Below are 47,115 nucleotides of genomic sequence, written 5' to 3'. Positions count from 1 at the left end.
CAAGCCCTCAAAGCGCTCGCCGGTCTCGGGCAGTTCTGCCGACACGCGTGGGCTACGGGTGTGGACTTCGACGCCGACATGATGAGCAACCAGGCGCACGATGCGCTCGCCATCGGCGGCGGATAGCGTCTCGCCGGTGTCGGCCAATCCTTCGGACAGCCGGTCCACCCAGATCCGGCCGTCGGGGTTCAGCATGACCTCGACGACGGACGGGTCTTGCAGCAGGGTTGAGATGGCAGGCCCGAGCGCCGTCCGGAGCATGCGCGCGCCGCGGTCCACCGTTGCCTGTTTGTGGTTGATGCCTGCCATCTCGTCCCCGTTCCACCGGGGAGGCGAGAGATGATCCCCGGATGGGGATAACTAAAGGAGACCCAAAGCGCGCCTTTTCAACAAGTTTCGACCATCGTAGTAGCGTGGCGTGCAAATACAGGAAAACGGCGGTGAGCCTCATCAGTCACTTGGTCAGCGGGCACTGGCAGACCTGCGGCTGATCGATCGGACTGAGAGATAGGACTGCTTTTTAGAATCTTTCGCACCCATGAATGTGGTCGCCTCGACGCCAGAAGCGGGATTTGTGCGCTGACTTGCGTCCAACTGAAGGCTTCAGCGTGGATGCCAAACATTTGACAGGGGGCATCCATTTTGGAGAGGGCCTCCTTTAGGAGGATCAAATCCACACTATCTCCGCGGCCGCACTGACAATAGCGCTGCCAAGTCATTGATTGACATCCATAATAAGTCAACAACGTTCTCTAGATTGGGTGCCGGAGCGCATGCGCTCCGGCACCTACCAACTATCGGCTTCCGCTACCGTAGACGATGCCATTCGGGCGATCGCCGACCGGCACTGTCTTGACTACTTCCTGTCTCCTCACGTCGATAATCGACACCGTATCGTCGGCAATGTTGGTCACGAACACCAACGCCCCATCGGCCGATGCCGACACGCCATGAGCGCCGCCGCCGGTGGTGAGGGTCTTCACCACCTGACCGGTCGCGGTGCCGATCACCGACACGGTATCGTTCGGCGCGGCCTCGGTGCCTTGGTCGGCGACATAGACATAGGCCCCATCCGGGGTCACGAACGTCTGAATCGGGTTCGGGCCGACGTGGATCCTGCGCGTGACCTCGCGGGATGCGGTGTCGATCACAGCGACGCGGTTCTCGTCGCGAAGCGAGACATAGACCCGATCGCCCGCAGGGGTGAACGCGACCTGCACGGGCGCGGACCCGACCGGAATGCGCGCAACCTCGGAAAGTGCCTGCGTGTCGATCACGGACACGGACCCGTCTTCGACATTGGCGACATAAAGCTGCGTCTCGTCCGGGCTTAGCCGCAGGCCGTGCGGATAATCGCCCGTCGGGATGCGCCCGATGACCTCAGCCCTTGCGAGGTCGACCACGGCGATCCCGTCGCCGCCAGCCAGCGAGACAAAAGCGCGGCCCAGCCGGTCGGCGACCACATGGGCCGGGTGCGAGCCCACTGCAACAGTCGCCTTGGGCGTCGACAAGTTCTGCGGATCGAGGATGACCAGCTGACCCTCGGCGGCGCCTTCCGCGCCGTGACCGTGTCCGCCGGACCCGTGATCCGCCTCGGCGGCGGGATCACCGACCGCCAGCAGCAGCTTGCCGTCGGGCGTCAGATCGACGTTGTGCGGTGCGACCGGGATGGAAACGGTCTGGACCGCTCCGGTGCCGAGATCGATGGCGCTGATGGAGTTGCCGCCTTCATTGGCGGACCAGACGGTCCCGCCGGTCCGGGCGAGGGCGGCCTGTGCATCGCCGGCGTTCGTCGCCAGCCACGCCTGCATTTCAGCGATCTCGCGTTCCTGCGCTTCGATGATCTGGGTAGCCCATTCTTTCGTTTGCGGATCGTCGCCGTATTGCTGGACGATCCTGGCCATGTCGATCGCGCCCTGATGATGCGGGATCATGCCGCGGACGAAGGCGACATCCGGATCGTCGGCCATGACGCCGTCCATCATCGGCACGTGCATCGCGTCCATCGCCTCGACATAGGCCCGCGTGAAGTCTGGACGGCTTTCGTTCGCCGGGGCGACCCCGGCGTTCGGCGCGCCTGTCACCCCCTGCATCATCCCGCCCTGCATCATCTGCTGCATCGCGCCCGCGCATTCAGGAGTCATGGCCTGCATCATGGCCCGGCACTGTTCGGGCATCATCCCTTGCATGGCGGGCATCTGGCCCGCAGGCGGCGTTGGCGCGGGCGCCTGCTCGGCCTGCGCAGGCGGCGTTACCGGGTGATGGGCGTCATGCCCGGCCTGGGCGAGGGCAGCCCCTGGCAAGCCTGCCAGCAGGCTGACAGCAAGGGCGATTGCGGTTCGGTTCATTGTATTCATCCTTTGGTTCTGGAGCGCCGGCCCGGGCTTACGGGCGCGCATCTCCATCTGTTCATGCGGTCTTTCGGACTGGCGCCGGATCGGCTGCAGACATCTCGCGGCGATCCCGGCGCATCACGCAGCGCCACGACGCGGCGGCCTCAGGATGCCTTCGGGTGATCGGTCGTGGGGATCAGGACGCACAACCGTGAAAACCTCGCCACTCACGGGCGGACCGAACTCCGGCGGCGCGACGAGAACCGCGGCAGTCAGACAGGTCTGGCAGCAACCCGCCAGATCTGGGCTACCGTCGGCTTTCACGCAGCCAGTAGCTGGATCCGCGCCAAGGTCGTCCGACAGGTGATGGCCGACGCAGTGGCTTGCCGTGCCGGCAGCCTGTTGCTGGTGGACGGCGTGACCGGCGGGGCTGGCATGTGCCGGAGCTTGCATGACCACGGCGCCGATGGCCAGCAGCAGGATGCCGACCGCAAACCGGCGCAAGCGTCCGTATCCTGCCCGGGAAACAGCTCGCGTCCGCCCGGTCATGCGCCACCTTCCCACTGGCGGAGGCAAGCCGCCTCGGCCGGGTGCTGTTTCGGGTCATTCGCAAGCCGGGCGGTCATGTCGGCAGCCCCGTGTCAGATTTCCCGCGGGCCGAGGAAGCGGCCAAAGCTCCGCGTGGTCGGGCCGAACAGGAACGCTTCATACGGCTCCGGCGCGACACCCAGGAAATCCATGCCGGGCGAGCCGGCGGGCATGCCGGGAACGGCCAGCCCCTTGGCCTCGGGCCGCTCGGCCAGAAGGCGGCGGATCGCGGCGGCGGGCACATGGCCCTCGATCACATAGCCGCCCACGTCGGCGGTGTGGCAGGACGCCAGGTCCTCCGGCACGCCGAGCCGCTGCTTGAGGCTGCCCATATCGGCGGATTCCACCACCCGCACCGGGAAGCCTGCGGCTTTGAGATGCGCGGCCCAGCCGTCGCAGCAGCCGCAGGACGGATCCTTGGTGACGTTCACCAGTGGCAGGGGCTCTGCCTGCCCCCAGCTTGCCGTCGCCATCAGCAGGGGAAGTGCGCCGGCAGCGGCAAGAATGGCGCGTCGGCTGATGCTGCGATTGTCTCTCATCGTCAAACCTCGTTGCATGGATTGGATTGTCTCGCCGTCAGGGTCCGGGCGCGACGCAGGAAAGGGGTGAGCCGGCGCCCGTGCGGGCCGGCTGATGGCTCCGCCAACATCACAGCTTCACCCTCCGCAGCCTTGCTGCATTGGCGATCACGCTGACCGAGGACAGCGCCATGGCCGCCGCAGCGATGATCGGCGACAGCAGGATGCCGAAGAACGGATACAGCACCCCGGCGGCGACCGGCACACCCAATGCGTTGTAGATGAAGGCGAAGAACAGGTTCTGGCGGATATTGCCCATGACCGCTTCCGAGAGCTTGCGCGCCCGGACGATGCCGGTCAAATCACCCTTCAGCAGGGTGACGCCGGCGCTTTCCATCGCCACATCGGTGCCGGTGCCCATGGCGATGCCGACATCGGCGGCAGCCAAAGCCGGCGCGTCGTTGACGCCATCGCCCGCCATCGCCACCACCTCGCCCGCCGCCTTGTGCCGCTGCACGACCGCGCTTTTCTGATCTGGCAGCACCTCGGCCTCGACCTCGTCAATGCCAAGCTGGCGGGCGACGGCCTTCGCGGTGGTCCAGTTGTCGCCGGTCAGCATCACCACGCGGATGCCCTGCGCCTTCAGCGCGGCCAGCGCCTCGGGCGTCGACGGCTTGACCGGATCGGCGATGGCGAAGATCGCGGCGACGCGGTCGTCCACGCCCATGAAGATCGCGGTCGCCCCATCCTCGCGCAGCCGGTCGGCCTTGTCGGCCAGCGGCGCGACATCGACGCCCTGTTCGGCAAGGAATTTGGCGTTGCCCAGGGGGATGCGCTTGCCCTCGACCGTGCCATAGGCGCCCTTGCCGGTGGGCGAGTCGAAATCCGCAACCGGTGCGGTCGCGATACCGCGTTCCTCTGCGGCGCGCACGATGGCCAGCGCCAGCGGATGCTCGCTGGCTCGCTCGACGCTGGCGGCAAGCCGCAGCGCCTCTTCCTCGGTGAACCCCGGCGCCGGCACGATGGCGGTGACGGCGGGGCGCCCTTCCGTCAGTGTCCCGGTCTTGTCGACGATGATGGTGTCGATCTTCTCCATATGCTCCAGCGCCTCGGCGTTCTTGATCAGCACGCCCGCCTGTGCGCCACGGCCGACGCCGACCATGATCGACATCGGCGTCGCCAGCCCCAGCGCGCAGGGACAGGCAATGATCAGGACCGACACGGCGGCGATCAGACCGAAGGAGAAGCGCGGCTCCGGTCCCCAGATCGACCAGGCGACGAAGGCGAGAACCGCGACCACGATCACCGCCGGCACGAACCAGCCCGAGACCTGATCCGCCAGGCGCTGGATCGGGGCACGGCTCCGCTGCGCCTCGGCAACAAGCTGGACGATCTGCGACAGCATGGTGTCGCGACCGACCTTCTTCGCCTCGATCACCAGCGCGCCGGACTGGTTCATGGTGCCGCCGATGGCGGTGGCGCCGACCTCCTTGGTGACCGGCATCGACTCACCTGTCACCATCGACTCGTCGACAGCGCTGCGTCCTTCCAGCACCTCGCCATCGACGGGCACCTTCTCGCCGGGCCGGACCCGCAACCGGTCGCCGACATGAACTGCATCGAGCTGCACCTCCTCCTCGGTGCCATCGTCACGAATGATCCGTGCCGTCTTGGGGGCAAGGTCCAAGAGCGCCCGGATCGCGCCGCTGGTGCTTTCGCGCGCACGCAATTCCAGCACCTGCCCGAGCAGGACAAGGACGGTGATGACCGCCGCCGCCTCGAAATAGACCGCGACCGAGCCGTCGGCTTGCCGGAACGCATCTGGGAAGATGCCGGGCGCAAGTGTCGCCACCATGCTGTAGACCCAGGCCGCCCCGGTGCCCATCGCGATCAGCGTGAACATGTTGAGGCTGCGGTTGACCAGCGACTGCCAGCCACGCTGGAAGAATGGCCAGCCCGCCCACAGCACCACTGGCGTCGCCAGCAACATCTGGATCCAGTTCGACGTCCGCTGGCTGATGAGGTGGTCCAGACTGAGAAGGTGGCCGCCCATCTCCAGCACGAACACCGGCAGCGTCAGCACCAGCCCGATCCAGAACCGGCGCGTCATGTCGATCAGTTCCTCGTTCGGCCCGGCATCGAGGCTGACCAGCACCGGCTCCAGCGCCATGCCGCAGATCGGGCATGACCCCGGGCCGACCTGCCGGACCTCGGGGTGCATCGGACAGGTGTAGATCGTGCCTTCCGGCACCGGCTCGGCCCTTTCCGTCGCGGCGGCGGGGTCGAGATAGCGTTCCGGATCGGCCAGGAATTTCTCGTGACAGCTTGCCGAGCAGAAGTAATAGGGTCGCCCCGCATGTTCGGCCTTGTGCGCGGTCGTATGCGGGTCGACCATCATGCCGCAGACCGGGTCCTTGACCTTGTGGGCACTGTCCGGTGCCGCAGCCGCGTGCCCCTGCGCATGGCCGTGGGCCGAATGATCGTGGTGCTGATGATCGTGTTCAGTCTTGCTGGTCATTTTTACGCCTCCTCGGCGTCTTGTCCTCGGTCATCGCCCGACTATGCGCTGGCTGCGGATTCGGTCATCTTGCCGGTTTCGAGATGCGGCATGTGGTGGCAATGCAGCATCCAGCGCGCCGCCTCGCTGGCGTGGAGCGCGACATCGACCATCGACATCGGTGGCACATAGACCGTGTCGCGCCTCGCGCCTGAGAGCGAGGCAGCACCCTGCGCTGTCGCGATGCGAGGGAGCTGCGCATAGCCCGACATGGCTTCGCCAGCGGTAAGAAAGCCGCGTCGTGAAAGAGTATTCATGGTCGTCTCCTCGGGACAGCTGGTCCCGTTCATCAACACCGACAGGACGCCGCGGGCCCGAGCCCGGACGCGCGATCAGAGGAGACGGAGCTTGGGAGGACGCTCGTTCAGTCCAGGTACCCGACTGGCGACATTTTCAGCAGCCGACAAGTCATGGCTCACATGCGCAAAATTGCTGCCAGACCCTTCGCTGAGCGAGGTCAGGAAGACCGATACACCGGCGCAAAGTATCTCACAGCTCGCGACGTCACCTGATCCGCAGTGCCGTCCACCGTCGCAGGATTCTGTATGACCGGCATCGACCTGCATCGTGTTGCTGACATGCATGGTGTGATCCGGATCCGCGCCCTGACGCGCCGCATGCCCAGCAGTCACCGTCGTCATGACGGCGATCGCGAGTACGGCAAGCATGGCGAGGAGGCGCGAGAACATTTAGGCAAGATAGGCACTGGTCACGGGAATGTCCATTGTTTGCGGCATCAAACCTATGGAGGAAGTTCATCTTCGACATGTGCCTGCGGCTGACTTCATGACTATATGCACCAAGTCAGCTATCCGATCCCGCTACGTCCTCCGAGATCTCCTGCCGCAGCTTCGGCCCCTGAGCGAGGCGCCGACCGAGTGCCGTGATGAATGCCTCATATCGCTCGGCAGATTTGGCCTTGGCCGCCTTCGCCGCCGGCTCGGGCAGGGCTGGCGTCGTCATCAGCCAGAAGCGGATGAACACCGCCAGGCTCTCGACGGCGATGCCGACATCACGTTCCACCCGCGTAATGCGACGGTCGATCTGGTCGAGACGCTTGGCGATGATCGCCTCACGTCGCTCGGCATCGTCCGGTGAAAGGAATGATGCAATGGCGGCTTCGGCGATCATGGACTGCGAGCGATCCCGGCGCGCGGCGAAGTCAGCCAGCGCCTCGGTGACGTCTGGGTCGAGATAGATCGTGACCTTCGCCTTCTTCTTGCGTTGCGTCATGGTCCTACAAATCCATGCCGTCGTTCGGGTCCATGGCGACCTGCCGGGCGATCCCCTGCACCTGCCGGGTCATCCGCCGGTTCTGGACAGCCTCCTCGTCGACATCATCGGGCGGGTCGAAGTCGAACTCGTTCTCGACCGGCTTTTTCTTCTCGACCGGCTTTACGCGGCTGAGTTCGGGCTGCAACCGGCGTTCGGATTCGGTCGGATCTTCATCATCCCCCATGCGGTCCTCATCATCCTCGGCAGGCCCAGGTCGCGCCGGGATCGGAAGCGTGGTCCAGTCGTCGGGGCGGGGTTCTCCGGGGCGCATCAAGTCAGGTGGAGACAGCACGCGCTCCCGAAACCGGGCATCCTCGTAATAGCGCGCTTTCGTCGCCCGGATCGGCGGGATGCCCGCCACCATGACGATCTCTTCGTGCGGCGGAAGCTGCATGATCTCGCCTGGCGTCAGCAATTGCCGCGCGGTTTCCGAACGCGACACCATGAGATGCCCGAGCCAGGGGGACAGCCGGTGCCCGGCATAGTTCTTCATCGCCTTCATCTCGGTGGCGGTGCCGAGGGCGTCGGATACGCGCTTGGCGGTGCGTTCGTCGTTCGTGGCGAAACTCACGCGGACATGGCAGTTGTCGAGGATCGAGTTGTTCGGCCCATAGGCCTTCTCGATCTGGTTCAGCGACTGCGCGATCAGGAAGCTCTTGAGGCCGTAGCCGGCCATGAACGCCAGCGCCGTCTCGAAGAAGTCCAGTCGCCCGAGCGCCGGAAACTCGTCGAGCATCAAGAGCAGCCGATGCCGCCCGGCATTCGCCTGCAGATCCTCGGTCAGGCGACGGCCGACCTGGTTCAGCAGCAAACGCATCAGGGGCTTGGTTCGGTTGATGTCGGATGGCGGCACCACGAGATAGAGCGTGGTTGGCTGATCACCGGCCACAATATCGCTGATCCGCCAGTCGGAGCGGCGCGTGACCTCGGCCACGACGGGATCGCGATAGAGGCCCAGAAACGACATCGCCGTCGACAACACGCCCGATCGCTCGTTCTCGGACTTGTTGCGCAGCTCGCGCGCCGCACTGGCCACGACCGGATGCGGACCCGCCTCACCCAGATGCGCGGTTGTCATCATGGCGCGCAGGGTGGAGTCCACCGGACGCTTGGGATCCGACAGGAACCTGGCCACGCCAGCCAGCGTCTTGTCGGGTTCGGCATAGAGAACATGCAGGATCGCGCCGACAAGGAGTGAATGGGAGGTCTTTTCCCAATGGTTGCGCTTGTCGAGGCTGCCTTCGGGATCGACGAGGATATCGGCGATGTTCTGCACGTCCCGCACTTCCCACTCTCCGCGACGCACCTCAAGCAGGGGATTATAGGCCGAGGATTTCGGGTTGGTCGGATCGAAGAGCAGCACCCGGCCGTGGTGTGAACGAAACCCCGCAGTAAGTTGCCAGTTCTCGCCCTTGATGTCGTGGACGATGGCGGACCCCGGCCAGGTCAACAGCGTCGGCACCACCAGGCCGACGCCCTTGCCCGAACGGGTCGGCGCGAAACACAGCACATGCTCGGGACCGTCGTGCCGCAGATACTCGCGGTCATATCGGCCGAGGACCACACCATCGGGATCGAGCAGGCCCGCAGCCTTCACCTCGGGCTTTGAGGCCCATCGCGCCGAGCCATAGGTGGCGACGCCCTTCGCCTCGCGCGCCCGCCAGACCGACATGCCTATGGCGACCGCGATGGCGATGAAGCCGCCCGAGGCCGCGATGATCCCGCCCTTGGCAAAGATCGGCGGCGCATAGGCTTCGTAGAAATACCACCACCAGAAGATCGCGGGCGGATAATAGACCGGCACGCCGAACAGCTCGAACCAGGGCGGCCCGAGTTGCGCCTGATAGCCGAGGCTCCAGGCAACATATTGCGTCGCGCCCCAGGTGGTGGCGAGGATGATCAGGAAGACGATGGATATCTGTCCCCAGAGGATTTTGGTGGCGGACATGGGCGGAGATCCTTTCCGGTTGAGGTCAGAGGCCGAGGCTGCGCTTTCGCCCGAAGTCCCAATCGACACCGCCATCGTCGCGGGCAACGCCGGAGACGTGACGGCCGATCTGCTTTTCCAAAGAGGGCGACCAGGGCACGAGCTGGAAGCCGAGGCCTCCGTCGGGTCCGGGACCCTCGATCATGGCAAAACGGCCGGAGGCGAGCGCGAAGCGCTGGCGATAAGAACCGGCGACATATTCGCCGCTGGCGGCACGCTCGAAGGACATGCCGGTCTCACCTGCGAGCTTCTCGGCAAGGCTGTCGAGTTCGCGCCTGCGCAGCGTGCTGAGCAGCCGGCGCGCAAAGACCACGCGTCCGCCCTGTCGTTCGGCATAGCCCTCGCCGATCAGATGTTCCGCGCGGTCATCCAGAGCCTGACGGACCTCGGCGCCGAAGCCGCTGTCGGAAAGCGCAATCGGATCTCGGGCGATGGCCTGCCGGTCGAGCCAGGTCGCACCCGACGCGCCGACCTGAGCGCCGAGATCGAGATCGGAGCGGACGGCAAGCGCGACACGGCGCGCACCTTGCGCATCCTCATAAGCGCGCAGCTCGACAATCGAGCCGGGTGGGCTGTCGCCGGCGGCATCCAGATGCGGCAGCTTGATATGATGGCTGCGGCCGTCAACACCATCGACCACGGCATAGGCGGTGCCCTTCAACTCGTCATCAAGGCCGCGCTCGACCAGACGGCCGATGACCGGAACGTCGAGGCTTTCACCGGCGAGGACATAGCTGGCCGAGCCGCGCTCGATGCCGCGTTCGGTCAGGGCGCGGTGCATACGCTTGATGATGTCGCCGCGCTCACCAATCTCGCGCAGGACTGTCTCGGCCTCGGGCCTGATCACCCATTGCGCCGGGCCGATCTGATCAGCGACCCCGAGGACTTCGAGGGTGCGGAGCCTGCCAACCTTCAACGTATGGAACTCGTCCTGCGGTCGGTCGGCATGGGGTGCGAGATCCACGACACCGGACTTGCCGGCATCACGGAAAAGCTGGCGGTCGATCTGTGTCCAGCGCTCGGCCTCGACCTGGGCCTCAAGGCTGCGGCGGATGTCGAGATCGGTGCGCGGCCCCAGCTCCAGGGTGATGAGATCGCGCGCCCGGTCCCGCATCCCCTCCTTGATGTAGGCGCGGGAAATCACGAGATCCTGCCCGTCGTCGCGGGTGCCGCGCACGATCAGATGGACATGCGGATGCGCCGTGTTCCAGTGAGCGACCGCCACCCAATCGAGGCGCGTGCCGAGATCCTTTTCCATCTGGCCGACAAGATCGTCGGTGAAGGATCGGAGGTCGGACATATCCAGCGCGTCGTCAGGCGAGACGATGAACCGGAAATGATGCCGGTCATCACCGCAGCGCTCCGCGAAAGCGCGACCATCGGCATCCTCCGTTCCCGGCCCGAACAGCCTTGCCTTCTCTCCGTCTCGGGTCACGCCGTCACGGCGCAGGTAATCAAGATGCGCCCCAAGCGGCGCCGACGACGCCATGTGGCGAACGACGCGTGCCTTGACGACGGCCCCGCGTGTACGGGAGGTGATGAGGCGGTTGGCCTGTACGCTGGCGCGCTGGCCGCGCCCGAAGCGGGAACGATTGCCGGATGTGACGCGGCCGGATCGCGAGACGCCACCTCCGGCCTTTTTCGCGGCGGCAAGCGCCTGTGCGATGAAAGGACGGGTTTGCTGCGCACGAGTTGATCGGATGCGCCCCGGACGGATGCGGAACTCGTGCTCATCGGACATGGCACATCCCCGCACGGTGCAAAACTGAGAAGAAAATCAGGAAGATGGACGCGAAGCACACGGTGCGCGATAACGCGGCACGGTGCGAAACGCGCCAGAAACATGAGCAAAAACAACCGCCCGCCTGAGCCGCACCGTGCGCGCTTTTATCCTGCCATCTTTCGGTCGTGGTGCCTGCCGCCACCCTCTGCGCCCTCCATGACACGCCAGCGCCCGATGGGATGCGAATTGCGGTGCCGCTGCTCATGGCCGGTCCCCACCGGCATCGCGGGCGACGAACAGCCCCTCCGACTGCAAGGCGGTGAGTGCGTCCGGTGCCGCCGGGACGAGCGAAGGGGCATCGTCCGGCGTGCGGTCGGGGGACGCGGGATCGGCAGCGGAAGCGCCGATTTCACGCGCGACGAAGAGCGCCGCCTCGCGCCAGTCGGGCGGCGGAGCGACCGTCGAGCCGCTGCCGGAAGGCCGCTCGCCGAGCAGGATCGGCGTCAAAGCAGCGACATAGGCGCGCGTCTCGGCAGGCAGCGGACGAGCCGTCGCGCGGTATTCATCGTAGCGACCGGGACCGGCATTGTAGGCCGCGAGCATCGCGGCGACATTGCCGTAGCGATCCCACATCTCGCGTAGGTAGGCGGTGCCCGCGAGGATGTTGTCGCGCGGCTCGAAGGGGTCGCGGCCGAGAGCATGGCGGATGCGCAGCTCCGCCCAAGTCGAGGGCATGACCTGCATCAGCCCCATCGCGCCGGCAGACGATATGGCGTGCATATTGCCCGCGCTTTCGACCTGCATCACGGCGATGATCCATGCCGCCGGGATGCCGAACCGCTGCGAAGCCTCTTCGATATGGGCGCCGTGCGGATGCACGGCGACGGCACGACCCATCACGGCGATCTGCGCCAGGCCGGGCAGCGGGGCAATGGCTGTGACGAACAGGCCGGAAAGAAGAAGGAGGAGGATGCGGCGGCGGGCGCCACATCTCCCCGAGGCGGGACGGATGCAGGACGTGACCATGATCACTCCTGCTCGTCGCGCTTCTTTTGGCGGGTCCAGTGCAAGCCCCAGTCGCGGCCGTCTTCGTCCGACTGGAACAGGCGGGCGCGGATCGGCTGCTGGAAAACTGGATCGTCGAGAAGCACGGAGACGAACGGTCCCGCGCGCTCGCCGGAATGTTTCCAGCCTGCGCCGACTTCCGGCCCATACTCATCGCCGAGATGGATGCGATAGGCAGGCGCCTTGTCGGCGTCCGCATTTTCCGACGGCGTGAAGGTCAGCTCGACGTCCAGCGAGAGCGTGCGGAGTCGCCCGGAATAGCCGGACGGGGTGCGGGTAAACTGGCCGATCTGTGCCATGGAAGGCTCCTTTCCTATGCGGTGGAGAAGACGCGGGACGGCTCAACGGCCCCGCTCTGGACGCGCTGTCACCGCATCGGCGCGCGCCAGACAAAGCGGCCCTCGCCGTCTTCGTCGGTGAAAAGCGGGATCGCGTGGCCGATCACCGCCGAGGCGGGGAACGGGCCGAAATAGCGGCCGTCGAGGCTGTCGCCGACGTCCGGGTTCATCAGGAACACTTCGCCCTCGGCGATGACGCGACAGCCCTGCCAGACCGGCAGGTCTCGGCCGAAGCTGTCGTGGTCGCGCGCCTCGCCGAGCGGAACGCCGTCGACGATAATGGCGCGGCCATCGCGGCACAGGCGCTGTCCGGGCAGGCCGAGAACGTGCTTCAGAAGCGGCACGTCGCGTGCGACGTAGCCGCGCTCGACCATAAACGAGGCGAAGGGTTCGGGTGGGATGACGGCGACCAGATCGGGCACCGCGATCCGGTCGTCGGGTGCGACAGTATAGAACCCGATCGGCACGCTGGCCGATGCGTTCCAGACCAGCCTTGGCGCAGTCGGAACGAATCCGGCAAAGGCGATCCCGAGCGTGGCAACCGTCGTCACCATGACATAGCGAAAGCGCGTCATGGGGCGATCTCCCGCCGCCAGAGCCATGCCTGATGACGCTCCGCGGTGTAGGGACGCGGCGCTTCGCCTGCGTTTATCCAGTGGGAGACGTGCCGCCAATGATCGGGATCGACTTGGGCCGGATCGACACCTATGGCCTCGATCCCGTCGACATGGCGAAGGACAGCCTCGACCTTCGGCCAGCCTTCGATCTTCAGCAGGACTTCGCCGCCTGGACGGACGAAGGGCAGCGTCTGATAGGACTGGCCCGGCGCAACCGCGCGCAGGATGTCGAGGCGCGAAATGATCGTGCCGTGGTCGTTCGCCGCCCAGCGGACGAACGCAAACACCGTGCCGGGATGGAAGAATACAACACGCCGGTTGCGATCGAGGATCTGCTCACCAGTCGCATGGCCGAATCTGATCCAGTATTCGGTCTTGCCTTCCACCCAGGTCAGTTCCGCGCGAGTCAGATCGCCGTCATGGGCGTCGATGCCGATCATGGGCGGTCTCCCCCTATGTCGGGAAACTCGCGCGCCAGCAGGTCGCGCAGCATGTCGGCGACGGTGATGCCGCGCTGGAAGGCCGCGATCTTGATGCGGCCGCGCAGCGCCGGCGTGATGTCCACGGTCAGCCGCGCCGAATAGGCGTCGGCGGTATCCGTGCGCGGCGGCGGCGCGTCGCCGGCCTTGATCCAGCTATCGGGATCGGCCGGGCGCGTAGCGAAGCTGCGCTTCTCGGTGCGCGCCGTCATGACGAAATTCCGTCATGGAATGGCAGCACGGTGGCGATGCGCGCCCGCGCGCACTCGGCCATGTCGGGGTCGATCTCGCAGCCGAGATAGCGCCGGCCGGAAAGCCGGCAGGCTTCCCCGGCCGCGCCGGAACCGGCGAACCAGTCGCCGACCAGGCCGCCTTCGGGGCAGCTCGTGCGGATCAGGATCTCCAGGAGCGCCGACGGCTTTTCGGTCGGATGGATGGCGCGGCCGTGGCAGTTGCGCAGGTAGATGACCGAGCGCATGAGGCGCGGCCCGCCGTCATGGCTGACATAATGGCCGGCGTCGATCTGGCCGGTATGGGGCGGGCGCTGCTTGCGCCGCACCGTGCGGGCCGTCGCGTCGGGCGTGGTCTGGACGTCGTTGTAGATGTCACGCCAAGCGGTCTCGGCGGGATAGAACTGGACGGCCAGTTCATGCACCCGCTTGAAGCGGTCGGCATGAAAGCCGGTGCCGTTCTGCTTTTCCCAGACGATCTCCTGCGCGATCCGCAAGCCGGCGTCAGTGAAGCGGTCGGCGGTCGCCATGAAGCTGCGCAGCGAGCCGAAGACCCAGAGCGAGCCGGTCGGCCTGAGGGCGGCGCGCGCCAGCACGACCCAGCCCTCGACGCGCCGATCCCAGGCGAGCGAGGTGTCGCCATAGGGCGGATCGGCGAGGATCATGTCGTAGGGTGCGTGCCAGGGCATCTGTTCGCGGCAGTCGCCGGTGAGGAGCGTCATGCCGATGCCCTCCCGATGCCCAGCCGTCCGACCTCGGCGGCCAGTGCGGCGATCTCGCGCGCCGCAGGTGATCGGGCGGCGATCTCGCTGGCGAGCCGCCCGGTTTGCGCGGCGTCAGCGAAGACGACGCGCTGGCCGATGACGCTGGCGAGCAGCGGCGGATCGTAGTCAGCCAGCGTCTCGGCCGTCTCGCGGGCGATGACGGTGCGCGCGCCGCAACGGTTGAGCACGAAGCGGGCGACGAGCTGGGGTCGGTAGATGCGCGCCTCCGCAAGGAGGGCGAGCATCTCGGCCGAGGCCCAGCCGTCGAACGGCGATGGCTGCACCGGGATCAGCACAAGATCGGCGGCGAGCAGCGCGGAGCGCATGAGACCGGCGACGCGCGGTGGCCCGTCGATGACGATATGATCGGCATCGCGGGCAAGCTCTGGTGCCTCACGATGCAGCGTGTCACGCGCCAGGCCGAGTGTGCCGAAGGCACGCGGCAGGCCCTCACGCGCGCGTTGCTGCGACCAGTCGAGGGCCGAGCCCTGCGGATCGGCGTCGATCAGGGTGACGCGCTTGCCACCCTGAGCCAGTTCACCGGCAAGATGCAGCGCCAGCGTCGTCTTGCCGACACCGCCCTTCTGGTTGAGGAGCGCGATGATCATCGGCCACCCCCCGGCAGATCGAGAGGCAGGCGCGGCGTGTCGGCAGATTCAGGAGCTTCGGTTGCGCTTCGATCAGATGCCGGTCGAGGCGATGTCGGGGCGCCGGATGCCCTCTTCTTCGCGGCTATGCTGAGGCTTCTGGCGGTGTCGCGGATGAGGTTTTCCACATCGCGCGCGCGCTCTTCAAAGTTAGACTCTTCGTTAGACTCTAAGTTAAGGGCGCGATTTCCTGAATGAGTTCCAAGCGTTAAGCCCGGTTTCGGTTCCTGATAGCACGAGCCTCCGGTTCCCGATAGCACGATAGTCCGGGTTCCTGATAGCACGAGGCCATCCACAGGTTTTCCACAGGGCGCGACTGGCTCGAAGGCCAGCAGCATCCGCCCGCCAACCTCGGCCTCAACGAAGAGCGAATAGCCGGGCAGCGGCTGACGCCGGATGATGTCGCGCAGCTCGAAAGCAAAGCGCTTGAACGGCGACAGGCTGCCGGATTTCTGATGGAGATGGCGGAAGTCGAACCGCCAACCATCACGCTGACGGCCGCCGTGCTTGCGCACCAGGCGATAGAGCCAGCGGTCAAGGCCGCCGGTCAGGTCGAAATAGGTCCGGTCGATGGTCAGCACGAGCGCATCATCGAGAACGGCCTGGTAGAACCAGTCCGGCACGATCATTTCGATACCATCGGGCCGACCGCTACGGTCGGTGCGCTCCTGCCACTCGTTGATCCACGAGAAGCGATGCCGACGGCCTTCGACCGGCTGGCGGATCGAGGTGGAAATCGTGGTCGATTGCAGCCGGTCGAGCGCCGCCTTCAGGCGCTGATAATCGCGCAAGCCGGTGCCGCGCCCGACATAGGTGAGGATCTCATAGGGCGTGGCGGCCATCAGCCGAGAGGTGCGAAGGCCACTGTCGCGGGCTTCGACGATCTGACTGGCCGCCCAGATCAGGATATCGGCGTCCCAGATCGTGGCCATGCCGTGATCGGGAACAGCCTCGACCCGGATGGAGACATTGCCGGCTGCGAAGTCGATCGGCGCGATGCGCTTCGACTTGGCGAGGGAGAAGAAGGGATAGGCCATGAGATCCTGTGCGTCTCGTGGCGCGAAATCGCCGGGGAGCGCCCTGAACAGATCCAGTTGCCCACGCTCGGAAAGGGATCGACGTCGCACCGTCATGAAGGAAACCGCGAGAGATCAGCGGGCGTAACGACCGGCCTGCGGGCCGGACGGAAACGCATGACGCTTGGCGGGCAGCACGGAGCCGCGCGGATCGGAGGTCGAGGTCACCGCGCCGCGTTCGGTCCAGGCTTCGAGATCGTCGATGGCATAGACGACGCGGCCGCCGAGCTTGCGATAGGCTGGCCCGGTTCCATAGGTGCGGTGTTTTTCGAGCGTCCGGGCCGAGAGGCTCAGAAAGGTCGCGGCCTCCTTGGTCCGTAGAAAACGCGGCGGCAGGACGACGGGTTCATGTGGCATGATCGGGCCTCCGTGGTGTTGCAAACGGCCACTGCGGATCAGCGGCGGGCAATGACCACGGTGGCGAAGGAAGACCGGCGAGGTGCAGGGCGAAGTTGGGGGGTATCGAAATCGCCCACCATCAGGGGCGAAAGATACCCCTTCCGTATCCGCGACGAGAGCAGCACGGAACTATTCTGAGGGCGATAGCTCGATTTATTCTCCCCCTCACGAACGCCACCGGCATCGAAGTATTCGGGCCGGCGATCCCGAAAAGCCGAAAAGCACACAATTTCAGCTTGCTGTAAGAAATTCACCAACCGGCACAGTCATCAGGTCAGGAGAATATCGGCCCCGAGAGACCGATTTCGGGCATCTTGGAACTGGGGGCAGTGCTCAGCCGCTCCCGCATAACCCTCGAAGACAACGGGAAGATCCCGCCGCAGCCGGATCGGGAGACACGTTTCGCGAAGGCAAGTGGCGGAGGGGATGGGTCTGCCGTCGAGCCTTCTCCAGTTTCAAGTTTTTGATTGTATTATATTTTTTGATGAAGCTGCCTCCTTCAGCTGATGCTTAGGCATCACGAGTTTGGCACATTCGATGCCGTTAGGGGAGATTGACATCCACCCGAGGAATGCGCGCGGCACTGCTGTTTATGAGGATGGGGCGAGTAGTCTGCCTTTCTTCACGGAGAAATTGATCTGCTGCAAGGTTGCGTGCGTAGAGCAAGTCAAAGGCTGATATGACAGAAGGCCTCCGCCTATCTGCGGCGGTTGGACGGAAACTGGGAAGAGGACTTCTCATGCTTCAAGCTACCTTCCTCTATGCTGCAACCGCCGGGGTGTTCCTCGCTCTGGATGTGCTGGGGATCCGGTTTCTGATCCGGCCGGTATTTGAGCGCAATGTCGGCCACCTTCTTGCCGAGCCGTTGCGGCTTGGTCCGGCTGCGCTGTTCTATCTGGGATATGTCGCCGGGCTTGTGTGGCTGGTTTCCTGGCCCGCGCTGAAAGCGAATGATCCCGTTCACGCGCTGATCGGAGGCCTGATCATTGGGCTGATGTGTTATGGCACCTATGAGATGACAAATTATGCCACGCTTGCCGACTGGTCGTGGGAGCAGGTCATTATCGACGGGTTGTGGGGCACGCTCCTGACCGGGTTTTCAGCCTGGGCCGGCGTGGTTCTGCTGTCGGGGCGATTCAACTGAACGATCAGCGCAAGCGCCGTATCAGTCGCAGCGACAGCGCATAAGGCAGGGCCCGTATCAGCTTCATCGCAAGGGTGAAGCGGCGTGGGAAATGGATCTCAAATCCCCGCCGTTGCATCCCGCGCAGCACGGACTCTGCCGCCTGTTCGGCGGTGATGATTGCAGGCATGGCGAAGGTGTTTCGGGCGGTCAGTCTGGTCTGGACGAAGCCTGGACAGACCAGCCGCACGTCCACACGCGGGGCCAGTTCGATCGCAAGCGTTTCGGCAAGGTTGTTGACCGCCGCCTTGGTTGCCGAATATGGCTGCCCCCCCGGCAGGCCGATGTAACCGGCAACCGAGCCGAACAGCACCAGCTGACCGCCATCGCGCAGCAGCGGCGGGCAAAGGCGGGCGACCTCAAGCATGCCCAGTATGTTCACGCGCACCATCGCCTCGGCCCGCATGGGATCGATATCCGCCACGCGACCGGGATCATAAAGCGCGGCGGTGCAGATGATCGCGTCCAGCGGTGCCTCAAGCGTAAGCTGTGCCACCACTGCCCCCAGCGTTTCAGGCTGGGCCAGATCCAGCGGCCTGGCCTGCGCGCCGCCGCACTCCGCCGCCAGCGCCTCCAGCGCGTCGCCATCGCGGGCGGACAAGATCAGTTGCGCCCCTTGCCCGGCCAACGCACGGGCAAGGGCTGCGCCAATCCCGGCGCTGGCGCCAATGATCCAGATGCGGCGGCTCGCATAGTTCATCTTCAGATCCGGAAGATCGGCTGCAACAGCCGCGGAATCAGCGCGTGAAAGCGCAAGGGCGCATCGGTGGCCGCCAGGCAGATGCATGGCTCGTCCCGGCCGGCAACGGGTTGGTGGTGGATGTCGGCATGCGCCACTTCGACGTCGCCGCGATGAAAGTTGCCTCCGCTGTCGGAAAAGCTGCCTTGAAGAACAAGTGTCAGTTCGTGCCCCCGATGCCCGTGTTCGGGGACTGCCTTTCCCGGCGGAATGTACAACAGGCGCAATGAGCCTTCGCGATCGGCGGTCAGGATCTGCTGGCGGATGCCGCCGCCCAGCATGCGCCAGCGCGGCGGCCTTCCGCCCAATTCGTGCATCACGGCAGACGGAAACGGCCCAGATGCGCGCAGAGGCGGCGGCGGGGGCGGTGCGTCTAGTGCAGTCATCATCCGGTCACGCGCGTCGGGTCGCAGGGTTGCGCCTTCTGCATGCTGCAAAAGCGCACCGCCGATCATGTCGCCCGCCTCCTGGCCGGCACGGCATTGATCGCAAAGCGACAGGTGCGCGGCCACGACCACACCAAAGGCATGTGGCAAGGTGCCTGCGCGATACGCGTCAAGCATGTCGTCGGGAATATGGTGGTGGATGCTGATCATGGTGCGATTGTCCTCAGCTCATGCCTGAGACGTTCAAGGCCAAGGCGGATGCGGGACTTGATGGTGCCAAGCGGCAAGCCCGTCATTTCGCTGATGCGGCTGTGTGGAATGTCGTCGAAATAGGCAGCGCGCAGCGCCTCGGCCTGTTCCGGTGCGAGGCGCGCAAGTGCGTCTGCCAAGTGGCGCGCTTCCTGCTGCAGCGCAATGATCTGGGCGGCGTCGGGTTCCAGGCTCTCGATCTCGGGCATCTCGTCGGGCTGGGCCAGCGGACGGCGGCGGGCCATGTCGATGCGCCGGTTCCGGGCAATGCCATAGATCCAGCCGGCTGCATCCGCGCGGTGGGGGTCGAACTGTCCGGCTTTGTGCCAGACCGCCAGCATCACATCCTGCACCACGTCCTCGGCAGTGCCGTCGCGCAACCCGCCGCGGAGCATCATCGCCTTAAGCCGTGGCGCGAAATGGTCAAAAAGCCTCCCGAACGCCGCGCGGTCGCGACTGTCGCGGACGGCGATCAGATCGCGACTCAACTCGGAAAGATCGTCCATCGGTTGCTGATCTTCCCCCCTGAAACCCAAAGCACCTTCATCGACCAACGGCAGGACCGTGGATCTTAGCATTTCATAGGACCTTGGCCCAACAGGCGCAAATGCGGCGTTCATGCGGCACTTACGGGGGACAGTGCGTTTCAGATCATTTTGACAGAAATTTTTTTGCTGATTGATCCGAAGCCGATCTGCGCGCGTAAGGATGGCGAAGAACCAGTGGAGGCCAGATGCCTTTTGACTTGACCAGAGGCTCTCCGCAGCGGATCGCTATCATCGGCGGCGGCATTTCAGGCCTGGCTAGTGCTTGGCTGCTGTCACGCCACCATCAGGTGACGCTGTTTGAGGAAGCGCCCAGGCTTGGCGGCCACGCGCGGACGGTTCTTGCCGGCAAGCGGAGCGATCAGCCGGTGGATACCGGCTTCATCGTGTTCAATCATGTGAATTACCCGCATCTGACGGCGATGTTCCGCGACCTCGATGTGCCCATCGTCAAAAGCGACATGAGCTTCGGTGTCTCGTTGGACGGCGGGCGGGTGGAATATGCGCTGCGGTCCGGCGACGCGCTGTTCGGCCAGCGCCGCAATATTGTGGACCCGCGCTTTCACCTGATGCTCCGCGACATCCTGCGCTTCAACGCTGGGGCCGAGTCCGAGGTTGCGGCAACTCCTGACCTGACCATCGGCGCGCTGATCGACCGGATGCGTCTGGGTGCCCGGTTCCGCGCTCATTACCTCTACCCCTTTTGCGGGGCGATCTGGTCCACGCCCGATCACGACATCGGCAAATTCCCGGCCCGTGCGCTTGTCCGGTTCATGCGCAACCACGGGCTTCTTGCGCGGGGCGAACATCACCAGTGGTGGACGGTGGACGGCGGCTCGATCCGCTATGTCGAGCGGCTGACGGCGGCGCTGGTGCGGGCCGGGGTCGATCTTCGGCCCGGCACCCCCGTGCGGGCGGTCACGCGAACGGGCGGGATTGTCACCCTGAGCGCGGAGGGGGCGCAAGCTGAGGTATTCGACCACGTCATCCTTGCCGCCCATGCCGACCAGACGCTCGCGATGCTCACAGATGCCAACGCCACCGAACGCGCGGCCCTTTCGTCGATCCGGTTCCAGCCCAATCACGCCGTTCTGCACGCCGACCCATCCGTGATGCCGCACCGCCGCCGCTGCTGGAGTTCGTGGGTCAGCCGTGGCGATACAGGGCTTGCGTCTGTGGGCGTGACATACTGGATGAACAGGCTTCAGAATATCCCCGACGACGATCCGCTTTTTGTCACGCTGAATCAGCGTGACGGCATCGACCCGCGACTGATCTACGATCAGGTGACGTTCCGCCATCCGGTCTTTGACCTGGCGGCGCTGGACGCGCAGGCGCGGATTGCAGAGATGCAGGGTAATCGCAACACCTGGTTTGCCGGCGCTTGGCTGCGCAACGGCTTTCACGAGGACGGCTTTGCCAGCGCCATGCGCATCGCGCGTCGTTTACTGCCTGCTTCGGTGCTGCCATGACTCTCGCGGCGCGTCTTCAGGCAGGCGAAGTGCTGGCAATGCCGGCGCTGGTGACACATGCCCGGCGCGGCGACTTGCGCCACAGCTTCCGCACCCATGCCGATCATGTGTTGCTGGCGCCCGAGCACGTTCGCCCGCCCCGGTTGATGAGGCATAACCGATTCGGGTTGATTTCGTTTCACGATAGTGACCATGGCGGGCTGCGCGGCTCGGGCACCGGCGCCCCCTGGGCCTTGGCACAGCTTGCCGCTGCCGGGCTTGCGCCGCGCCGGGGTATGGTGCTGGCGCTGCTGACGCAGCCGCGGTTTCTTGGCTACTGGTTCAACCCGGTCAGCTTCTGGATGCTGATCGAAGATGATGCGCTTATCGCGGTGATTGCAGAGGTCAACAACACATTCGGCCAGCGCCACAGCTACCTGCTGGCCCAGCCCGACCTTGCGCCGATCAACGCCGAATCGGCATTGACGGCGCGCAAGGTCTTTCACGTCTCGCCCTTTCAGGATGTGGCGGGTAAATACCAGTTCCGGTTCGCCCTGCATCCTGACCGCATCGCCATCCGCATCGACCAAATGGATGGCACGGGTGGCATCAACACCGCCATGACCGGGCCGCTGATCCCGCTGACCAACCGCGCAGTGCTTGCGACGGTTTTTAGTCGGCCTGGCGGCGCGTTGCGCGTGATTGCACAAATCTATTGGCATGCGCTGCGGCTGAAGCTGAAAGGTGCCGCCTATCGCCGCCGCCCAGAGCCTCCGGACCAGGAAATCACCCGATGAGCCTTGAGACACACTCCCTGAAAACCCGCTTTCTTTCGGCCCTCGAAGAGATCGGCGACGGCATCGTGACCCTGACCACGCCCGAGGGCACGCGCCACCGATTTGGCACCGCCGGCCCCGAGGCCGACTTGCAGATCCGCAACTGGCGGCTGCTGCCGCGTCTGGCGCTGCGCGGAGATGTGGGGCTGGGCGAAGGTTGGATCGCAGGCGACTGGCACAGCGAGACACTGGAGGACACCCTGTCGCTGGCCCTGCGCAACCTTGGCCTTCGGACTGCGTGGGGAGAGCCGGGGCGGTTTCAGGCCATGCGGATGCGGCTGGTTGACCGGCTGGTGCGGCTGAACAGCCTTCGCGGCTCGTGGCGCAACATTCGCGCCCATTACGATGTCGGCAACGAGTTCTATCAGCTCTGGCTCGACCCCGGCATGACCTATTCCTCTGCACTGTTTGGCGAAGGCGATGATCTGCACCGCGCGCAGGCGCGCAAGAACCGGCGGATTCTGTCCCAACTGGCACCGGGCGAAAGCCTGCTGGAAATCGGCTGCGGCTGGGGCGGGTTCGCCGAAGCTGCAGCCGGGCGGGGTCACAACGTGACCGCGATCACGCTTTCTCCTTCGCAAAAGGGCTATGCCGACGCCCGGCTGGATGGCCGTGCCGAGGTGCGGCTTCAGGACTACCGTCAGGTGACGGGCCAGTTTGACAACATCGTGTCGATCGAGATGATCGAGGCGGTGGGCGAACGCTATTGGCCAACGTATTTCGCCGCCCTCAAGACGCGACTGGCGCAGGGTGGACGGGCAGTCTTGCAGGCTATCACTGTCCCGGATGCCGAGTTTTCCGTCTATCGCCGCCGCTCCGACTTCATCCGTCAGCATGTGTTTCCCGGCGGCATGCTGCCCTGTTCCGCCATTATCGCCCATGAGGCGGCAAAAGTCGGGCTGCGCGTGCGTGACAGCCACGCTTTTGGCCAGGACTATGCCCGCACATGCCGAATCTGGTGCGAGACGATGATGCAGCAGCGCCCCCGTATCCAGCGGCTGGGTTATGATGACACCTTCCTTCGCGGATGGCAGTTCTATTTGGAGGGCTGCGCCGCTGCCTTCGCCACCGCGCGCTGCGATGTGGTGCAGGTGACGCTTGGTCACGCGGATGAGGCGGCTTGAATGACGGCGCCGGGCATTCTTTGGCTGACCCGCGATTTCAGGCTGCGCGATAACCCCGCGCTTCTGGCGGCTATTGCCGACGGGCCGCTGCTGACGGTGTTTTTCATCGACCGGCTGACCATGGCGCAGGGCGCGGCCAGCCGCTGGCGGCTTGAGCGCGCACTCCGCATCTTTGATGCGGCACTTCGGGTCCGCACCGGCGGAAAGGGCATCGTCGTGCTGCGCGGCGAGGCGCATGAAATCCTGCCGGCGCTGATGAAGCGGCTGAGCGTGCGTCAGCTGCACCAGTCGGACTGGCCCACGGTGGAAATGCAGGCGCTGCAAGACCGTATGCGCGCGGCGCTGCGGCCCCTGGGCGCCGGGCTGATCCTGCATCCGGGGCATCTTCTCGTCCATCCCGGCGCGGTCCGCAGCGGAAATGGCGGGGCTTACCGCGTCTATTCCCCCTTTGCGCGGGCGGTACGGCAGCGCGGCCCCGACCGGCCCGCCGCCGATGCCCCGCCGGGCATTGAACCCTGCACGGAACCGCTCGGCGGGCTTGACCTGAGCACCCTCGATCTGGCGCCGGACCTGCACCGCGGCCGCGCCGCGCTGGAGCGATTTGCCGCGCCTGCGGGCGAAGAGGCCGCGCTTGCCGGGCTGGATGATTTTCTCGACCGCGCCTGCGCTTATCCCCGCGAGCGGGATCGCCCCGATCTCGACGCGACCTCGCGCCTGTCCGATCATCTGGCGGTAGGCGAGATCAGCCCTCGAACGATCTGGGCAAGGGCCATGCTCAGGGCGGAGATATCGCCAGAACATGCTGCCGGCATCGACAAATTTCTGTCCGAGGTGCTTTGGCGCGAATTTTCCTGGCACCTGCTGATCGGCTTCCCGGAAATGCCGGTCGCCTGCTGGCGTTCCGAATGGGAGGGCTTTCCTTGGCAAAAGGACGGCGCAAGCCTGATCCGCTGGCAGCGGGCTGAAACCGGAGTGGCGCTGGTCGATGCCGGGCTGCGCGAGATGTGGTTGACCGGACAGATGCACAACCGCGTGCGCATGGTGGTCGCAAGCTGGCTGACCAAGCATCTGCTCATCGACTGGCGGGCGGGACTGGCACATTTCGCCGATTGCCTGACCGACTGGGATCCGGCGTCCAATGCGATGAACTGGCAATGGGTGGCGGGCTGCGGCCCCGATGCCGCGCCATATTTCCGCATCTTCAACCCCGAAAGGCAGGCGGAGCAATATGACCCTCGTGGCGACTATCGTCGGCGCTGGCTTGCCGGGTTCGACCGTGCCGCCGGCCCCGAGGCTGTGGCATGGATCGAAAGCACCCCGCGCGACTGGCATACCGGACCATGGCGCGCGGGCCCCTCTGCCATGCTGGCGGAGGGGCGTAAGGCCGCGTTGGCGGCACTGGCACATTTCCGCGCCAACACATCGGAGACCTGACATGACTGATCGCGTCGCAAGGATTGCCGTCCTTCTGCTGGCTGTGGCCTTTGCCGTTTCGCCCTTCCTGTCGAACGGCTTCGGTGGTTTCTACCGCGAAAGCTTCCCCGTGCAGGCAGACCGCTGGCCCGCCCAGCCGGTCGGATGGGCATTTTCCATCTGGGGATTGATCTATCTGGGACTGATCCTCGCCGCCGCATGGGCTCTATGGCGCCCGGCAACCATGCCGCAATGGCCCCGCGCCGCCAGTCCCCTTGGCATCAGCCTGTTCATCGGCGTCTTCTGGATCGAGGCAGCCATGCGGTCCCCACCGATCGCCACGGTGATGATCCTTGTAATGGCGGCTGCGGCCATCATTGCGATGTTGCGTGCCGGTGACAGCTGGCGCGAATGGGCGCCGGTCGGTCTCTATGCCGGCTGGCTAACGGCCGCAACGGGCGTGGCCGTTTCGGTGGTGGCGACCGGATACGGCATCCTGTCGCCGCGTACAGCCGCCATCGCACTGATCATTTGCGTCCTGATTGCGGCTGTTGCGGTCGCATCCGCCCGCCCGCGCCTCTGGACCTATCGCGCCGGGGTGATCTGGGCGCTGTTCGGCGTGATCGTTGCGAACGTGGGCGCGGGCGACTGGCTCATCGCCACGATTTGCGGCGCGGGGATCCTGATGCTTGCGCTGTTCGATCGCTTCATCCCCGGATCCAGCCTTCGCTGATCCGTATAAATCAAAACCCCGGCCGCAATGGCCGGGGTCATCTGGTTCATGCACGACCAACAGTGCCATTTGCCTCAGTTGGCGGGCGGCATGATGACCGTGTCGATGACATGGATCACCCCGTTCGAGGCCGCGATATCCGCCGCGGTGATATTCGCGTCATTGACCTTGGCACCGCCATCGAGCGTGAAAGTCACGTCGCCGCCCTGGACGGTAGCTGCCGTCATCCCCTCGGTCAGGTCCGAGGACATCACGGCACCGGGAACCACATGATACGTCAGGATCGACACGAGCTGATCCCTGTTTTCGGGCATCAACAGCGTATCGACCGTGCCCTCGGGAAGAGCCGCAAAGGCAGCATCGGTGGGCGCGAAGACGGTGAACGGGCCTTCACCTTTCAGCGTGTCCACCAGCCCGGCCGCCTGCACCGCCGCAACCAGCGTCGTGAAATCGCCCGCTGCAACGGCCGTATCGACAATGTCCGACGTGGCATCTTGCGCCATGGCGGCACCCGCCAGCATGGCCGTCGTCGCAGTCGCCATCAGAAATTTGCGCAGCATTCCGGTTCTCCTTTGTGTCAAGCAGTGCTTTTCGCAAAGGGCCTCGTTTCGAGCCCTCGATGTTCTTTACGCAGGTCGCCCCCAGCCAGATCAAACTTGTCGTCAGGAAAATTCGATCTGCGCGCGCGGATGGCGCGTAATCCGAACAACCATCACGCAAGGGGGAACGGGATTACCAAGGTTTTGATCTATGGTGGCTCGGGCGCGACGGGCGCTGCGTTGGCGCGGCTGCTTGTCGCCGCAGGTCACAATGTGCATCTGACCGGCCGAAGCGAGAGCCGCCTTGCTGCCGTCGCCGCCGAAATTGGCGCGAGCTATACCGTCGCCGATGTTATGGACGAGACAAGCTTCGCACGCGTCAGCGCCGAGATTGATCACCCGCTGTCGGGGCTGGTCTATGCGGTGGGCAGCATCACCCTGCGGCAGCTCGCGCACTTGTCGGCGCGGGCAATGGCTGATGACTTCCATCTCAACGCCCTAGGAGCGGCGCTGGCGGTACAGGCGGCCTTGCCTGCCCTGAAGGCGGCAGAGGGCGGGGCGTCGGTTGTGCTGTTTTCGTCGGTCGCGGTCGGGCAGGGTTTTGCCAATCACGCGTCCATCTCGATGGCTAAAGGCGCGGTCGAGGGCCTGACGCGCGCCTTGGCAGCCGAGTTGGCGCCGCACATCAGGGTGAACGCGATTGCGCCCTCTCTGACCGAAACTCCGCTGGCCGAACCCCTGACCGCCGATGCACGGATGGCAGCTGGTATTGCGCAACTGCATGCGCTGCAACGGCTTGGCCGTCCTGACGATCTTGCTGAAATCGCCGCATTTCTCATCTCAGCCCGGTCTGGCTGGATTTCAGGACAGGTCTTGGGGGTTGATGGCGGGCGCTCCCGGCTGAGGAGCCGAGGGTAAATCAACATTGAATGACCTAGCGCTGCATGGCGTGGGTGACGTCTACTACCTTTTCACGGCTAAAGCAGATCCTGATCTTCGAACTGCGATCAGTAATCCGTCTCAAGGTAGACCCCGGCGCAGTCGTAGGTGACGGCAGCAGCCGTCGTGCCGGTGTTGAGGTAGGGGCGGACGACAGGAACTGCGTCGCGGCGGGCAGATCGGCGATGATCTCCTGTTGAAAGACTGTGCCCGGCACTACATCCACCACCCTGTACCCAGACGGAACTGCCATTTGGTGGAGTGGTAACGAATAGGATCATCACGCCGCCCGTTGTCATTGCGATCCTCCTTTCGCCGCTCAACCGACCTTGCTGCCCCAGAAGGACGTATGGTCGGCCGCGAAATATCCATCCGCCGCGCGAAAGTTGCCCTGCAGCTCGACGGTGTCGCCTTGTGCAAGCGGTGCCATGGTCTGCAGCCAGAGCGCCGTCGCCTCGGAGACACGCGCGCCGGAAACTCCCCCCGCGAGCCGCGGATTTCCGTTATGCCGTTCAGCACCAGCCAGCCGCGCATCCGCGCATTGGTGCTGGAGTTGATCTTGTAGAGCAGCGTCGCGCCGAAGTGCCGCGCGCCGGCGACCGGCGCGGCGAAGTGGCTGTTGCCGACGCAAAGCCGCACTATCGTGGGCGGCGATGACGCAGGAGTTTCCGATAACCGCCGGCGACCATTGCACGGGCATCGCGCAGGAGTGCCTTGATGGCATGACGGGCCGAGGATGCTTGCCATTCGTCCCGGTCAAGCCGGCCGGTGTTCAGAAGAACCCGCGCGATCTCCTGCTGCGTGGCGCCAGCCCGATGGCCATCGAAGGCCCGCAGCATCCGTCGGAGGCGCGCGCGTTGCTGGCGTGTCATGCGTGTATCCGGCGGGATCGCGCGACCATGCAGGGCGGAAAGGAAGCGTTGAATGGCCTCGATCCGGTCGAAACCGGCGAGGCTGAGAGGGACGACGGCGACCGCGATCGCGTCCCCCTTAATGGCGCCGTCGAAGATCTGGAGCTTCTGCCCATTGCCAAGCGGGACGTGGAACTCTGCGCCAGCGTTCTCGACCGAGAAGTCGAGGCGCCAGTTCAGCGGAGCGCCGTCAGTGCTGTCGCCAAGTTCCAAAGGGACTTCGGTCAGCACCACCACACTTGTGTCCTCCGCTGGGAGCCAGAAGACCGGCGCATCGGGCGGCGGGACCAGCGGATCGACCGGGAAATCGCAACCCCCAGCGCTGCCGGATCCGTTCGGTCAGCGGTTGGGGGTCTCCTTGGTCGGCAATCGAGGCTTCAAAATCTGCGTCATAATCGTCATTGCGGCGCAGCCATTCCCAGGCCAGATCGGATGCCGTCAGTTCATCCAGATGGTCGTATTGCGCCGAAGAACGCCAGGTCGATGCGTCAGGGGTCATCGCGGCCTCCCGAATCCACTCAAACGAATAGGGAAGGCTCAAGATTCCCGCATGAGTTGCGTTTCGGAAGTCAGGCGCTGGTCAACAGGTGATGCGCGGCACGCATCACGGGTCAGGTCTTGCGCTGACTTTCGCGGACCAGTTCGCGGTAGCCGTGTTCGGTCATCCAATGCGCGCGAGCGAGATGAGTATCATGGATGGAGCGGCAGCGGTCGGGATCGCACTCTGGATCGAGGCCAAAGAGAACCTGCACAGCTTCGCGCCAATCGGCGCCATCACGCTCGGCATCGAGAAGGCGCATGTAGAGCTTCATGTGCTCGCGATCATAAGACGTCAGCGTCTGGCTGGACGGTGGTGTGTCGAGATATGTCTGTGTCGCGCGGCCCATCATTCGCTCACGTTCGGGTAACGTATTTGTTAACCATCTTCGGCGGAAGATAGCCATTCCTTTTGACGAGAACCTGACATCACGCTGGCCGCTATTTCACCGTTTGTCGGTGTTGGCCCCATTGTGTTGCAGCAACACGCCCTCGCCCTTGTCCGTCGACAGGAATACGATCCCGGCCGCTTCGAGAGCGCGGCGCACCTGGTCACGGGTGGACTCGAACACCTCGAGCCCGCTTTGGGATTCGAGGCGTTTGAGTGCGGTCAATGCGACTTGGGCCTTGTCGGCGAGCGTCTCCTGTGTCCATCCCAGTAACGCGCGCGCAGCCCGTGATTGGCGAGCGGTGATCATACATGATCACCTCCCACCGGGATATGCACGCACTCCAGAACTACGGCTATAATAGTCGTTCTCGCTGTGAGCACCAGCCGAAATTCAGGTGCAATTATCAAGGATAGAGAGACGACGCTCCCGTCCATGCCCGTCTGATTCGGTCGCTGGACCTTGCCAGAAGCGGCGGGCGCGATCCGGTGAAGCAGGAGGGAAACCCGGCGGCTTGCGCCGCCGGGCCTCGGGTTCCCGATCAGAACGGAATGTCATCGTCGTCGATGAACTTGCCGTCGTCGTTCTGGGTCTGCTTCGCCCGGCTCAGGAAATCGACCGTCTCGGCGATGATCTCGCAGCCGTAGCGATCGACCCCGGCGGCATCGGTCCATTTCGTGTAGTGGATGCGGCCGCGAACCAGAACCTTCATGCCCTTGTCGCAATGCTGCTGGACCGTCTTGCCGAGGCCGTTGAAGCAGGTGATGCGGTGCCATTCGGTGTCCTGGACCCGATAGCCGTTCTCGTCGCGCAGGACGCGGCCTTCCGAATAGCGGGGGCGCGAGGTGGCCAGGGTGAAGTGGGTGATGCCGGTGCCGCCCTGGGTGGTGCGGGTTTCGGGGGCCTGGCCGATGTTGCCGGCGAGGATGACGATGTTCTGCATTGTAGGTCTCCGTTGCTCCTCGGAGGGACCGTCCCTCCGACGAGACCCGGCCAAGGCCGTCGGAAGACTCCTGCAACTGCCGCCCTTGCTGCAGCTTGCCCCCAAGGCCCCAGGTGGGGCGGGCAGCCGCGCTTGCGCGGCAACACGGCTGGGAGCCGCGGGGGTTGCTGGTGGAAGCCGAACGGACTTAGGGGATCAGTCAGGCGGAGGGATGGTGCTTTCGAAAGCAGATCGGGGACGCACAGCAGAACCATCGTCCTTGCTGGCGACAGCGGCCAGGCAGGCCCCCTGCGAACCGAGACCACCGGCATGGCACTCGTTCAACCGTCTTTGCCGGTCAACGTCGTGTCCGCCGCCGGAAGGCCCTGTCATCCGCGATGTGATCGAACAGGCTATCGGGTTCTCATGCCCGCTATGACACCGTCCTGCTTCATCGGCCAAAGGCTCGGTCCCACAGCATCGTGAAGGGGCAAGGAAGGTGTTCTCGGAGGCCCTACGAAGCGAGGTGGACCGATGCAGCGGGGTATCGACCGCAAAGAACTGCGGGTTCGCACCGATGAACCGTTTCCAGAGCCGGGCGAAGCGGGCCGGGAGCGACGGCGACATGCCCGCGATGAACTCACTTTCCGTCTTGGGTGGAACGACCGAGGCCCTATAGCGCAAGCTGCCGGGTTTACTCGGAGGTGGCGGATCGCGGCGGGAGTTTCAGCGCGAGAACACCGACTCGCCGAGGGCGTTCAGATTGACGATGGCCGAGATGCCGATGACGAGACCGCCCATGCCGCCGAACAGGTTGAGAACCAGCCCCGAGTCGATGGCGTTCTTGGTGATGCCATAGAGAAGGGCATAGCCGGCGATGACGGCGGGCACGGAGAAGAGAGCGAGCGCAATGAGCCGCAGGGCCGGGTTCTTCGCGAAGCCAAGAGTCACGATCACAAGCGCGATCGAGAGCACGGCGGCGCCGATGGCCATGAGGCCGGACATCACGACCCCGGCGCCCGCGCCCCAGGCATATTGCGCGGCCGTGATGGCTGCCATGACGGGCAAGGCATAGATCGCGAGATTCCAGGCGATCACGCAGGCCGCGATGGTGAGCGAGATGGCGAGCAGGATCAGCGTCATGGAAACCTCCAGAGAACGGTTGGGGATCACGACAGGCTGCCGGGAGATGCGCTCCGCCTGCGACTATGCTGCTTCGCCGGTTCTGCAAGGATGTTCCATCAAAGGCGCGGCCTTGCATCTTGTCAAGTATCGGCGGCCGAAAGCCGCCAGGCGGCGCTTACGCGCCGCCCTCGAACTTCATGACCGGGATGCCGAGCTTGCGGGCCTTGTCGGCGAGATTCTCCTGAATCCCGGTGCCGGGGAAGACGAGGACGCCGACCGGCAGCACGTCCAGCATGGCATCGTTTCGCTTGAACGGCGCCGCCTTGGCGTGCTTGGTCCAGTCGGGCCGGAAGGCGACCTGGGGCACCTTGCGGTGATCTGCCCAACGGGAAGCGATCAGTTCGGCTCCCTTGGGCGACCCGCCGTGCAGCAACACCATGTCGGGGTGCTTGGCATGGACCTGATCAAGCTTCGCCCAGATCAGGCGGTGATCGTTGAAGTCGGCGCCGCCGGTCAGGGCCACCTTCGGGCCGGGGGGCAGCATCACCTCGGTCTCGGCCCGGCGCTTCGCGGCGAGGAAATCGCGGCTGTCAATCATCGCGGCGGTCAGGTTACGATGGTTGACCATCGAACCGCTGCGCGGCCGCCAGGCGCTGCCCGTGTGCTGCTCGAAGGCCTCGGCGGCGAGGTCGCGGAAGAGTTCCATGCTGGCGCGCCGTTCGATCAGGGTCTGCCCTTCTGCCGTGAGGCGTTCGAGTTCGACCGATTTCACCTCGCTGCCGTCCTGTTCCCGCTGCATCCGGCGCTGCGCCTGCTCGTTGTCGTCGAGATCGCGTTCGACCCGGCTGGTGGCGCGGTGGAAGAGATTGACGGCGCCCCAGAGCAGTTCTTCGAGATCGGGTTCGAGACGGGTGTCACTGAGCGTCGCCACAAGGGCGTCGAAGATGTCTGTGACGGCTACAGCGACGGTATTGCCCTCGGGGAGCGGTCGCGGATCAGGTTCGTCTTGGAACGGGCGCCAGCCGTAGAGCTGGAGTTCGGTGAGGGCGTGATCGGTCTGGGAGGAGGTGTGGACCGGCTCGGCCCCTGCATATTCGGGATCAAACGTCATCGGTTGCGTCCTTCGTCTGGAGACCGCGCCCATCGCGGCCTTCGCAGGCGTCGAAGCGCACGGGCGGGACGGGCTGGCAGCCCTCGCCCGCTCTGCGAGGGCCTTGATGGCCGGGTGCGGCTAATTTGCCTTTCGCGATGCAAAGGCGGCACAGCCGCCGGCGGAAATTAGTCGCTCCCGGCCATTGCCTGCCCGTCCCGCTTGTGCGCCGATCGCCCTCTCGAGACAGGCCGTGGGTGCGGGACTCTCCGGCGATGGATGCACCTGCCGATGGCAAGCGAACGAAACCGGCAGAGGCCGAGCCGGACCGAGCCTCCGAGCCCGATCACACCCTCACCCTTCCATGAAACGGCGGACGTCTTCGGGATGAAGCTGATCCTTCAAGGCCGCCCCGAGGGCATCGGCGCCATGGCGTCGCAGATCATCGTTGAAATCGCCCTCGCGCGGCGTGAGCGACATCGCCTCGATCCCGAGATCGGCTGCTCTGGCGGCCAGTCGGTCTCTTGCACCGTCCCCGGCCGGGTCGCGATCGCGCAGGACATAGAGCCTGCGCAGCGACGGCGGGAACAGGATGGCGGCGAGGTGAGCGGCCGAAAGCGCCGCCAGCATCGGCATGCGGGGCAGGACCTGGCGCGGCGACAGCACGGTCTCGATGCCCTCGCCGACGGCGAGCACCTCATCGGCGGTGCCGAAGCGGACCGCGTGGCCGAGAAGGTCGCCCATCGCCCGCCGCGGTGTCTCGACAGGCGCCTTGCCGGAACCGTCCGGGGCGAGCCATGTGCGATGCGCGCCGGTCTGGTGGCCGGTGAGATCGGTGACGGCGGCGACCATCGCCGGCCTGATCTCGGTGGGCGCATGCTCGTTGGGCCTGTAATAGCACCGGGGATGGTAGCGCAGCGCGGTGGTGCCTTCGAGCGTGGTGATCGCTCGCCGGTTGAGGTAGATCGCAGCAAGGGTGCCGTGGATCGGCTGCGCCATGGCGAAGAGCCGCCGCGACGCTTCAGGCGAACCGGGTGCCGCGCCGGATGTGCTGTCGGTCGGCGCTCTCGTCTTTGCCGGTTCGGGATGCGGGAGGGCGAGGAAGCGGCGCGCTTCCTCAGCCACGTCCTTGAAATCGGCGAGGCCGAGCGCCTCGCGGATGACGTCGAGAAGGTCGCCATGCTCTCCCGTCGCCATGTCACTCCACTTGCCCGCCGCACCCTTGCCGGATTCCGGGCCGGTCAGTCGCACGAACATGGAGCGTCCTGGGGTGTTCTGCACGTCACCGACCAGCCAGTATCGCCCGGCGCGGTGGCCGGACGACAGGTAGTGGCGGCAGACCGCCTCGGCCTCTCGGCCAAGGCGGATCGCCAGTTCGGATGCATCGTGCCTGGGCATCAGGCTGCCTCCCGCTCGCCGATGCGCTCGACCGGCCAGCGGTCGAAGAGCTTCCCGAGGATCGCCGGACCGCTGGCATCGACCGGCACGAACATGCGCAGCTTCCAGGAGATGATCTCGTGGAACAGCCCATAGGCCGTGAGGCGCTGGCGCATGGTGTCGGTGAAACCCGACAGCTCGATCCGGTTTGCCCCCATGACCCGGACCCGGCGAAGCTGGAGGCCCTCAGCGAGATCGAGGATGGTCCGACTTTCCAGCAGCGCCGCGAAGGCATCGTCCGGCGAGACCGAGGTGATGCCGGTCTCGGTCGCATTGGCCGCCCAAGCCGGGGAGACCTTGCGGCCGATGATGCGCTCGCCGGCGTCAGACTGAAGCCGATAGACGCGAGTGGAGTCGTTCGGCAGCCGCTTCCAGATCGGTAGCAGCAGGCCCGTCACCATGTGCAAGGTGGACTCGGCGAACTCCGGCACCTCCGCGACTTCGGCTTCCCAGGCCGATGCGAAGGCATCCCTGTCGGCTTCGACCCAATGGGTCTCGCGCATCATCCTGACCTGGACGTTCTGCGCTTCCATCGGCCGGATCAGCCGGACGCGGCGCTCGATCTCGCCATCGTCCAACATCACGCTGGTGGTGGGGATCTGCACCGCTGCCCGGCCTGAGCGCTCGTTGATCAGCAGCCTGGCGCGGGGATCGTCGAGTTCCGCCAGCGCGGCGTCGAGCGTCACCGGGCGGTTGCGCCTGCGTTCGGTGATGGTCAGCAGGCTGGTCTCGGCCCCGGTGCGCGGGTGCGTGTAGATCACCTGCCGATCCGTCACTACGAAGCTCTCGGCGCGCAGGGTCTCCAGCCCGGCGTCATAGGTGCCGGAGGCGATGGCGCCCTCGATGCGGGCGGTCAGAAGTTGTTCGAAGGCGGTGAAGAGGATGCCCTGAAGCTCGATGGTCAGCGCCAGCAGCCGGTTGAGGAAGGTGGTGATGGCCGGCAAATTGTCCTTGATGCCGTTCGCATCCATCAGCTTCAACCCGGTGGCAGCCTCGAACCGCTCCAGTGAGCAGCCGTCGACCTTGCCGCGCACCAGCAGGAGATAAAGCTGGCGCAGCGCGTCACGGGCGTAATGCGATTCCAGGTTATCTTCCGGGCGGAACAGGCCCTGACCACCGGTCTGGCGCTGGCCGCGCGTAATCGCGCCCAGCGTGTCAAGACGGCGGGCGATGGTCGAGAGGAAGCGCTTCTCGGCCTTCACATTGGTCGAGATCGGTCGGAACAGTGGCGGCTGTGCCTGGTTGGTGCGATGCGTGCGGCCGAGGCCCTGGATGGCGGCGTCCGCCTTCCACCCGGCTTCGAGGAGATAGTGGACACGCAGCCGGGTATTCTTCGCCGACAGCTCGGCGTGATAACTGCGGCCGGTGCCGCCGGCGTCAGAAAAGACCAGCACGCGCTTGGCATCGTCCATGAAGGCATGCGTCTCGGCCAGATTGGCCGAACCGGCACGGTTCTCCACGACAAGCTGGTCGATGGTGACGCCGCGCTTGCGGACGATACGGCGCGAACGCCCCGTCACCTCGGCCACCGTGTCGGTGCCGAAATGCTGGATGATCTGATCCAGCGCGCCGGGGACCGGCGGCAGCGATGCCAGACTGGCGATCATCTCGTCGCGCCGGGCCACGGCCTCGCGGCTCTCGACCGGCTGGCCGTCGCGATAGACCGGACGCGAAGACAGGTTGCCCTCCGAATCCGTGAACGGCTCGTAGAGCTGCACCGGGAAGGAATGGGCGAGGTAATCCAGGACGTATTCACGAGGTGAGAGGTCCATTTTCAGATCGCCCCATTCCTCGGTGGGGATCTCCGCCAGCCGCCTTTCCATCAGCGCTTCGCCGGTCGAAACGATCTGGATGACGGAGGAATGGCCCGCGTCCAGATCGCTGGTGATCGACCGGATCAGCGTCGGGGTTTTCATGGACGTGAGCAAATGCCCGAAGAACCGCTGCTTGGCAGACTCGAAGGCCGAGCGGGCGGCGGATTTGGCCTGCCGGTTCAGCGTGCCGGAACCGCCGTCGCCGCCGGTGATGTTGGCGGCCTGCATCGCCGCATCGAGATTGTTATGGATGATGGCGAAGGCATCGGCATAGCTGTCGTAGATGCGGACCTGTTCAGGGGTCAGTTCATGGTCGAGCAACTCGTATTCGACGCCTTTGAACGACAAGGACCGGGCGGTGTAGAGGCCGAGGGCACGCAAGTCGCGCGCCAGCACCTCCATCGCCGCGACGCCGCCGGCCTCGATCGCCTCGACAAACTCGGCTCGGGTCGAGAACGGGAAATCCTCGCCGCCCCAGAGGCCCAACCTTTGCGCATAGGCGAGATTGTGGACGGTGGTGGCGCCGGTGGCCGAGACATAGACCACGCGGGCCTGCGGCAGGGCATGCTGGAAGCGCAGCCCGGCGCGGCCCTGCTGGCTGGCGGCGACATCGCCGCGTTCTCCCTTGTCTCCGGCGGCATTGGCCATGGCATGCGCCTCGTCGAAGATGATGACCCCATCGAAGTCAGAACCCAACCATTCGACGATCTGCCTGACCCTGGAAACCCGTTCGCCACGGTCGTCGGAGCGCAGCGTGGCATAGGTTAGAAACAGGATGCCTTCGTTCAGCGTGATGGGCTTGCCTTGCGGGAATCGCGACAGCGGCGTGACCAGCAGCCGCTCCATGCCGAGCGCCGACCAGTCACGTTGCGCGTCCTCCAACAGCTTGTCGGATTTCGAGATCCAGATCGCCTTACGCCGCCCCTGCATCCAGTTGTCGAGGATGATGGCGGCGGATTCCCGACCCTTGCCGACGCCGGTGCCGTCGCCGATCATGAAGCCCTGACGGAAACGGATTGCTCCCTCGGCATCCTCCGGCGCGGCGGCGAGATTGTCGAGCGTGTCATCGATCGTCCAGCCCCCGGCGAGGAAGCCCCCATGGGCCTCGCCCGCATAAATCACGGTCTCCAGCTGCGCCTCGGACAGCTTGCCGAGAATGTCGTTGGGAAGCGTCGGCCGATAGCTGGGCTTCGGCGGCGCGATGCTCGCCATTGAGGCCGACTGCACGAGCTGGGTAGGATGCGCCTGCGCCCCGTCGATGCGGATGGTCTGAAGCCCGTATTCCTCGTAGATCGCGTCGGAGAGGCCGCCGCCCTCGGCCGGTTCCCAATCCACGGTCTCGTAGGCGACCGGCACGGCCTCCGGTTCCGCAAGGGGCGCGGCGGGCGCGGATCGCGCGGCGCGGTTGACGTAGCCGCGCACGGTGCGGGGCGCGGTGGGTCGTGCGACCGGCACCGTCAGGCCGGGATCGACCGGCAGCCGCGTGGGAAGCAGGTCGGCTAGCCAGGCGATCAGCGTGGCCACGTCCGGCGCGACACCAGGCGCTGCCGGAAACACCGCCGCATCTTCGGCCGGCAGCTTGTCGATGACCGTGAGCCGGGTCGGGACAGTGGTGCCTTGCTTGGCATAGACCGAGCCGTCGATGGCGGCGGAAAAGGTGACGCGACCGCGTTCCTGCAGCCGGGTCCAGGAGGCGGTCCACGCCGGATTATCGGGGGCGAAGCTCGCGCCGGTGATGGTCACGAGCCGTCCGCCGGGCGCAAGACGCGCCAGCGCCGAAGCGACATGGCGAAAGGCGGCGTCACGCATGCGCCCCTCGACATTGGCCATGACCGAGAACGGTGGATTCATCAGCACGACGGTCGGGACAAGGCAGGGATCGAGATGGTCATCGATCTGGGCCGCGTCGAAGCGGGTAACGGAAAGGGCCGGAAAGAGAGAGGAAAGCAGGCCGGCGCGCATCTCGGCCAGTTCATTTACGAGAAGCGTGCCGCCGGCGATCTCGGCCAGGATGGCGAGGAGCCCGGTGCCGGCCGAGGGCTCCAGCACACGGTCGGCAGGCGTGATCGCCGCCGCCGTGACCGCCGCGAAACCGAGCGGGATCGGGGTGGAGAACTGCTGGAAGGTCTGCGCTTCTTCCGAGCGGCGCGTATGCGTCGGCAGAAGCCCGGAGATCTTGCCGAGCTGCGGCAGGATCGCCGTCGGAGATCCGGCTCTACGGAAAAGCACGTTGCCGTATTTGCGCAGGAAGAGGACGGTCGCAGCCTCGCAGGCATCATAGGCCAGCTTCCAGGTCCATGCGCCGGTGGCATCGGAAGCGCCGAAGGCGGCTTCCATGGCGCCGCGCAGGGTCGCGGCATCGACGCGCTGGCCGCGTTCGAGATGCGGCACCAGCAGCCCGGCAGCGATGAAGACGCAGGCCGCGGTGTCAGCGTCATGGTCGAGCGGAAGCGGCGCGGTGGCGGATGCCGCCGCGGATGCGGAGATCATGTTCATCGGGAATACCTCGGGAGAGCGGGACGGGATCAAGCCGGGCAGCGCTCTCTCTCGACCGCACCGGCTCAAACCCCTTCCGGCCCACCTCTCGCTCTGAAGCCGTGGCGAAAGCAGGCATGAAACAAGCGCCCGGCCGTCAGGCGGGGCGCTTGTGGGTTTCAGTCGATGGCCTGGAAGATCGCCGCCGCCTCCGGATGATCGGCGGCATGTTCGTAGAGGCGGCCATAGCCCTCGGCGAGTTCGTCGTCATCGTAGCGGAAGGAAAGATGCGAGAAGGCGAAGAGCGTGGCAATGATCCCGGCGGCATCGCATGAGACCTCGCCCTCGAAATCGTTTCCTTCGCAGAACAGGAGGTAACGGGGCTTTGATGTCGGCGCGAGATAGAGCGGCTGGCCGGCGCGTTCGTAGAAATCCCAAAGCCCGCCGCCGTAGTCGCCGGGACTGAGGATCTCCATGAAGCGGAAGACGGTATGCTCGCCGATGATGAGCAGGCGTCGGCCGAAAAGGCGCGGCAGGAACTCCATGCGGCGCTCAATGGGGACACGGGTTGCGGCTTGAGAAGCAAGTTCGGGCAAAGCCATGATCGGTCTCCGAGAGGAAAAGGGACGGCAGCCGGACGACCCTCTCTCAACCCGTCCGGAGGCACCCTCTCCCGGCCCTTCTCGCGCTCTGGGGGCTTGAAATGGACCATTCTATGGACCATCTTGCGCAGGATAGCGGAGAACTTCTGGAGTGATGTGCGATGAGGGTTTCTGTCACTGATGCGAAAGCGCAGCTCACCGAGCTGGTGAAACGCGCCGAGGCCGGCGACGAGGTGATCCTGACCCGACGGGGCCATGAGGTCGCCCGCCTCGTGCCGGTTGCCATGGCGACGACCCCGAAAGGCCGGCGCGCGTTGATGGAGCGGGTCCGGGCCACGGCGCGGGGCAAGGCACTGCCCGGTGTCAATGCCGCGCGCAGTCAGGACTTCCTCTATGGTGATGACGGGATGCCGGCGTGATCGTCGTCGACACCTCGGCACTGATGGCGATCGTGCTGGACGAGCCCCAGGCCGAAACCTGCATGGCGGCGATCGAGGCGGCGGACGGGTTGCTGATCTCGGCCGGAACCGTGGCCGAGGCGCTGATCGTGGCCGGGCGCCGCAATGTCGGGGAAGAGATTGCCGCCCTGATCGAGGGCCTTGGATTCGAGGTCGTCTCCGTCACGGAGGCTTCGGCACGCAGGATCTCCGAAGCCTATGCCCGCTGGGGCAAGGGCGTTCATCCCGCCGCTCTCAACTACGGCGACTGCTTCGCCTATGAGGTCGCCAGCGAACGCGGCTGCCCGTTGCTCTTCGTCGGCGACGACTTCTCACGGACGGACCTGCTGTCGGTTCTGTGAGGCAGCGCAGAAGGGTTTCAGCCGAAGCGCTTTCCATCAACTGTGAAGCTGTATTCGTTGGCAACGATGGCCTCATCGACCGCCTCATCCGAAGTCAGGTAGTCGTATTCGCGCTCAAGCTGGCGATAAAGCCAACGGGCGAGATCGCGCAATGCCTCCATGACGGTCTCCTCGGCATCGGCGGTCATGTCCTGCCAGGTCGGGCTGTCGCGGGTGACCGAGATCGCCATGCAGTATTCGTGATAGTATCGCCCCCGATGGGTCGCCTCGGCGGTCAACTGGTAGAAGTTGCGGCGTTGCGCCTGGTGCAGGGCATCCGCGATGCGGTGCAGCTCCACATCCTTCGGCGCATAGGTACGGATTTCCGCCGCCGTGCCTTTGCGATAGGAATAGTGGCCTTCGAACGCGGCGCCATCGCCCTGCGACCAGAAGCCCGTAAACCAGATGCAAGGCTCTTGTCGCACGCCGCCGCCCATGAGGCGGACGGTGCGGCTCTTGATGCGGATGCCGAGGATGTCCGCGATCCGCCGGAAATCCTCATAGACGGCATCGTACCAATCGTAGTCGAAGCCGCCCTCGCGATACCAGGCGCGGGCATTGTCTTTCGCGGCTTCGGAAAGCTCGTCGAGCCGATAGACCGTGGTTTCGATGACGTCAGGCATTGGGGTCGCCCCCGTCCAGAACGGTGGAAAGCCAACCGTCGGTGTAGATCCAGTCCACCGTCTCGCCGGTGGCGAGGTCGAGGACATGCGCGCCGCCCCCGAACCCGTCGATTCTCGGACGTGAGCAGGTATTGGCGTATTGCATCCCCCATAGCCCGGTCAGGCCGAACGCGGCGGCACAGCGTTTGACGAACTGGATGACATGCTCGGGATCGCCGGTGCCGTCATCGCGCATCCAGAGCTGGGTGCCGCCATGTTCGGGCTGGATCGAAAGCATGAAGCCGTCCGAGGGCGGATCTTCGGCGGCGTTTTCGCGCGCCAGCGCGTTGTAGAGATCAAGCGCGCGGGCGGCGTTCTCGGGGCTGCCCACATCGAGCAGGCAGGAGAAATGGGTGAAGTAGTCGGCCATGTCAGGCTCCTGAAACGAGAAGGCCCGGCGCGGGGCCGGGCCTAGTGGATGGAAAGGGGCGACAGGTCAGGCAGCTTGTGGCAGCCGCAGCAGATCGGCAGTCGTCTCGCGCCAGAAGGGATCGACCAGCCGCGCCTCGAGCAGGCTGGCGCGGTGGCGGAGATCACGAGCCGATACCGCATCGCCGCGCCCGGATGCCGTGAAGGCCATGCCCCGCAGACGGCTGGCCTCCGTGACGGTGCGGCGAGCCTCGGCGTCGGAGGCGACCGGATGCTGCCAGAGCACGATCCCGGCCCGGACCTCACCGGCAAGGACAAGGCCCAGTTCGTTGTCCTGAATGACCATGACGCGGGGGCGAAAGCGCAGCGCATCGCCCTGTCCAACGCGGAAATCACCGCGCGCAACGCGCTGGCTGGCGATGATCAGCGCCTCTTCGGGGGATTGGCACTGGCCGATGACGAGCGTGCGGTCGAAGCCGCCGACGTCATCGCTTTCGTCATCGCTGGCGATACCGATGCAGGAGATGCGCAGCGGCAGCTTCTGGGCATGACGCAGCCGGGGCAGGATCTGTCGCGCGACAATTTCGCCGATCGAGGCGAAAGTGGTGTGGTGGGAAAGGCTCATGGGGAATGCTCCGCGACGGACGGCGGAAGCCCCTCTCCCGCCTCACAACCCGTCACGGCCAACCGGCCCGCACTCTTACTCTCCCGTGCCGATGGAGGATCATCGTGGCCGGGAAACTTCGAGACCTATAGTGCAATGCGGATCGACGTCCGCCTCGATCCGCTGCGTCCGCCCCATCCAGGGCGCCGGGTGGATTGCCCGCGCCCAATCGGCGAAGGACGGGATATGGCCCAGATCCTCGCGGACATGCTGCTCCCCGACCCATCGGGTCGGGATCACCCTGCCGGTGGACAGGGTGATCGTTACCCCGAAAATGGTCTCGGCCATGAAGATGCCCTCGGCATGGTGGCGAAGCGCGCGATGACGAAAATCAGCCAGGATTTCCTTGCTGGCATCGAACCAGCTATGGATGGGCAGGTAATCATCGACCGTGCCGCCCCATTTCTTCACCGACGAGAGCGCATGATGATAGGGATGTGCCATTTCCGCCCCTCAGAACTCGTGACTGTAGAATTCGGTGGCGGTGTAGCGCTCGCTGTAGTCGAGCGTGATGGTGCGCGCCGCCACATCGAAGCTGAACTCGCCATAGGCGCCATCATTGTTCTCCCAGCCGCCATGGGTTTCCGAGAGGAAGTGATAGGCGAGCTGTTCGATGGCCGCCTCAACGCCCATTGAGGTTGCGGTCACCTTGTCGGTTCCCCATGCCACCGTGGCAATGGTGATCTCGCCCTGCGGCAGGTCCACGGTCCGGTCGTCCGATTGTGCGGTGATGTCCTCGATCTGGCCGCTGTCGCCAGAACCGTCGAAGGTGACGGTCACGAGAGTGATGCCTGCGGCGGCCAGCGCATCGAACAGCGCCGTCTTGTTGTCGGGACGGACCGCTTCAGCGCGACGGTTGCGCTCATCGCGCTCGGTGAAGAAGCGCGCGACGCTGGCGGCCATGTCGAATTCCGGCGTGGCTGGTTTGTCGGTATCGGTCATTGGATGATCCTCCAGGAGAGCGGGATGATATGGCCCGGCATCACTCTCCTCTTCTTCCGCCGGGCTCGCCCCGATCCCGGCCCAACTTTCCCTCTTCCTTGCCGAGGCAGGCCTCGGCGTCGCCGCTGGCGATGGGCAATCGGCGCAGGACTGAAGGCCCGGATGCGGAATCCGGGCCACCTGGCGGAGGCGCTTTCGCGCCTCAGCCGAAGGGATCGAGTTCGAGCTTCACCATCTCTTCGTCGCCGTCGAACTCGTCGGCGGGCATGGCGCCGTGGGTGCCGTCCCCGGCCTGAAACACGACGATCACGACCATCAGCGTGGTGGCGAGGCTGGCGGCGAACGCGGTGGCATCTGCGTAGGACATTGGTTCCGGCTCCTGTCTTTGGAGGCGGGGGACCATCCCCCGCGCGACAGGCGCCCGAAGTGTCTGACCGGGTCTGCAATCACCCTCGGGCGTTCGGATTCTTTCCGAATCCCCGAGGGCGGCACGCGCGCGTAAGCCGACCCCACCGGGGTTGAATGCAAAGAGACGGCCGGACCAAGGTTAGCGAATGGAAGCGGGGGATGGTGCTTTGCGTCGAGCAGGTGCCGGAAACCCGTCGCAGATGCTTTGCTGCGCCAGCCTCGTTGCCGGCGGATATTCAGGGTGTGTTTCAGGCCGGGGACGGCACCTGTTGCCCCCGCAACTCCAAGGAGATGGCGCAATGGTGAAGCTCGAACTCGATCCATCGCTGCACGGGCAGCGATACCTGATAGCCCCGTGTGCAAGGCGCGGCTTTCAGGGCCTCAGTCAGTCCCAGAACCCATCGGCGATTTCGCGGGCGATCATGGCGCGGGCCTTCATCATCACATCGTCGCCGGAGGTGTCGATATGACCAAAAAAGCGCGTCCGGGCGCCATGGGCCGTCCAGTCGGCATAGCGGCAGTATTCACGGGCATCGAGCCGAAAGGCGCGCATGTCCTCGGCCCAATGCGGCTTGGGTTCCACGACGACGGTGACGCCGCCGCGGGATTCCTCCCAGGGAAGCGAGCGCTCCGAGGGCGGGTTGCGGCGGTCATCGGCGAAGATTTCATCGACCGTCATCATGATGCGCGCCCATCTTCGGCCTTCTCGACAAAGCCGGCAGGATCGTCAGGGTCCGGCGGCAGATAGGCGTCATAGGGGTTGCCGTCTGCGAGATGGCCGAACGGCGTGAAGACGTAATCGCCCCCGTCGCGGCCGACCGCGCACAGGACATAGCGGGTCTCGCGGGTCGAGGCGTCGAGGCATTCCATAAGGGCGAGATTGCCGTCATCGGCAGCACGAAGCAGAGTGTCAAAGTTCGTTCGAACGGGATTGGGAATGGCCATTGTAGTCTCCTGAAACGAAGAAGGCCCGCCGTCACGGGACAGCGGGCCGGATGAACGGGATCGGCGAACGTCACGCGGCAGCTCGGCCCTCGACGGCATCGGCGCCTGCCTCGTCGGCGGTGATCTCATCGAGACGGGCGCGGCTACACCCTTTCCTCGCCAGCCAGAGTTCGGCCGCTTCGCGGTTCTCGGCGAGGTGCAGCAATTCGACGTTCTCTCCGACATCCTGCACAACGCGGACCTGACCGATCTTCGGGCGTTCGACAACCCGGAAGCTCAGATCGCTGTCGATGCCGTAGCTGCGCATGATGGTGATGAGGATGATGCCGCCTTCGCCGAAATCACCCTCATGCAGGGTGAAGGACGGCGGGGTCGTGTAGGTCGGGCGCTCGCGGCCCGGTTCCTTGCGCACGAGGCGACCGGCCCCGTTGCGGGATTTCCACGCGGCGAGCTTCTTGGTGAAACGTGCGGGCGGTTTCGGCTGGCCGTCGCTATAGGCCACGAGCGAGCCGAGAGGCGCAATGTCGAAAATGAGGGAAGCGGACATGATCTTGCTCCTGAAACGAAAGCGGCCCGGCGCGGTGCCGGGCCTTGAGATGGAAGGGATGGAATGCAGGGCGACGGAGGCCGCCCCGCTGCTGCGCGTCACTCGGCGGCGACGAGGGCCTCCGGATCGTCGGCGGCCTCGGCCGTGTCCTCATGGCCACCGGCGAGGAAGTCGGGCAGCGCCACGCCGTCCTCGTCCTGATCGGTCGCGCCATCCACGGCCTGCGCCTCGATGGCGGGGCGCAGCGGTTCCGGCAGCCAGCCGGTATCGGCCAGGAGCCGTTCGGCCTCCGTCGCCATGTCGCCCTTCTTGAGATGCGCGATGAGATCGGCCGCGCGATCGCCGGCGCCCTCGCGCACCGCCTCGATGATGCGGGTCTTGGTCACGCGACCCAGGTAGTTCTCGACCGTGGGCCTCCAGCCTGCCTCGACGAGATCGAGGCCGGTGGCCTGTGCCAGCCGTTCGGCCTCGGCCATGCGGCGGTCGAGACCGTGCTGCGAGATGCCGTTGCCCGAATAGGGGTTCGGCCGTTCGTAAAGCGCGTTGACGCCGAAACTGACGCAATGGGCGAGCAGCGCCAGGCGGCTGGCATCGTCGAGACCGTCGATCCAGTCCCAGAGGCGGTCGTCATCGCCAGTTGGAATGTCGCCCCGCCAGGCGTCCGCACGCTCGTCGATCATCTTCGCGGCGGCGCTGTCAGCGAGCCCGGTCGCATCCGTGGGAAGATAGATGTGACGCACGGCGGCATAGAGGCTGGTTCCCGAGGTGGCGGTGCGCTCGAAAGTATCGAGAACCAGCTTGTGCAGCAGCGCCGTCATGGCGACGCGCGGATTCTCGGCAAGCGCATTGCGCAGCGCCAGCGTCCGCCAGGCGGTCAGGTCCGTCACCAGCCGCTCGGGCAGTGGCTTGACGGCATCGTCCTCCTCTTCATCGGCGTCCGGAACCGGCTCGCCGCCGACGGTGATGACCGCACGCTGCACGGCATCGGGACCGGACGGGTCGGCACCTTCGCCGGCATCCTCACCATCGACGGTCTCAGGCTGCTCGTCCTCGGGGCGGACATAACCGGGACTGACGATCAACTCGCCATCGCGGCCGATGCTGACGAAAACACCGGCACGGGCGATGTCTTCCGGCGCGAAGGTGACGGGCCGGTTCTCGAAGCCTTCCAACTCGGCTTCGATCTCCCCGAGCCGCTGGTCGATCTCATCGGGCAGGTCGTCGGCTTCTGCATACTGCGCTTCGAGTTCGTCATACTCGTCGCGCAGCGCCTCGCGGGTGGCGCGCTCCTCGTCGGTCAGCTCCTGGGTCACGCCGACCAGCCTGCGCAGGCCATTGGCGTGACCGTAGGGAAGCTCGACCGCCGCCTCGATCCACCTCCATCCCTGACCGGCGACCTCGTCGGCGATGGTGCGCAGCTTCTCGTCGACCAGCCGGTCGAGCAGCGTGACGTCCTGCAACCAGCCGCCGTTCTCGTCGGAGAAGAGATCGCGCAGCACCGGGCCACCCGCCGCCTCATAGGCCTCAATGCCGACGAAGAGTACGCGCTTGTCGGCGGCCGGAACCGTGGTCTCGGTCAGCAGGCTGCGGATGTGCCAGGGCTCTTTCTGCCACGACGTGCTGATCCGCTCCCAGACCTGCTGCTGGCGCTCGTGGTCGGGATTGACGGTGAAGGCTTCCAGCATCGCCAGCGTCATCTCATTCCGCGCATAGGCGTCGTGCAGCGCCGACGCGACCGTCGCGAGACGAAGTCGCTGCATGATGTAGCGCGGCGTGGTCCGCCAGGCGTCGGCGATCTCCTCCTTCGACATGCCCATGTCGAACATCCGCTTGAACGCCTTGAACTGGTCGAGCGGATGCAGGGCGAGGCGCAGCAGGTTCTCGGCCAGCGAGTCGTCGACGGCCGAGGTCTTGGCATCGGCCTTCTTGACGATGCAGGGGACGAGGCCGTCGGCCGGGAAGCGACCGGCCTCGACAAGGCGCGCGATGGACCTGTAGCGGCGGCCGCCGGCCGGCGTCTCGAAATCACCGGTCTCGTTGCCGTCCTCGTCGAGGATGGCGCGGACGTTGAGACCCTGCACGAGATCCTCGCGCCGGTCGATGTCATGGGTAAGTTCGTCCAGACCCGCCTCGACGTCGGTCTCGCGGACATTGCTGTCCGACAGCCTGATGCGGTTGAACGGAATGTCGCGCGCCCGTGAAAAGACGATCATCGGGGCGACGGGCTTCTTCCTGGCAGCTTTGGCCATGGTGGTTTCTCCGCGACGGGCGGCCGGGAGCCACTCTCTCGACCTCCAACCCGTCACGAAGCGAAGCGCCGCCCTCTTCCTCTGAAGAGTGCGACGCCAGGCCACAAAGCCGGCAGCCGGAAATCAGGATTCCCGGCTTTCCGTATCTACGGATGTGCAGGTGAATGCCGCACCGGCGCGATAGAGAACACGTTCGGCCGCACGGATGCTGCCGGTCTCGCGCGCAGTGTCCGCCCAGACCGAGATCGGGAAATCCCCGGTGAAGAGCAGATCCCGCTCGATCCCCATGCCGAAGGGCAATCGGACGCCGCGCAACTCTTCCAGGCTCCACGAGCCAAGTTCGGGGTAGCCGATATCGGCCAGGCCGAACATGATGTCGCCGCCCTGATCCAGCTCGGTGGCGAGCCAGACGCCCGCGCCGAAGGGGTTGAAGAATTTCACGACGGGGATGTGATCCACATCGCGCTGGCGTCCATTGGTCAGAAGCCGATCACGCTGTGTTCCGGTCAAAAGGATCATGCCGCGACCCTCCCTTCGATTGCAGCCGGAACCGGCTCCCCGGCATCTTCGTCGGTCAAATGCGACAGCAGCCAGTCGGCCGCCTTGCTGGCCTGGGAGGCTGCGCGGACGATGGCGCGGTTGTCCTCGCGCAGCACCTCCAGCCAGGAGCCGATATAGTCGGCATGGCGCACGGTCGGCACGATGCCGAGCGAGGCGCAGCAGAAGGCCGCGTTCATCTCGGCCACCAACTCCTCGAAGGCATATTTCTTCGTGCCGAAACTACCCGAGAAATCGCGCCCCAGGCGCGAGGCATGGCCGGTGGCGTGCCCCATTTCGTGGAGCGCCGTCCTGTGCCAGTTGATCGACTCGAAATAGACGGCCGGCGGCGGCACCTGGACGTAGTCGAGCGCGGGCACATAGAAGGCACGGTCCCCACCGATGCGGAAGTCGATGCCGGTGGCCCGGATCAACGCCTCGACCCGCGGCTCGATCATGCCGGGCGGCGGGGGCGGTGCCTCCACGGCCATGTCCTCGGGCAGGCCTTCGCATTGCGCGGCATTGAAAACGGTGAAGCGCTTCAGGAACGGGACGCGTCCCGGTTCTTCACCGGTCTCGCGGGCTCGGCGCTTCTCGTCTTCCGGGGTGAAGCGGTCGGCATAGACGACCGTCGTGCCGTGCTCGCCCTTACGGACATTGCCGCCGAGGGCTGCCGCCTGGCGATAGGTGAGCCAATGCTGGGTCGGATAGCCGTGCTGGACCACGGCGCCCCAGAGGATCAGCACATTGATCCCGGAATACTGCCGCGAGGTCGCGGCGTTTCGCGGCATGGCAAGCGGCGCTTTCGCCGCAGTCCCCCAAGGCTGGACCCAGGGAAGCCGTGAACCGCGCCGGGTTTGCCGGAGGCTCCAACTCTTGAGTAGGATGGAGCATCATGAGCAAGACGACGAACAAGTTT

General features: G+C 65.3%; 52 protein-coding genes and 2 pseudogenes. 9 read left to right on the top strand and 45 right to left on the bottom strand.

Annotated features, from left to right (window positions below):
• The 19 genes and pseudogenes from RGD00_RS15270 to RGD00_RS15180 all read right to left on the bottom strand — a co-directional run.
• A pseudogene (locus RGD00_RS15270) lies at nt 1–261 on the bottom strand (P-type conjugative transfer ATPase TrbB); the annotation flags it as partial.
• Nucleotides 262–794: 533 nt separating this feature from the next.
• Nucleotides 795–2,348, bottom strand: coding sequence for a CopM family metallochaperone (copM, locus tag RGD00_RS15265; RefSeq protein WP_310458160.1), 1,554 nt, complete (start codon nt 2,346–2,348; stop codon nt 795–797).
• Between the two features lie 123 nt (nt 2,349–2,471).
• The gene (locus RGD00_RS15260) at nt 2,472–2,837 is read right to left on the bottom strand and encodes a hypothetical protein (protein WP_310458159.1); all 366 of its coding nucleotides are present in this window, start codon (nt 2,835–2,837) and stop codon (nt 2,472–2,474) included.
• A gap of 137 nt (nt 2,838–2,974) precedes the next feature.
• Entirely contained in the window at nt 2,975–3,460 is a 486-nt protein-coding gene (locus tag RGD00_RS15255) for a DUF411 domain-containing protein (RefSeq protein WP_310458158.1), read from the bottom strand.
• A 109-nt stretch (nt 3,461–3,569) separates the two neighbouring features.
• Nucleotides 3,570–5,957 carry a heavy metal translocating P-type ATPase gene (locus RGD00_RS15250; RefSeq protein WP_310458157.1) on the bottom strand — a complete coding sequence of 796 codons (2,388 nt, stop codon included), beginning with the start codon at nt 5,955–5,957 and terminating at the stop codon, nt 3,570–3,572.
• A gap of 41 nt (nt 5,958–5,998) precedes the next feature.
• A pseudogene (locus RGD00_RS15245) lies at nt 5,999–6,154 on the bottom strand (multicopper oxidase domain-containing protein); the annotation flags it as partial.
• A gap of 174 nt (nt 6,155–6,328) precedes the next feature.
• Complete coding sequence (locus RGD00_RS15240) at nt 6,329–6,685, bottom strand: hypothetical protein (protein ID WP_310458156.1); 357 nt, start codon at nt 6,683–6,685, stop codon at nt 6,329–6,331.
• A 115-nt stretch (nt 6,686–6,800) separates the two neighbouring features.
• Entirely contained in the window at nt 6,801–7,229 is a 429-nt protein-coding gene (locus RGD00_RS15235; RefSeq protein WP_310458155.1) for a CopG family transcriptional regulator, read from the bottom strand.
• A 4-nt stretch (nt 7,230–7,233) separates the two neighbouring features.
• Complete coding sequence (locus RGD00_RS15230; protein ID WP_310458154.1) at nt 7,234–9,219, bottom strand: conjugal transfer protein TraG; 1,986 nt, start codon at nt 9,217–9,219, stop codon at nt 7,234–7,236.
• A gap of 25 nt (nt 9,220–9,244) precedes the next feature.
• Nucleotides 9,245–10,999, bottom strand: coding sequence for a relaxase/mobilization nuclease domain-containing protein (locus RGD00_RS15225; RefSeq protein ID WP_090848888.1), 1,755 nt, complete (start codon nt 10,997–10,999; stop codon nt 9,245–9,247).
• Nucleotides 11,000–11,242: 243 nt separating this feature from the next.
• On the bottom strand, nt 11,243–12,007 hold the full coding sequence (locus RGD00_RS15220; RefSeq protein ID WP_012092634.1) for a lytic transglycosylase domain-containing protein: 765 nt from the start codon (nt 12,005–12,007) through the stop codon (nt 11,243–11,245).
• 2 nt (nt 12,008–12,009) lie between these two features.
• The gene (locus RGD00_RS15215) at nt 12,010–12,345 is read right to left on the bottom strand and encodes a DUF736 domain-containing protein (RefSeq protein WP_012092633.1); all 336 of its coding nucleotides are present in this window, start codon (nt 12,343–12,345) and stop codon (nt 12,010–12,012) included.
• 68 nt (nt 12,346–12,413) lie between these two features.
• The gene (locus RGD00_RS15210) at nt 12,414–12,959 is read right to left on the bottom strand and encodes a S26 family signal peptidase (protein WP_012092632.1); all 546 of its coding nucleotides are present in this window, start codon (nt 12,957–12,959) and stop codon (nt 12,414–12,416) included.
• Entirely contained in the window at nt 12,956–13,441 is a 486-nt protein-coding gene (locus RGD00_RS15205) for a DUF2840 domain-containing protein (RefSeq protein WP_310458153.1), read from the bottom strand. Before RGD00_RS15205 ends, RGD00_RS15210 begins: the two co-directional genes overlap by 4 nt.
• The gene (locus tag RGD00_RS15200; RefSeq protein WP_058099080.1) at nt 13,438–13,692 is read right to left on the bottom strand and encodes a hypothetical protein; all 255 of its coding nucleotides are present in this window, start codon (nt 13,690–13,692) and stop codon (nt 13,438–13,440) included. Before RGD00_RS15200 ends, RGD00_RS15205 begins: the two co-directional genes overlap by 4 nt.
• Complete coding sequence (locus RGD00_RS15195; RefSeq protein WP_310458152.1) at nt 13,689–14,432, bottom strand: DNA-methyltransferase; 744 nt, start codon at nt 14,430–14,432, stop codon at nt 13,689–13,691. The genes RGD00_RS15200 and RGD00_RS15195 overlap by 4 nt, the downstream gene beginning before the upstream one ends.
• Nucleotides 14,429–15,082 (bottom strand): ParA family partition ATPase, encoded by a 654-nt coding sequence (parA, locus tag RGD00_RS15190; RefSeq protein ID WP_090848892.1) that lies wholly within the window; start codon nt 15,080–15,082, stop codon nt 14,429–14,431. The genes RGD00_RS15195 and parA overlap by 4 nt, the downstream gene beginning before the upstream one ends.
• A complete protein-coding gene (locus RGD00_RS15185) occupies nt 15,079–16,254 on the bottom strand; it encodes a replication initiator protein A (RefSeq protein WP_090848893.1) in 1,176 nt (391 codons plus the stop codon). Before RGD00_RS15185 ends, parA begins: the two co-directional genes overlap by 4 nt.
• A gap of 18 nt (nt 16,255–16,272) precedes the next feature.
• Nucleotides 16,273–16,554, bottom strand: coding sequence for a helix-turn-helix transcriptional regulator (locus RGD00_RS15180; RefSeq protein ID WP_012092626.1), 282 nt, complete (start codon nt 16,552–16,554; stop codon nt 16,273–16,275).
• Between the two features lie 781 nt (nt 16,555–17,335).
• Here RGD00_RS15180 and RGD00_RS15175 point away from each other — a divergent pair.
• Entirely contained in the window at nt 17,336–17,740 is a 405-nt protein-coding gene (locus RGD00_RS15175; RefSeq protein ID WP_090848894.1) for a DUF2177 family protein, read from the top strand.
• 4 nt (nt 17,741–17,744) lie between these two features.
• Here the strand turns inward: RGD00_RS15175 and RGD00_RS15170 are convergent, their stop codons facing one another.
• Genes RGD00_RS15170 through RGD00_RS15160 form a run of 3 tightly spaced genes read right to left on the bottom strand, consistent with a single transcriptional unit; the run spans nt 17,745 to nt 19,659 of the window.
• Entirely contained in the window at nt 17,745–18,479 is a 735-nt protein-coding gene (locus tag RGD00_RS15170) for an SDR family NAD(P)-dependent oxidoreductase (protein ID WP_090848895.1), read from the bottom strand.
• Nucleotides 18,480–18,481: 2 nt separating this feature from the next.
• On the bottom strand, nt 18,482–19,114 hold the full coding sequence (locus tag RGD00_RS15165) for a ChrR family anti-sigma-E factor (protein WP_090848896.1): 633 nt from the start codon (nt 19,112–19,114) through the stop codon (nt 18,482–18,484).
• Nucleotides 19,111–19,659, bottom strand: a complete 549-nt coding sequence (locus RGD00_RS15160) for a sigma-70 family RNA polymerase sigma factor (RefSeq protein ID WP_028714583.1) — start codon at nt 19,657–19,659, stop codon at nt 19,111–19,113. Before RGD00_RS15160 ends, RGD00_RS15165 begins: the two co-directional genes overlap by 4 nt.
• A 227-nt stretch (nt 19,660–19,886) precedes the next feature.
• Here RGD00_RS15160 and RGD00_RS15155 point away from each other — a divergent pair, with 227 nt between their 5' ends.
• From RGD00_RS15155 to RGD00_RS15135, 5 genes are read left to right on the top strand one after another with little or no spacing between them, the layout of a single operon-like run.
• Nucleotides 19,887–21,170, top strand: a complete 1,284-nt coding sequence (locus RGD00_RS15155) for an NAD(P)/FAD-dependent oxidoreductase (protein ID WP_310458151.1) — start codon at nt 19,887–19,889, stop codon at nt 21,168–21,170.
• Nucleotides 21,167–21,946 (top strand): DUF1365 domain-containing protein, encoded by a 780-nt coding sequence (locus RGD00_RS15150; protein WP_090848898.1) that lies wholly within the window; start codon nt 21,167–21,169, stop codon nt 21,944–21,946. The genes RGD00_RS15155 and RGD00_RS15150 overlap by 4 nt, the downstream gene beginning before the upstream one ends.
• Nucleotides 21,943–23,109: an SAM-dependent methyltransferase gene (locus tag RGD00_RS15145; protein WP_090848899.1), complete on the top strand. Its 1,167-nt coding sequence runs from the start codon at nt 21,943–21,945 to the stop codon at nt 23,107–23,109. The genes RGD00_RS15150 and RGD00_RS15145 overlap by 4 nt, the downstream gene beginning before the upstream one ends.
• A complete protein-coding gene (locus RGD00_RS15140) occupies nt 23,110–24,543 on the top strand; it encodes a cryptochrome/photolyase family protein (RefSeq protein ID WP_310458150.1) in 1,434 nt (477 codons plus the stop codon).
• Between the two features lies 1 nt (nt 24,544).
• Nucleotides 24,545–25,255, top strand: coding sequence for a tryptophan-rich sensory protein (locus RGD00_RS15135; protein ID WP_090848901.1), 711 nt, complete (start codon nt 24,545–24,547; stop codon nt 25,253–25,255).
• A gap of 74 nt (nt 25,256–25,329) precedes the next feature.
• Here RGD00_RS15135 and RGD00_RS15130 read toward each other — a convergent pair whose 3' ends face one another.
• Nucleotides 25,330–25,815 (bottom strand): fasciclin domain-containing protein, encoded by a 486-nt coding sequence (locus tag RGD00_RS15130; RefSeq protein WP_310458149.1) that lies wholly within the window; start codon nt 25,813–25,815, stop codon nt 25,330–25,332.
• A gap of 96 nt (nt 25,816–25,911) precedes the next feature.
• Between RGD00_RS15130 and RGD00_RS15125 the strand changes: the two genes are divergently transcribed.
• A complete protein-coding gene (locus RGD00_RS15125; protein ID WP_218139141.1) occupies nt 25,912–26,712 on the top strand; it encodes an SDR family NAD(P)-dependent oxidoreductase in 801 nt (266 codons plus the stop codon).
• A gap of 659 nt (nt 26,713–27,371) precedes the next feature.
• Here RGD00_RS15125 and RGD00_RS15120 read toward each other — a convergent pair.
• The 10 genes from RGD00_RS15120 to RGD00_RS15075 form a co-directional block, all read right to left on the bottom strand.
• Nucleotides 27,372–27,881, bottom strand: coding sequence for a DUF2285 domain-containing protein (locus RGD00_RS15120; RefSeq protein WP_227493460.1), 510 nt, complete (start codon nt 27,879–27,881; stop codon nt 27,372–27,374).
• Nucleotides 27,835–28,185: a transcriptional regulator domain-containing protein gene (locus RGD00_RS15115; RefSeq protein ID WP_238986825.1), complete on the bottom strand. Its 351-nt coding sequence runs from the start codon at nt 28,183–28,185 to the stop codon at nt 27,835–27,837. The genes RGD00_RS15120 and RGD00_RS15115 overlap by 47 nt, the downstream gene beginning before the upstream one ends.
• Nucleotides 28,186–28,255: 70 nt before the next feature.
• On the bottom strand, nt 28,256–28,534 hold the full coding sequence (locus tag RGD00_RS15110) for a DNA -binding domain-containing protein (RefSeq protein ID WP_082658173.1): 279 nt from the start codon (nt 28,532–28,534) through the stop codon (nt 28,256–28,258).
• Nucleotides 28,535–28,627: 93 nt separating this feature from the next.
• A complete protein-coding gene (locus RGD00_RS15105) occupies nt 28,628–28,879 on the bottom strand; it encodes a helix-turn-helix domain-containing protein (RefSeq protein ID WP_058099093.1) in 252 nt (83 codons plus the stop codon).
• 232 nt (nt 28,880–29,111) lie between these two features.
• Entirely contained in the window at nt 29,112–29,513 is a 402-nt protein-coding gene (locus RGD00_RS15100) for a single-stranded DNA-binding protein (protein WP_012092621.1), read from the bottom strand.
• 705 nt (nt 29,514–30,218) lie between these two features.
• The gene (locus tag RGD00_RS15095; RefSeq protein WP_090848926.1) at nt 30,219–30,635 is read right to left on the bottom strand and encodes a hypothetical protein; all 417 of its coding nucleotides are present in this window, start codon (nt 30,633–30,635) and stop codon (nt 30,219–30,221) included.
• Between the two features lie 157 nt (nt 30,636–30,792).
• Entirely contained in the window at nt 30,793–31,728 is a 936-nt protein-coding gene (locus RGD00_RS15090) for a DUF2493 domain-containing protein (protein ID WP_074970567.1), read from the bottom strand.
• A gap of 333 nt (nt 31,729–32,061) precedes the next feature.
• Complete coding sequence (locus RGD00_RS15085; RefSeq protein ID WP_310458148.1) at nt 32,062–33,105, bottom strand: DUF7146 domain-containing protein; 1,044 nt, start codon at nt 33,103–33,105, stop codon at nt 32,062–32,064.
• Entirely contained in the window at nt 33,105–37,454 is a 4,350-nt protein-coding gene (locus RGD00_RS15080) for a strawberry notch-like NTP hydrolase domain-containing protein (protein ID WP_310458147.1), read from the bottom strand. The genes RGD00_RS15085 and RGD00_RS15080 overlap by 1 nt, the downstream gene beginning before the upstream one ends.
• Nucleotides 37,455–37,612: 158 nt before the next feature.
• Nucleotides 37,613–38,035, bottom strand: coding sequence for an antirestriction protein (locus RGD00_RS15075; protein ID WP_310458146.1), 423 nt, complete (start codon nt 38,033–38,035; stop codon nt 37,613–37,615).
• Between the two features lie 161 nt (nt 38,036–38,196).
• Here RGD00_RS15075 and RGD00_RS15070 point away from each other — a divergent pair, with 161 nt between their 5' ends.
• Both RGD00_RS15070 and RGD00_RS15065 read left to right on the top strand, forming a co-directional pair.
• Nucleotides 38,197–38,454, top strand: a complete 258-nt coding sequence (locus RGD00_RS15070) for a type II toxin-antitoxin system Phd/YefM family antitoxin (protein WP_058898903.1) — start codon at nt 38,197–38,199, stop codon at nt 38,452–38,454.
• Nucleotides 38,451–38,834 (top strand): type II toxin-antitoxin system VapC family toxin, encoded by a 384-nt coding sequence (locus tag RGD00_RS15065; protein WP_310458145.1) that lies wholly within the window; start codon nt 38,451–38,453, stop codon nt 38,832–38,834. Before RGD00_RS15070 ends, RGD00_RS15065 begins: the two co-directional genes overlap by 4 nt.
• Before the next feature lie 17 nt (nt 38,835–38,851).
• Here RGD00_RS15065 and RGD00_RS15060 read toward each other — a convergent pair whose 3' ends face one another.
• The 12 genes from RGD00_RS15060 to RGD00_RS15005 all read right to left on the bottom strand — a co-directional run bounded on the left by RGD00_RS15060 (nt 38,852) and on the right by RGD00_RS15005 (nt 47,083).
• The gene (locus RGD00_RS15060) at nt 38,852–39,496 is read right to left on the bottom strand and encodes a hypothetical protein (RefSeq protein WP_012092613.1); all 645 of its coding nucleotides are present in this window, start codon (nt 39,494–39,496) and stop codon (nt 38,852–38,854) included.
• A complete protein-coding gene (locus RGD00_RS15055) occupies nt 39,489–39,905 on the bottom strand; it encodes a hypothetical protein (protein ID WP_012092612.1) in 417 nt (138 codons plus the stop codon). Before RGD00_RS15055 ends, RGD00_RS15060 begins: the two co-directional genes overlap by 8 nt.
• 66 nt (nt 39,906–39,971) lie before the next feature.
• Nucleotides 39,972–40,529 (bottom strand): hypothetical protein, encoded by a 558-nt coding sequence (locus RGD00_RS15050; protein WP_039194755.1) that lies wholly within the window; start codon nt 40,527–40,529, stop codon nt 39,972–39,974.
• A gap of 99 nt (nt 40,530–40,628) precedes the next feature.
• The gene (locus RGD00_RS15045) at nt 40,629–41,012 is read right to left on the bottom strand and encodes a DUF6915 family protein (protein ID WP_090848912.1); all 384 of its coding nucleotides are present in this window, start codon (nt 41,010–41,012) and stop codon (nt 40,629–40,631) included.
• A 9-nt stretch (nt 41,013–41,021) separates the two neighbouring features.
• Complete coding sequence (locus tag RGD00_RS15040) at nt 41,022–41,510, bottom strand: DUF6878 family protein (protein ID WP_310458144.1); 489 nt, start codon at nt 41,508–41,510, stop codon at nt 41,022–41,024.
• A gap of 202 nt (nt 41,511–41,712) precedes the next feature.
• Nucleotides 41,713–41,877: a hypothetical protein gene (locus RGD00_RS15035; protein WP_166507195.1), complete on the bottom strand. Its 165-nt coding sequence runs from the start codon at nt 41,875–41,877 to the stop codon at nt 41,713–41,715.
• Nucleotides 41,878–42,303: 426 nt separating this feature from the next.
• Complete coding sequence (locus tag RGD00_RS15030) at nt 42,304–42,600, bottom strand: hypothetical protein (RefSeq protein WP_090848914.1); 297 nt, start codon at nt 42,598–42,600, stop codon at nt 42,304–42,306.
• The gene (locus tag RGD00_RS15025; RefSeq protein ID WP_090848915.1) at nt 42,597–42,863 is read right to left on the bottom strand and encodes a DUF6117 family protein; all 267 of its coding nucleotides are present in this window, start codon (nt 42,861–42,863) and stop codon (nt 42,597–42,599) included. Before RGD00_RS15025 ends, RGD00_RS15030 begins: the two co-directional genes overlap by 4 nt.
• A gap of 70 nt (nt 42,864–42,933) precedes the next feature.
• Nucleotides 42,934–43,410 (bottom strand): hypothetical protein, encoded by a 477-nt coding sequence (locus RGD00_RS15020; RefSeq protein ID WP_090848916.1) that lies wholly within the window; start codon nt 43,408–43,410, stop codon nt 42,934–42,936.
• 98 nt (nt 43,411–43,508) lie between these two features.
• A complete protein-coding gene (locus tag RGD00_RS15015) occupies nt 43,509–45,659 on the bottom strand; it encodes a ParB/RepB/Spo0J family partition protein (RefSeq protein WP_310458143.1) in 2,151 nt (716 codons plus the stop codon).
• A 123-nt stretch (nt 45,660–45,782) separates the two neighbouring features.
• Nucleotides 45,783–46,178, bottom strand: a complete 396-nt coding sequence (locus tag RGD00_RS15010) for a DUF2958 domain-containing protein (RefSeq protein WP_066816351.1) — start codon at nt 46,176–46,178, stop codon at nt 45,783–45,785.
• A complete protein-coding gene (locus tag RGD00_RS15005) occupies nt 46,175–47,083 on the bottom strand; it encodes an ArdC family protein (RefSeq protein ID WP_425603421.1) in 909 nt (302 codons plus the stop codon). Before RGD00_RS15005 ends, RGD00_RS15010 begins: the two co-directional genes overlap by 4 nt.
• Between the last annotated feature and the right edge of the window lie 32 nt (nt 47,084–47,115).

The organism is Ruixingdingia sedimenti, from assembly GCF_031432425.1.
Classification (GTDB): domain Bacteria; phylum Pseudomonadota; class Alphaproteobacteria; order Rhodobacterales; family Rhodobacteraceae; genus Ruixingdingia; species Ruixingdingia sedimenti.
This window is presented reverse-complemented; position numbering and strand designations above follow the sequence as displayed.

What these genes read in the sequence shown, in the direction of transcription:
- copM (WP_310458160.1), bottom strand. Translation starts at nt 2,348, where the DNA reads ATGAACCGAACCGCAATCGCCCTTGCTGTCAGCCTGCTGGCAGGCTTG.
- RGD00_RS15255 (WP_310458158.1), bottom strand. Translation starts at nt 3,460, where the DNA reads ATGAGAGACAATCGCAGCATCAGCCGACGCGCCATTCTTGCCGCTGCC.
- RGD00_RS15250 (WP_310458157.1), bottom strand. Translation starts at nt 5,957, where the DNA reads ATGACCAGCAAGACTGAACACGATCATCAGCACCACGATCATTCGGCC.
- RGD00_RS15240 (WP_310458156.1), bottom strand. Translation starts at nt 6,685, where the DNA reads ATGTTCTCGCGCCTCCTCGCCATGCTTGCCGTACTCGCGATCGCCGTC.
- RGD00_RS15235 (WP_310458155.1), bottom strand. Translation starts at nt 7,229, where the DNA reads ATGACGCAACGCAAGAAGAAGGCGAAGGTCACGATCTATCTCGACCCA.
- RGD00_RS15230 (WP_310458154.1), bottom strand. Translation starts at nt 9,219, where the DNA reads ATGTCCGCCACCAAAATCCTCTGGGGACAGATATCCATCGTCTTCCTG.
- RGD00_RS15225 (WP_090848888.1), bottom strand. Translation starts at nt 10,999, where the DNA reads ATGTCCGATGAGCACGAGTTCCGCATCCGTCCGGGGCGCATCCGATCA.
- RGD00_RS15220 (WP_012092634.1), bottom strand. Translation starts at nt 12,007, where the DNA reads ATGGTCACGTCCTGCATCCGTCCCGCCTCGGGGAGATGTGGCGCCCGC.
- RGD00_RS15215 (WP_012092633.1), bottom strand. Translation starts at nt 12,345, where the DNA reads ATGGCACAGATCGGCCAGTTTACCCGCACCCCGTCCGGCTATTCCGGG.
- RGD00_RS15210 (WP_012092632.1), bottom strand. Translation starts at nt 12,959, where the DNA reads ATGACGCGCTTTCGCTATGTCATGGTGACGACGGTTGCCACGCTCGGG.
- RGD00_RS15205 (WP_310458153.1), bottom strand. Translation starts at nt 13,441, where the DNA reads ATGATCGGCATCGACGCCCATGACGGCGATCTGACTCGCGCGGAACTG.
- RGD00_RS15200 (WP_058099080.1), bottom strand. Translation starts at nt 13,692, where the DNA reads ATGACGGCGCGCACCGAGAAGCGCAGCTTCGCTACGCGCCCGGCCGAT.
- RGD00_RS15195 (WP_310458152.1), bottom strand. Translation starts at nt 14,432, where the DNA reads ATGACGCTCCTCACCGGCGACTGCCGCGAACAGATGCCCTGGCACGCA.
- parA (WP_090848892.1), bottom strand. Translation starts at nt 15,082, where the DNA reads ATGATCATCGCGCTCCTCAACCAGAAGGGCGGTGTCGGCAAGACGACG.
- RGD00_RS15185 (WP_090848893.1), bottom strand. Translation starts at nt 16,254, where the DNA reads ATGACGGTGCGACGTCGATCCCTTTCCGAGCGTGGGCAACTGGATCTG.
- RGD00_RS15180 (WP_012092626.1), bottom strand. Translation starts at nt 16,554, where the DNA reads ATGCCACATGAACCCGTCGTCCTGCCGCCGCGTTTTCTACGGACCAAG.
- RGD00_RS15175 (WP_090848894.1), top strand. Translation starts at nt 17,336, where the DNA reads ATGCTTCAAGCTACCTTCCTCTATGCTGCAACCGCCGGGGTGTTCCTC.
- RGD00_RS15170 (WP_090848895.1), bottom strand. Translation starts at nt 18,479, where the DNA reads ATGAACTATGCGAGCCGCCGCATCTGGATCATTGGCGCCAGCGCCGGG.
- RGD00_RS15165 (WP_090848896.1), bottom strand. Translation starts at nt 19,114, where the DNA reads ATGATCAGCATCCACCACCATATTCCCGACGACATGCTTGACGCGTAT.
- RGD00_RS15160 (WP_028714583.1), bottom strand. Translation starts at nt 19,659, where the DNA reads ATGGACGATCTTTCCGAGTTGAGTCGCGATCTGATCGCCGTCCGCGAC.
- RGD00_RS15155 (WP_310458151.1), top strand. Translation starts at nt 19,887, where the DNA reads ATGCCTTTTGACTTGACCAGAGGCTCTCCGCAGCGGATCGCTATCATC.
- RGD00_RS15150 (WP_090848898.1), top strand. Translation starts at nt 21,167, where the DNA reads ATGACTCTCGCGGCGCGTCTTCAGGCAGGCGAAGTGCTGGCAATGCCG.
- RGD00_RS15145 (WP_090848899.1), top strand. Translation starts at nt 21,943, where the DNA reads ATGAGCCTTGAGACACACTCCCTGAAAACCCGCTTTCTTTCGGCCCTC.
- RGD00_RS15140 (WP_310458150.1), top strand. Translation starts at nt 23,110, where the DNA reads ATGACGGCGCCGGGCATTCTTTGGCTGACCCGCGATTTCAGGCTGCGC.
- RGD00_RS15135 (WP_090848901.1), top strand. Translation starts at nt 24,545, where the DNA reads ATGACTGATCGCGTCGCAAGGATTGCCGTCCTTCTGCTGGCTGTGGCC.
- RGD00_RS15130 (WP_310458149.1), bottom strand. Translation starts at nt 25,815, where the DNA reads ATGCTGCGCAAATTTCTGATGGCGACTGCGACGACGGCCATGCTGGCG.
- RGD00_RS15110 (WP_082658173.1), bottom strand. Translation starts at nt 28,534, where the DNA reads ATGATGGGCCGCGCGACACAGACATATCTCGACACACCACCGTCCAGC.
- RGD00_RS15105 (WP_058099093.1), bottom strand. Translation starts at nt 28,879, where the DNA reads ATGATCACCGCTCGCCAATCACGGGCTGCGCGCGCGTTACTGGGATGG.
- RGD00_RS15100 (WP_012092621.1), bottom strand. Translation starts at nt 29,513, where the DNA reads ATGCAGAACATCGTCATCCTCGCCGGCAACATCGGCCAGGCCCCCGAA.
- RGD00_RS15095 (WP_090848926.1), bottom strand. Translation starts at nt 30,635, where the DNA reads ATGACGCTGATCCTGCTCGCCATCTCGCTCACCATCGCGGCCTGCGTG.
- RGD00_RS15090 (WP_074970567.1), bottom strand. Translation starts at nt 31,728, where the DNA reads ATGACGTTTGATCCCGAATATGCAGGGGCCGAGCCGGTCCACACCTCC.
- RGD00_RS15085 (WP_310458148.1), bottom strand. Translation starts at nt 33,105, where the DNA reads ATGCCCAGGCACGATGCATCCGAACTGGCGATCCGCCTTGGCCGAGAG.
- RGD00_RS15080 (WP_310458147.1), bottom strand. Translation starts at nt 37,454, where the DNA reads ATGAACATGATCTCCGCATCCGCGGCGGCATCCGCCACCGCGCCGCTT.
- RGD00_RS15075 (WP_310458146.1), bottom strand. Translation starts at nt 38,035, where the DNA reads ATGGCTTTGCCCGAACTTGCTTCTCAAGCCGCAACCCGTGTCCCCATT.
- RGD00_RS15070 (WP_058898903.1), top strand. Translation starts at nt 38,197, where the DNA reads ATGAGGGTTTCTGTCACTGATGCGAAAGCGCAGCTCACCGAGCTGGTG.
- RGD00_RS15060 (WP_012092613.1), bottom strand. Translation starts at nt 39,496, where the DNA reads ATGCCTGACGTCATCGAAACCACGGTCTATCGGCTCGACGAGCTTTCC.
- RGD00_RS15055 (WP_012092612.1), bottom strand. Translation starts at nt 39,905, where the DNA reads ATGGCCGACTACTTCACCCATTTCTCCTGCCTGCTCGATGTGGGCAGC.
- RGD00_RS15050 (WP_039194755.1), bottom strand. Translation starts at nt 40,529, where the DNA reads ATGAGCCTTTCCCACCACACCACTTTCGCCTCGATCGGCGAAATTGTC.
- RGD00_RS15045 (WP_090848912.1), bottom strand. Translation starts at nt 41,012, where the DNA reads ATGGCACATCCCTATCATCATGCGCTCTCGTCGGTGAAGAAATGGGGC.
- RGD00_RS15040 (WP_310458144.1), bottom strand. Translation starts at nt 41,510, where the DNA reads ATGACCGATACCGACAAACCAGCCACGCCGGAATTCGACATGGCCGCC.
- RGD00_RS15035 (WP_166507195.1), bottom strand. Translation starts at nt 41,877, where the DNA reads ATGTCCTACGCAGATGCCACCGCGTTCGCCGCCAGCCTCGCCACCACG.
- RGD00_RS15030 (WP_090848914.1), bottom strand. Translation starts at nt 42,600, where the DNA reads ATGATGACGGTCGATGAAATCTTCGCCGATGACCGCCGCAACCCGCCC.
- RGD00_RS15025 (WP_090848915.1), bottom strand. Translation starts at nt 42,863, where the DNA reads ATGGCCATTCCCAATCCCGTTCGAACGAACTTTGACACTCTGCTTCGT.
- RGD00_RS15020 (WP_090848916.1), bottom strand. Translation starts at nt 43,410, where the DNA reads ATGTCCGCTTCCCTCATTTTCGACATTGCGCCTCTCGGCTCGCTCGTG.
- RGD00_RS15015 (WP_310458143.1), bottom strand. Translation starts at nt 45,659, where the DNA reads ATGGCCAAAGCTGCCAGGAAGAAGCCCGTCGCCCCGATGATCGTCTTT.
- RGD00_RS15010 (WP_066816351.1), bottom strand. Translation starts at nt 46,178, where the DNA reads ATGATCCTTTTGACCGGAACACAGCGTGATCGGCTTCTGACCAATGGA.